Origin of the sequence: Paucisalibacillus globulus DSM 18846 (assembly GCF_000482485.1) — a bacterium.
Classification (GTDB): domain Bacteria; phylum Bacillota; class Bacilli; order Bacillales; family Amphibacillaceae; genus Ornithinibacillus; species Ornithinibacillus globulus.
This window is the reverse complement of sequence record NZ_AXVK01000015.1, coordinates 173,014-230,684: the sequence shown is the minus strand read 5'-3', so window position 1 is coordinate 230,684 and position 57,671 is coordinate 173,014. Positions and strand designations below refer to the sequence as shown.

61 protein-coding genes, 2 tRNA genes, 3 pseudogenes and 1 other annotated feature (2 of these 67 only partly in view) are annotated in these 57,671 nt (G+C 34.6%); of the genes and pseudogenes, 52 read left to right on the top strand and 14 right to left on the bottom strand.

Annotated features, from left to right (window positions below; translation table 11 throughout):
- Both K332_RS0104710 and K332_RS0104705 read left to right on the top strand, forming a co-directional pair.
- On the top strand, positions 1-143 hold the 3' portion of the coding sequence (locus tag K332_RS0104710) for a DUF1294 domain-containing protein (protein ID WP_026906414.1). 118 nt of this gene lie to the left of the window's left edge; 143 of the gene's 261 nt are visible here — the last part of the coding sequence; its start codon lies beyond the left edge, outside the window; its stop codon occupies positions 141-143.
- Between the two features lie 84 nt (positions 144-227).
- Entirely contained in the window at positions 228-803 is a 576-nt protein-coding gene (locus K332_RS0104705) for a TVP38/TMEM64 family protein (RefSeq protein WP_026906413.1), read from the top strand.
- 39 nt (positions 804-842) lie between these two features.
- Here the strand turns inward: K332_RS0104705 and K332_RS0104700 are convergent, their stop codons facing one another.
- The gene (locus K332_RS0104700) at positions 843-1,229 is read right to left on the bottom strand and encodes a sigma-w pathway protein (protein ID WP_026906412.1); all 387 of its coding nucleotides are present in this window, start codon (positions 1,227-1,229) and stop codon (positions 843-845) included.
- Between the two features lie 153 nt (positions 1,230-1,382).
- Here K332_RS0104700 and dut point away from each other — a divergent pair, with 153 nt between their 5' ends.
- From dut to K332_RS0104655, 9 genes are all read left to right on the top strand, one after another.
- Entirely contained in the window at positions 1,383-1,817 is a 435-nt protein-coding gene (gene dut, locus K332_RS0104695) for a dUTP diphosphatase (RefSeq protein WP_026906411.1), read from the top strand.
- A 210-nt stretch (positions 1,818-2,027) separates the two neighbouring features.
- Entirely contained in the window at positions 2,028-2,597 is a 570-nt protein-coding gene (locus K332_RS0104690) for a hypothetical protein (RefSeq protein WP_342665444.1), read from the top strand.
- A 44-nt stretch (positions 2,598-2,641) separates the two neighbouring features.
- A complete protein-coding gene (locus tag K332_RS0104685) occupies positions 2,642-3,331 on the top strand; it encodes a response regulator transcription factor (protein WP_026906409.1) in 690 nt (229 codons plus the stop codon).
- 79 nt (positions 3,332-3,410) lie between these two features.
- Positions 3,411-4,331, top strand: coding sequence for an ATP-binding cassette domain-containing protein (locus K332_RS0104680; RefSeq protein ID WP_026906408.1), 921 nt, complete (start codon positions 3,411-3,413; stop codon positions 4,329-4,331).
- Positions 4,328-5,095 carry an ABC transporter permease gene (locus K332_RS0104675; RefSeq protein WP_026906407.1) on the top strand — a complete coding sequence of 256 codons (768 nt, stop codon included), beginning with the start codon at positions 4,328-4,330 and terminating at the stop codon, positions 5,093-5,095. The genes K332_RS0104680 and K332_RS0104675 overlap by 4 nt, the downstream gene beginning before the upstream one ends.
- The gene (locus K332_RS0104670; protein ID WP_245604629.1) at positions 5,096-6,034 is read left to right on the top strand and encodes a sensor histidine kinase; all 939 of its coding nucleotides are present in this window, start codon (positions 5,096-5,098) and stop codon (positions 6,032-6,034) included.
- A 69-nt stretch (positions 6,035-6,103) separates the two neighbouring features.
- Positions 6,104-7,189: a M42 family metallopeptidase gene (locus K332_RS0104665; RefSeq protein ID WP_026906405.1), complete on the top strand. Its 1,086-nt coding sequence runs from the start codon at positions 6,104-6,106 to the stop codon at positions 7,187-7,189.
- A gap of 155 nt (positions 7,190-7,344) precedes the next feature.
- Positions 7,345-8,166 carry a nucleotidyltransferase domain-containing protein gene (locus tag K332_RS0104660; protein ID WP_036688087.1) on the top strand — a complete coding sequence of 274 codons (822 nt, stop codon included), beginning with the start codon at positions 7,345-7,347 and terminating at the stop codon, positions 8,164-8,166.
- A gap of 108 nt (positions 8,167-8,274) precedes the next feature.
- Positions 8,275-9,051 (top strand): GNAT family N-acetyltransferase, encoded by a 777-nt coding sequence (locus K332_RS0104655; protein WP_026906403.1) that lies wholly within the window; start codon positions 8,275-8,277, stop codon positions 9,049-9,051.
- Positions 9,052-9,125: 74 nt separating this feature from the next.
- Here the strand turns inward: K332_RS0104655 and K332_RS0104650 are convergent, their stop codons facing one another.
- The 3 genes from K332_RS0104650 to K332_RS0104640 are packed head-to-tail and all read right to left on the bottom strand — an operon-like array spanning position 9,126 to position 12,456.
- Entirely contained in the window at positions 9,126-10,529 is a 1,404-nt protein-coding gene (locus K332_RS0104650) for a sensor histidine kinase (RefSeq protein ID WP_026906402.1), read from the bottom strand.
- Positions 10,517-11,188 (bottom strand): response regulator transcription factor, encoded by a 672-nt coding sequence (locus K332_RS0104645; RefSeq protein ID WP_026906401.1) that lies wholly within the window; start codon positions 11,186-11,188, stop codon positions 10,517-10,519. Before K332_RS0104645 ends, K332_RS0104650 begins: the two co-directional genes overlap by 13 nt.
- A gap of 11 nt (positions 11,189-11,199) precedes the next feature.
- Positions 11,200-12,456, bottom strand: coding sequence for a hypothetical protein (locus tag K332_RS0104640; RefSeq protein ID WP_026906400.1), 1,257 nt, complete (start codon positions 12,454-12,456; stop codon positions 11,200-11,202).
- A gap of 172 nt (positions 12,457-12,628) precedes the next feature.
- On the opposite strand from K332_RS0104640, the gene K332_RS0104635 reads away from it, so the two are divergent.
- A complete protein-coding gene (locus K332_RS0104635) occupies positions 12,629-13,534 on the top strand; it encodes a polysaccharide deacetylase family protein (RefSeq protein WP_245604632.1) in 906 nt (301 codons plus the stop codon).
- 87 nt (positions 13,535-13,621) lie between these two features.
- On the opposite strand, the gene K332_RS0104630 is transcribed toward K332_RS0104635, so the two are convergent.
- From K332_RS0104630 to sspI, 6 genes are all read right to left on the bottom strand, one after another.
- Positions 13,622-14,236, bottom strand: a complete 615-nt coding sequence (locus K332_RS0104630; RefSeq protein ID WP_026906398.1) for a lytic transglycosylase domain-containing protein — start codon at positions 14,234-14,236, stop codon at positions 13,622-13,624.
- Between the two features lie 53 nt (positions 14,237-14,289).
- Positions 14,290-14,961 (bottom strand): ABC transporter ATP-binding protein, encoded by a 672-nt coding sequence (locus tag K332_RS0104625; RefSeq protein WP_026906397.1) that lies wholly within the window; start codon positions 14,959-14,961, stop codon positions 14,290-14,292.
- On the bottom strand, positions 14,954-16,081 hold the full coding sequence (locus K332_RS0104620) for an ABC transporter permease (RefSeq protein ID WP_026906396.1): 1,128 nt from the start codon (positions 16,079-16,081) through the stop codon (positions 14,954-14,956). Before K332_RS0104620 ends, K332_RS0104625 begins: the two co-directional genes overlap by 8 nt.
- Positions 16,078-17,301, bottom strand: a complete 1,224-nt coding sequence (locus tag K332_RS0104615; protein WP_026906395.1) for an ABC transporter permease — start codon at positions 17,299-17,301, stop codon at positions 16,078-16,080. Before K332_RS0104615 ends, K332_RS0104620 begins: the two co-directional genes overlap by 4 nt.
- A gap of 30 nt (positions 17,302-17,331) precedes the next feature.
- Complete coding sequence (locus K332_RS0104610; RefSeq protein WP_026906394.1) at positions 17,332-18,915, bottom strand: DUF6583 family protein; 1,584 nt, start codon at positions 18,913-18,915, stop codon at positions 17,332-17,334.
- Between the two features lie 307 nt (positions 18,916-19,222).
- On the bottom strand, positions 19,223-19,441 hold the full coding sequence (sspI, locus tag K332_RS0104605; protein WP_026906393.1) for a small acid-soluble spore protein SspI: 219 nt from the start codon (positions 19,439-19,441) through the stop codon (positions 19,223-19,225).
- A gap of 98 nt (positions 19,442-19,539) precedes the next feature.
- Between sspI and K332_RS0104600 the strand changes: the two genes are divergently transcribed.
- The 8 genes and pseudogenes from K332_RS0104600 (at position 19,540) to K332_RS0104565 (ending at position 27,292) form a co-directional block, all read left to right on the top strand.
- Positions 19,540-20,277: a TrmH family RNA methyltransferase gene (locus K332_RS0104600; RefSeq protein ID WP_026906392.1), complete on the top strand. Its 738-nt coding sequence runs from the start codon at positions 19,540-19,542 to the stop codon at positions 20,275-20,277.
- Positions 20,278-20,329: 52 nt separating this feature from the next.
- Positions 20,330-20,559, top strand: a binding site (T-box leader).
- 137 nt (positions 20,560-20,696) lie between these two features.
- Positions 20,697-21,731 (top strand): phenylalanine--tRNA ligase subunit alpha, encoded by a 1,035-nt coding sequence (pheS, locus tag K332_RS0104595; protein WP_026906391.1) that lies wholly within the window; start codon positions 20,697-20,699, stop codon positions 21,729-21,731.
- 12 nt (positions 21,732-21,743) lie between these two features.
- Complete coding sequence (pheT, locus tag K332_RS0104590) at positions 21,744-24,170, top strand: phenylalanine--tRNA ligase subunit beta (RefSeq protein ID WP_026906390.1); 2,427 nt, start codon at positions 21,744-21,746, stop codon at positions 24,168-24,170.
- Positions 24,171-24,607: 437 nt separating this feature from the next.
- On the top strand, positions 24,608-25,174 hold the full coding sequence (locus tag K332_RS0104585) for a nucleoside/nucleotide kinase family protein (RefSeq protein ID WP_051359352.1): 567 nt from the start codon (positions 24,608-24,610) through the stop codon (positions 25,172-25,174).
- A 2-nt stretch (positions 25,175-25,176) separates the two neighbouring features.
- Complete coding sequence (locus K332_RS0104580) at positions 25,177-25,626, top strand: NUDIX hydrolase (RefSeq protein ID WP_026906388.1); 450 nt, start codon at positions 25,177-25,179, stop codon at positions 25,624-25,626.
- Between the two features lie 21 nt (positions 25,627-25,647).
- Positions 25,648-25,993: pseudogene (locus K332_RS21920) on the top strand (DUF6176 family protein).
- Between the two features lie 19 nt (positions 25,994-26,012).
- Positions 26,013-26,873: a GNAT family N-acetyltransferase gene (locus K332_RS0104570; RefSeq protein WP_026906387.1), complete on the top strand. Its 861-nt coding sequence runs from the start codon at positions 26,013-26,015 to the stop codon at positions 26,871-26,873.
- A gap of 182 nt (positions 26,874-27,055) precedes the next feature.
- Complete coding sequence (locus tag K332_RS0104565; RefSeq protein ID WP_026906386.1) at positions 27,056-27,292, top strand: hypothetical protein; 237 nt, start codon at positions 27,056-27,058, stop codon at positions 27,290-27,292.
- A gap of 19 nt (positions 27,293-27,311) precedes the next feature.
- Here the strand turns inward: K332_RS0104565 and rnhC are convergent, their stop codons facing one another.
- Positions 27,312-28,247 carry a ribonuclease HIII gene (gene rnhC, locus K332_RS0104560; RefSeq protein ID WP_026906385.1) on the bottom strand — a complete coding sequence of 312 codons (936 nt, stop codon included), beginning with the start codon at positions 28,245-28,247 and terminating at the stop codon, positions 27,312-27,314.
- A 162-nt stretch (positions 28,248-28,409) separates the two neighbouring features.
- On the opposite strand from rnhC, the gene zapA reads away from it, so the two are divergent.
- From zapA to uvrC, 12 genes are all read left to right on the top strand, one after another.
- Positions 28,410-28,673 (top strand): cell division protein ZapA, encoded by a 264-nt coding sequence (zapA, locus tag K332_RS0104555; RefSeq protein WP_026906384.1) that lies wholly within the window; start codon positions 28,410-28,412, stop codon positions 28,671-28,673.
- A 7-nt stretch (positions 28,674-28,680) separates the two neighbouring features.
- Positions 28,681-29,232: a CvpA family protein gene (locus K332_RS0104550; RefSeq protein WP_026906383.1), complete on the top strand. Its 552-nt coding sequence runs from the start codon at positions 28,681-28,683 to the stop codon at positions 29,230-29,232.
- A 171-nt stretch (positions 29,233-29,403) separates the two neighbouring features.
- The gene (gene polX, locus K332_RS0104545) at positions 29,404-31,122 is read left to right on the top strand and encodes a DNA polymerase/3'-5' exonuclease PolX (protein WP_026906382.1); all 1,719 of its coding nucleotides are present in this window, start codon (positions 29,404-29,406) and stop codon (positions 31,120-31,122) included.
- Between the two features lie 35 nt (positions 31,123-31,157).
- Entirely contained in the window at positions 31,158-33,497 is a 2,340-nt protein-coding gene (locus K332_RS0104540; protein ID WP_026906381.1) for an endonuclease MutS2, read from the top strand.
- 18 nt (positions 33,498-33,515) lie between these two features.
- Complete coding sequence (locus K332_RS0104535) at positions 33,516-33,923, top strand: DUF350 domain-containing protein (RefSeq protein WP_026906380.1); 408 nt, start codon at positions 33,516-33,518, stop codon at positions 33,921-33,923.
- A 452-nt stretch (positions 33,924-34,375) separates the two neighbouring features.
- Positions 34,376-36,079 (top strand): long-chain-fatty-acid--CoA ligase, encoded by a 1,704-nt coding sequence (locus K332_RS0104525; RefSeq protein ID WP_036688081.1) that lies wholly within the window; start codon positions 34,376-34,378, stop codon positions 36,077-36,079.
- A 133-nt stretch (positions 36,080-36,212) separates the two neighbouring features.
- Positions 36,213-36,797, top strand: coding sequence for a fatty acid metabolism transcriptional regulator FadR (locus tag K332_RS0104520; protein WP_026906378.1), 585 nt, complete (start codon positions 36,213-36,215; stop codon positions 36,795-36,797).
- Positions 36,798-36,952: 155 nt separating this feature from the next.
- Entirely contained in the window at positions 36,953-37,726 is a 774-nt protein-coding gene (locus K332_RS0104515) for an enoyl-CoA hydratase (protein WP_026906377.1), read from the top strand.
- 22 nt (positions 37,727-37,748) lie between these two features.
- A complete protein-coding gene (locus K332_RS0104510; RefSeq protein ID WP_026906376.1) occupies positions 37,749-38,522 on the top strand; it encodes an electron transfer flavoprotein subunit beta/FixA family protein in 774 nt (257 codons plus the stop codon).
- A 26-nt stretch (positions 38,523-38,548) separates the two neighbouring features.
- Complete coding sequence (locus tag K332_RS0104505) at positions 38,549-39,529, top strand: electron transfer flavoprotein subunit alpha/FixB family protein (protein ID WP_026906375.1); 981 nt, start codon at positions 38,549-38,551, stop codon at positions 39,527-39,529.
- 153 nt (positions 39,530-39,682) lie between these two features.
- Entirely contained in the window at positions 39,683-39,997 is a 315-nt protein-coding gene (gene trxA, locus K332_RS0104500; protein ID WP_026906374.1) for a thioredoxin, read from the top strand.
- A gap of 96 nt (positions 39,998-40,093) precedes the next feature.
- Positions 40,094-41,893, top strand: coding sequence for an excinuclease ABC subunit UvrC (gene uvrC / locus K332_RS0104495; protein ID WP_026906373.1), 1,800 nt, complete (start codon positions 40,094-40,096; stop codon positions 41,891-41,893).
- A gap of 33 nt (positions 41,894-41,926) precedes the next feature.
- Here the strand turns inward: uvrC and K332_RS0104490 are convergent, their stop codons facing one another.
- Entirely contained in the window at positions 41,927-42,364 is a 438-nt protein-coding gene (locus tag K332_RS0104490) for a DUF2507 domain-containing protein (protein WP_026906372.1), read from the bottom strand.
- A gap of 278 nt (positions 42,365-42,642) precedes the next feature.
- On the opposite strand from K332_RS0104490, the gene K332_RS0104485 reads away from it, so the two are divergent.
- The 4 genes from K332_RS0104485 to K332_RS0104470 all read left to right on the top strand — a co-directional run bounded on the left by K332_RS0104485 (position 42,643) and on the right by K332_RS0104470 (position 46,377).
- On the top strand, positions 42,643-43,263 hold the full coding sequence (locus tag K332_RS0104485; RefSeq protein ID WP_026906371.1) for a succinate dehydrogenase cytochrome b558 subunit: 621 nt from the start codon (positions 42,643-42,645) through the stop codon (positions 43,261-43,263).
- A 27-nt stretch (positions 43,264-43,290) separates the two neighbouring features.
- Positions 43,291-45,042: a succinate dehydrogenase flavoprotein subunit gene (gene sdhA / locus K332_RS0104480; RefSeq protein WP_026906370.1), complete on the top strand. Its 1,752-nt coding sequence runs from the start codon at positions 43,291-43,293 to the stop codon at positions 45,040-45,042.
- A gap of 35 nt (positions 45,043-45,077) precedes the next feature.
- The gene (gene sdhB / locus K332_RS0104475) at positions 45,078-45,842 is read left to right on the top strand and encodes a succinate dehydrogenase iron-sulfur subunit (protein ID WP_026906369.1); all 765 of its coding nucleotides are present in this window, start codon (positions 45,078-45,080) and stop codon (positions 45,840-45,842) included.
- A gap of 79 nt (positions 45,843-45,921) precedes the next feature.
- Positions 45,922-46,377, top strand: coding sequence for an acyl-CoA thioesterase (locus K332_RS0104470; RefSeq protein WP_026906368.1), 456 nt, complete (start codon positions 45,922-45,924; stop codon positions 46,375-46,377).
- Between the two features lie 184 nt (positions 46,378-46,561).
- Here K332_RS0104470 and K332_RS23885 read toward each other — a convergent pair.
- Positions 46,562-46,648: pseudogene (locus K332_RS23885) on the bottom strand (helix-turn-helix transcriptional regulator); the annotation flags it as partial.
- 237 nt (positions 46,649-46,885) lie between these two features.
- Here K332_RS23885 and K332_RS21915 point away from each other — a divergent pair.
- The 6 genes and pseudogenes from K332_RS21915 (at position 46,886) to K332_RS21905 (ending at position 50,539) form a co-directional block, all read left to right on the top strand.
- On the top strand, positions 46,886-47,119 hold the full coding sequence (locus K332_RS21915; protein ID WP_211237401.1) for a hypothetical protein: 234 nt from the start codon (positions 46,886-46,888) through the stop codon (positions 47,117-47,119).
- 369 nt (positions 47,120-47,488) lie between these two features.
- A complete protein-coding gene (locus K332_RS0104460; RefSeq protein ID WP_026906366.1) occupies positions 47,489-48,214 on the top strand; it encodes a hypothetical protein in 726 nt (241 codons plus the stop codon).
- Between the two features lie 179 nt (positions 48,215-48,393).
- Entirely contained in the window at positions 48,394-48,621 is a 228-nt protein-coding gene (locus K332_RS0104455; protein ID WP_026906365.1) for a hypothetical protein, read from the top strand.
- Positions 48,622-48,749: 128 nt separating this feature from the next.
- Positions 48,750-49,154 (top strand): DUF4372 domain-containing protein, encoded by a 405-nt coding sequence (locus K332_RS24835; RefSeq protein WP_425414442.1) that lies wholly within the window; start codon positions 48,750-48,752, stop codon positions 49,152-49,154.
- Positions 49,129-49,755, top strand: a pseudogene (locus K332_RS24830) (IS4 family transposase). The gene K332_RS24835 and the pseudogene K332_RS24830 overlap by 26 nt, the downstream one beginning before the upstream one ends.
- Positions 49,756-49,990: 235 nt before the next feature.
- Positions 49,991-50,539: an Ltp family lipoprotein gene (locus K332_RS21905; RefSeq protein WP_051359344.1), complete on the top strand. Its 549-nt coding sequence runs from the start codon at positions 49,991-49,993 to the stop codon at positions 50,537-50,539.
- Between the two features lie 147 nt (positions 50,540-50,686).
- Here the strand turns inward: K332_RS21905 and K332_RS0104435 are convergent, their stop codons facing one another.
- Entirely contained in the window at positions 50,687-50,911 is a 225-nt protein-coding gene (locus tag K332_RS0104435) for a helix-turn-helix domain-containing protein (protein WP_010099041.1), read from the bottom strand.
- A 230-nt stretch (positions 50,912-51,141) separates the two neighbouring features.
- Here K332_RS0104435 and K332_RS0104430 point away from each other — a divergent pair, with 230 nt between their 5' ends.
- From K332_RS0104430 to tig, 10 genes are all read left to right on the top strand, one after another.
- On the top strand, positions 51,142-51,594 hold the full coding sequence (locus K332_RS0104430) for a MarR family winged helix-turn-helix transcriptional regulator (RefSeq protein ID WP_026906364.1): 453 nt from the start codon (positions 51,142-51,144) through the stop codon (positions 51,592-51,594).
- A 22-nt stretch (positions 51,595-51,616) separates the two neighbouring features.
- The gene (gene racE, locus K332_RS0104425) at positions 51,617-52,435 is read left to right on the top strand and encodes a glutamate racemase (RefSeq protein WP_026906363.1); all 819 of its coding nucleotides are present in this window, start codon (positions 51,617-51,619) and stop codon (positions 52,433-52,435) included.
- Between the two features lie 177 nt (positions 52,436-52,612).
- Complete coding sequence (locus tag K332_RS0104420; protein WP_026906362.1) at positions 52,613-53,683, top strand: GerMN domain-containing protein; 1,071 nt, start codon at positions 52,613-52,615, stop codon at positions 53,681-53,683.
- Positions 53,684-53,961: 278 nt separating this feature from the next.
- Complete coding sequence (gene rph, locus K332_RS0104415) at positions 53,962-54,711, top strand: ribonuclease PH (protein WP_026906361.1); 750 nt, start codon at positions 53,962-53,964, stop codon at positions 54,709-54,711.
- 12 nt (positions 54,712-54,723) lie between these two features.
- Positions 54,724-55,320 carry an XTP/dITP diphosphatase gene (locus tag K332_RS0104410; protein WP_026906360.1) on the top strand — a complete coding sequence of 199 codons (597 nt, stop codon included), beginning with the start codon at positions 54,724-54,726 and terminating at the stop codon, positions 55,318-55,320.
- A 13-nt stretch (positions 55,321-55,333) separates the two neighbouring features.
- Entirely contained in the window at positions 55,334-55,843 is a 510-nt protein-coding gene (locus K332_RS0104405; protein ID WP_026906359.1) for a metallophosphoesterase family protein, read from the top strand.
- 316 nt (positions 55,844-56,159) lie between these two features.
- Positions 56,160-56,233: transfer RNA gene (locus K332_RS0104400), tRNA-Gly, on the top strand.
- A gap of 10 nt (positions 56,234-56,243) precedes the next feature.
- Positions 56,244-56,317, top strand: a tRNA-Arg gene (locus K332_RS0104395).
- Positions 56,318-56,437: 120 nt separating this feature from the next.
- A complete protein-coding gene (locus K332_RS0104390) occupies positions 56,438-57,415 on the top strand; it encodes a tetratricopeptide repeat protein (protein WP_026906358.1) in 978 nt (325 codons plus the stop codon).
- A 151-nt stretch (positions 57,416-57,566) separates the two neighbouring features.
- On the top strand, positions 57,567-57,671 hold the beginning of the coding sequence (gene tig / locus K332_RS0104385; RefSeq protein WP_026906357.1) for a trigger factor. It continues 1,185 nt past the right edge of the window; 105 of the gene's 1,290 nt are visible here — the first part of the coding sequence; its start codon is at positions 57,567-57,569; its stop codon lies beyond the right edge, outside the window.

The following is a 57,671-nucleotide window of genomic DNA, read 5'->3' as shown; positions in this document are numbered from 1 at the left end:
TTGCTATTTTGGGAGGAGCAATAGGTTCCTTAGTAGGTATGAATGTTTACCGACACAAAACAAAACACACTTCTTTTAAAATTGGAATGCCTATACTGATTGTAATTCATATTATTCTCTATGGATATTTTTACATGTCATAATAGCTCGTCTCTTGTCATATACATGTACCGTAAATAGTTCGTGCTTTTATGTTCTTTCTTATCAGTGAAAGAAGGAGGAGTTGTATGGAATTATTCGGGAATTACATCATGGCAATTGTACAGACTGGAGGATTATTTGCCCCGTTATTGTTTATAAGCGTACACTTACTCCGTCCTCTGTTTTTCTTACCGGTCGTGTTTATATGTGTTTCCGGTGGGATCATATTTGGTGTGTTTTATGGTACTGTATTTTCAGTTATTGGTATTACGTTATCCAGTATGATTTTTTATATTGTTATTCAGTGGATGCCTAAAACATCAAAACGTTTAATGAAAATGAAGAAAAAGTTGATTGGTAAACACACCGAATTAACAACAACACAAATTTCGTTGTTGCGTCTTGTTCCTTTTATTCATTTTCATTTATTATCAATCTGTTTAATAGAAATAACATCAAATTTTTCAGATTATACGAAGTCGTCACTGTTAACCAGTATTCCTTTGGCGTTACTATATACATCTGTTGGTGGCTGGTTATCAAGCTTATCTCCTTTGCATATCCTCTTATCCTTATCTGCACTACTTCTATTAATCTACACATTAAGGCGAAAAGAAATCGCAATAAAATGGGAAGACTTTTTTCAAACTAGTACACAGTAAAATTAAAAGTGGCTTAAGGGAGAACCCTTAAGCCACTTTTTAGTTTGTAAGCAATAATTTATTTATTGGATGCTTCCAATTAATTGTTGCATGTGGATAATGAATTAATAGCTCTTCCTCTAGATAATAAAGGTCATCACGAGTTAAACCTTGTAATTCAAGGGGATTTACTACTGTTACGTATATATCTACAATTTCAAAGGAATTTTCTGTTGTGCCTACGTACTTTTCTCCTTCAAATTGACATCCTTTATAGACAAATCGAATATTTTTCTTACTGTTACCCTGTTCATCCAAATAGTAAAACTCTTTTGTTTCCTTCGCATTTTCTAAGAGTCTTTGCGGATTGCGAAAGTATTGTATAATAGAATAAGTAAGTAAAATAACGGCCGCCACAATTAATACACGAAACATAATTACTATCATACTATCGTCTCCTAAGGTTCAGGTTATTATTAAGCAATACGTATTGGAAGTAAACAAGGTTTCATTTTTTGTGTGAAAAAGATATGACATATATTTGTTATTTTATTTTACGATTTAAGTTACAGAAGAAATCAAGAAAAATGAGGGATAGAAATGGAATATAAATTAAAAATTAAGCTAATCCATGAGGATGCAAAAATGCCTTATCGTGCAAATGAAGGGGATGCAGGTCTGGATTTATTCTCTATTGAAGAGAAGTTAATTAAGGCGGGAGAATCTGCGTTAATAGGGACAGGAATTCAAATGGAATTACCAAAAGGTACCGAGGCACAAATTAGACCAAGAAGTGGACTCGCATTAAAGCATTCCATTACCTTGCTAAATACGCCTGGAACGATTGATGAGGGGTATAGAGGAGAATTAAAAGTGATTTTAATTAATCATGGAAGAGAAGATTTTAAAGTAGAAAAGCAAATGAGAATTGCCCAGATGGTTATTGCTCCTGTGTTAAAAGTCCAACTTGAGCAAACAGATATTTTATCAAGTTCAGAAAGGGATAAAGGTGGGTTTGGATCGTCAGGTAAGTAATTCAGAATACATAATATAGTAAAAAAAGCTGGATTCAATTGGATTCAGCTTTTTGTGTATTTAAAATACTAATCAGTTACTCGCTAACCAATAGATACATCCCTAGAAATTCTTAAGGTTTTCTTAAGGATTCTGTTAAGCTCTTCTTAAGATTTCCAAAGTATATTGATATTATAAATTGGTTATTTGGATATCGGAGGAGGAGATTTGATGGTGAGAGAACAAAAAGTATACATTCTTTTAACTGATACAGGATCAATATTAACAAAGCTAATAAAGTTATATACAAATAAACCATATAATCATGCATCCATTTCCTTTGATTCTAATTTAACTGAGGTATACAGTTTCGGAAGGAAGAATGTGAATAACCCTTTTGATGGTGGATTTGTAAAAGAAGATGTAAGAAGAGGATTATTTGAAGAGGCAGATTGTGCAATCTACTCTTATACTGTAACCGATGTTGAAATGCAAAATATGAAGAATTATATAAAAGAGTTGAAAAAGCAGAAGGAATACTATCGCTACAACTTTTTAGGCTTGTTTGGTTTTTTATTAAATAAGCCAATTGAAAGAAAAAATGCATTCTTTTGTTCGCAGTTTGTTGCAACAGTTCTTAAAAAAAGTAACAGCATTTATTTTAAAAAGCCGGAGTCACTTATTGCTCCTAATGATTTGCAAGAAATTTCTAAATTTGAATTGGTGTATGAAGGCAAGCTAAAGGCTTATCATAATAAAGAGATTACTATCCGACCTCATTTCGTCCCGGTTGGAATGTAAGTCTTGGTTTTGCTATTGATAGAGCCCTGAGAGGAGACCAAATGGTGAAACAGATGATCAACATTTTAGTAGTAGAAGATGATAATGAAATTAATCAATTATTATGTAAGATTATCAAAAATAGTCAATACGAACCACAACCGGCCTATTCCGGTACAGAGGCACTTATGTATTTGAAGAAACAGCATTGGGATTTGGTTTTGCTCGATTTAATGCTCCCAGGTATGACCGGTGAGGAAATACTTGAAAATATAACGAATAGAGGGTCTACTCCGGTTATTATTATTTCAGCTAAAGGTGAAAAACAAACAAAAATTAATAGTTTGCGATCTGGTGCAGATGACTTTATATCAAAGCCCTTTGACATAGAAGAGGTTTCAGCACGTATTGATTCAGTTTTACGAAGATACAAGCGATCAATTGAGCCGTCTAATAAAGTATTAAGCCATAAAGATATTCACATTGATTTGGACCAAAAGATGGTTTATGTAAATAATGAAGAAATTACTTTGACGATAAGAGAATATAAAATTCTTGTTCTTCTTATGACCTCACCGAATAAAGTCTTCTCTAAATCAAATCTATTTGAAAGTGTTTGGAAGGAACCTTATCATGGGGATGATAATACAGTGAATGTTCATATGAGTAATTTACGAAATAAGCTCTCTAAATCAAACCCTAACGAAGAATATATTGAAACTATTTGGGGATTGGGGTACCGCATGAAAACTTAATATTTGCTTAAGGTTTATCTTAAGCAAATATTAAGTTTTTAGGTATATTCGATGTTGAAAAGAAATAGGGGGTTACTAAATGAGTAACTATATCTTAAGAACGAAACAGCTTTCAAAACAATATAGAAACAATTTAGCTCTTGATGAGGTTAATATATCCATCAAAAAGGGAGAAATCTATGGATTCATTGGTCAAAATGGAGCAGGTAAATCCACCATGCTACGTATGGTTACCGGACTATCTTTGCCATCTGAAGGGTCTGTTGAGTTATTCGGAAATGACAATCCAAGGGAGTTAACCATCGCACAAAAAAGAATAGGTGCGATAATTGAAAGTCCTGCTTTTTTTCCAAATATGACTGCATTAGAGAATTTAGAAGTTCATCGTTTGCAAAAAGGGGTACCAGGTAAAGACTGTATTACGAAATCATTAGAGCTAGTTGGGCTTAACGACACAGGAAAGAAAAAAATAAAAAACTTTTCACTTGGAATGCAGCAAAGGCTAGGTCTTGCGATAGCGCTATTGAGTGATCCGGAATTCTTAATTCTTGATGAGCCGACAAATGGGTTAGACCCAATGGGTATAGTTGAGCTTAGGGAACTATTAAAAAAATTAAATCGCGAGAAAGGATTAACGATATTAATATCCAGTCATATCTTAAGTGAATTACATCAATTGGCAACTTGTTATGGAATTATTCATAAAGGAAGACTGTTAGAAGAACTATCAGCAATAGAGTTAGATGAGAAATGCAAACAACATCTGAGAATTAAAGTAGATCAGCCCACCAAAGGAGCAACTATTCTGGAATCCGCATTAGGTACAACTGATTTTGAGGTTATGCCAGACGGTACGTTGAAACTTTATAGCTATCTTGATGATGTTCGGAAGGTGTCTAAAACATTAACGGATCACCAGCTTGTGATTGAACATCTATCACAAGCTGGTGATAGCCTTGAGAATTACTTTTCGAAGCTTGTTGGAGGTGAGAGGGCATGAGTAACCAGATTAGGGTAGAATGGTTTAAATTACAAAGAAACAGGACGTTTTGGATATTGCTATTAACTAGTACATGTATAAGTGCATTGCTACACTATCTAGTTATTATAGATTGGTGGCAAATGGGTAATACAGCTTTTGACAGTGTTGATTTAAGTGAAATGAATGCCTTATCCACATTTACAGTTCCGCTATTTTTTAACTTAATAGTAGGAACACTAGCAGCTTTTTTTATCTCGAATGAATTTTCACAAAGTAGTGTAATTAAAAATCAAATAATTAGTGGTAGTAAAAGAAGCCATATATTCTTAGCAAAATATCTTATATTTTCCCTTGCTTCAATTGTAGTTACGATACTGATTCCATTAATAGTAGGTATTATAGAGGTTATTTTATTAGGATACGGTGAGATATTTACACCATTGAATTTACTGTTTTTAGGTAGAGCTTTAGGATTATTTTCACTTCAATTCTTGGGTTATACTGCAATCCTGGTTTTATTAGCAGTTATCACAGAAGATAGTGGAAAAACAATTATTTTCTCCATAGTATTTACAATCATTATGTTTGCAGTTGAAAAACTCATGAGGTTACCAATAATAAATATGCTTTATGAGAACTCCATCTTTTATCAATTTAGTGAGGTTTTTAAATGTTCAATGACATATAGTGAGTTAATAGAGTCCATATTAATTGCTTTCGTCACAATCATTATTCTAATCTGGTGTGGGATTTATATGTTTAACAAAAAGGAAATTAAGTAAATGGAAGTGGATGAAAAAATGATCTTTTTATACTTATTTATAGTTGTAAGTCTTATAGGGGTCTATTTTTTCACCCGAATACTTTCTTTCAAAAAAGAAGTAAAGAGAATTGGCAAGCAACTTCAAGACTATAATAATCATAAGACGAATAAAAAAATTGATATGGCCCTTATAGAGAAAAACATTGAATATATAGGTGTTGAAATAAATAACCTGATTGATTTACATGTAAAAGAAAAAAGGGAAAAAATTCGATTGGAAAATGAACTGAAGCAAACGATTGCAAATATGTCCCATGATTTAAGAACACCATTAACCTCTATTATTGGGTATATCCAAATGGCTGAAGCAAATGAGGTTTCAATAGATGAGCGAATCGAATTTATATCTATTGCAAAAGAGCGGGCTAAAAGGCTTGAAATACTATTAAATGATTTCTTTGAGTTATCTGTTATTGAGTCTTCAGAGTATCAACTACAGCCAGAACGATTGGATATGAAGACTTTGACAATCGATGTATTGATGAGTTTTTATGACCGGTTTAATGATAAAAATATGGAGCCAAGTTTTGCTATGCCAGAGAGTGATGTATTTATTCTAGCTGATAGATCTGCAGTAACAAGAGTGATAGAAAATCTAATTTCAAATGCAATTAAGCATTCAAGTGGAATTGTGGTTGTTGGTCTTGAGGAGAAAGAATCAACTGTTAAATTAATTGTTCAAAATGAAGCACATCATTTAACTGAAAAGGATGTAGCGCTGTTATTTGACCGGTTTTATGTGGCTGATCAATCCCGAACAAGTAAGAGTACTGGTTTAGGATTATCCATTGTGAATAGTTTCATGTCCAAAATGAATGGGACAGCTAATGGAAGTTTAAAGGAAGGAAAACTGACGATAATGTGTGAATGGAAGTCAATGGAGAAATACAGAAAATAACGGCAATTTATACCCAAAATTTTAATTTAGCGTTATACTAGGAGAATAAAAGAAATTGGAGGTAAACATATGGCACAATTAGATGAAACATTATCGATGTTAAAGGATTTAACAGATGCTAAAGGAATCTCAGGTAATGAAAAAGAAGCAAGAGATGTGATGGAAAAGTACATAAGCCCATACGCAGATGAGGTGTTTACTGATAATATTGGTAGCCTAATTGCCAAAAAAGTTGGTGATGAAAATGGACCGAAAATTATGGTTGCTGGACACTTAGATGAAATCGGTTTCATGGTTACTAGAATCGATAAAAATGGTTTTGTTTACTTCCAAACCATTGGTGGTTGGTGGAGTCAAGTTATGTTGTCTCAACGTGTAACAATCATGACTTCAGAAGGTGACGTTACGGGAGTAATTGGTTCAAAACCGCCTCATATTTTATCAGCAGCAGAGCGGAAGAAACCTGTAGAGATTAAAGATATGTTTATTGATATTGGTGCTTCAAGTAAGGAAGAAGCTGCTGAGTTTGGCGTAAAACCTGGAGACTCTATTGTTCCTTATTTTGAATTTACACCAATGAAAAATGAAAAACTATTACTAGCCAAAGCTTGGGATAACCGAATTGGCTGTGCTATTGCAATTGAAGTATTGAAACAATTAAAAGGAGAAAACCATCCAAACGTTGTGTACGGAGTTGGAACCGTCCAGGAAGAGGTTGGACTTCGAGGTGCGAAAACCGCTGCCCATGCTGTTAAACCAGATATTGGATTTGGTGTGGATGTTGGTATTGCTGGTGATACACCTGGAGTTAAAGAACAAGATGCAGATAGTAAAATCGGAGAAGGTCCACAGCTAGTTCTTTATGATGCATCAATGATTTCCCATAAAGGTGTTCGTGATCTAGTAGTACAAACTGCTGAAGAAAATAGTATTCCTTTTCAGTATACTTCTATTGCTGGGGGAGGCACTGATTCTGGATCCATTCACTTAACAGCGAATGGCGTACCATCTCTATCCATAACAATTGCAACACGCTACATTCATTCGCATGCTGCAATTCTTCATCGCGATGACTTTGAGAATGCCGTGAAGCTAATTGTTGCAGTTATTAAAAAACTTGATCGTGAGACTGTCAATGAGATTTTTCTAGCTTAATAAAAATAGTAATCGCACAGTAAATTTGAAAATACTGTGCGATTTTTGTGATTTAATGAACAGCTAAAACCAGTTTTTTATTAATAATAATCTGAATTATGTGATAGAATATCAATATTCAAGAAAAATGGGTAAAATTTTAGTGAGGGATAAATATGAAATTACCTACACATGTAGAAATGGTTTTAGATGAATATATAAACTTATTAGAGGAGCATTTACCTAATACACTTCAGGAGATTTATCTTCATGGTTCCATAGCAATCGGAGCGTATGAAAATTACTCTAGTGATATTGATTTACTTGTTGTAATGAACCGTCGTTTGGTCGAGGAGGACTCTGAAGCATTAGCTTTAATTCATTCCATGCTAGCTCAGAGAAATAAGAAACCAGAACTGGATGGAGTTTATTTGTACTGGAAGGACTTAAGAAAAATTAATCTACAGACTAAAGAGGGCAATGGAAAATATTATTTTTATAACAATGGAGAGCTTCATTATGGAGAATACTTTAATTTTAATCCTGTAACCTGGTGGACCCTTAAACATAATGGGATTAAGGTAATCAACAGTAACACTGTGGATTTTCAGTTCGATGTGTCTGCACAAAGCTTGGTTACATATGTACATGAAAATATGAATTCATATTGGATAAATTATATAAAACAAGTAAAAATGAATAAAGAATCTATACTTAAATTACCATCCGAAAAAATTGATGAAGTGATTGAGTGGTCTGTTCTTGGATTATTACGACAGTTTTATTCCATAAAGGAGGAGAAGGTTATTTCGAAATTAAATGCTGGTAGCTATGGAATAAGTCACCTCCCAAGAAAATGGAACAATATTATTCAAGAAGCAATTAATATAAGAAGTGGTACAGGTGTAAGAATAACTAACTCTGAAAGGAAAAGATTAGAAAATGCTGTACAATTTTCTCATTACTTGATTGACCATTGTAATAGTTTAATAGATTGAATCATAAAAACAGGGAAAGAAATCTAGTATTTTGATGAGGCTTATACGGTCAATAGGCTAAAGGTATATTACGAATTCAAGAGGAAGATATAATTGGAGGAAGAGAGAATGGAAATATCTGAAGTAGTAGAGCTTTCTAAAGAAAATTTAGATGAAAAAGGTTGTTACTGTCTTCGTAGTCAACCTAGATCAACTGGATATAGACATAAGAATGAATGGCTTAAAGACAGGTTTGGAGAAGGTTTAAAGTATATTAAAATAATGGAAAATAATAAGCCAGCAGGATTTATAGAGTATACGCCAATAGAATATTCTTCTAGAGTTGTCTACGGAAAGAATTATATAGTTATTCACTGTTTATGGGTAGGTATAACAGGGAAAGGCTATGCATCAACATTGATTCAGCATTGTATTGAGGAAGCAAAGGTTCAAAACAAGGCTGGTATTATCGTAGTTACAAATCCTAATACTTCGTGGACCCCAAGTAAAGAAGTTTTTATTAATAACAAATTTGTTGAAGTGGATCATGCACCTTATGGATTTGAATTGCTAGTTTATAAATTAAAAGAATCACCTAATCCATATTTCCCCAACGACTGGGAAGAAAGATTAAAGCCACATGAGGAGTTAACAATTCTTCGCACACAGCAATGCCCATTTATTACTATAGCAACAGATAATGTTCTTGTTGCAGCAAACAAGTTAAATTTAGAGCTAGAAATCATTGATTTGAAAACACGAGAAGAGTTGATGAGGCTTTCGCCGACTCCATATGGGGTATACGGAGTGATTTATAAGAAGAAATTAATAGCTTTTCATAGACTTACTGCATATTCCGCCTTGAAAAAACTGAGGAGTTTGTCAGAGGAAGTTAATTTAGTGTGATTATCTTGGTATAATAAAGAGGAAGCCCAATTAGTATGGACTACCTTTTTATTATATTGGTATCTTTCAGCTTGTTAATTCATGGGTATACTGATTGTTACTTTTGTACCTTGCCCAAATGTACTTTCAATCGTCAATCGCCCATGATGAAGCTCAACAATATGCTTGCTTATGGCCAGCCCAAGACCTACACCAGTAGTCTTCGGATTTAGTTTATAAAAGGGATTGGAGATATTGGGCATATCGGTATTTTTAATACCCACTCCATTATCTTCTACTTCAATCATACAATGGTTTCCATGTTGATAGCTGGAGACAAATATTTTTCCTCCAGGATTACTGAATTTAATCGCATTATCGAGCAGGTTTATAAGGACCTGCTTGATACGATTACGATCTGCAATAATATCTATACTATTAGCGATGTAAATCTCTACTTCGATTTGTTTTTTTCTAAATTGCTTTTCTAATTGTTGTGTGACTTCCTGGATTATCTTTTCAATATTGAAGCTATTTGGTTCAATATGAAATGCCTCGTTATTCATTCTGGAAAAGTCCAATAATTCTTCTACTAGAATAATAAGTCGTTCAGTTTCTTTGGTAATGATCTTCATTCCGGTATTCATTTCATCAGGATTATTTAAACTTCCTACCATTAATGTTTCGCTCCATCCTTTAATACTTGTTAATGGTGTTCGCAATTCATGGGAGACTGAAGAAACGAATTGGTCTTTTAGCTTCTCATGCTGTAATAATGCATTGCACATTTCATTAAAGGATTTTGCAAGTGTCCCTAGTTCTCCAATATAATTCTCATTGATACTAGCGTCAAAATCACCTTTCGCAAAACGTTTAGAGGCTTCTGTTATTTGTGTCAATGGTGTGGTGATTTTTTTAGCTAGTGCTTTACTTAATAATAAAACTAGTAAGACAATGCCTAATCCAATTACTAAAGCAATGGTAATTATATTCTGTACAAGGTGATCGATGTTGGATAGTGAAATAATATATCGAAAATAGATGACTGTTTGACCTTCGTATTTTAATGGTACAATTGCAGCCATGATCCGTTCATCGGTTCCTGGGTTTTTCCCTTTCCAAATGCTAGGCCGGTCAATAGACGCTTGATTTAATGTATTTTCTTTAATAGAATACTCCGGAAGAAATCCGGTCGAAGAAGCTACTATCTTCCCAGATGGTAAAACAATTTGCATTTCAGCCCCTTCCATTCTAAATTCGTGAATCATGTCTGGGAGGCTATTTTTTACATTGTAAGGTGATAGGTCTGAGAATTTCATGGCAAAGTTTGCTGAACTCTCGGCATGGGAGGAAATAACCTGCTCTGTATTTCTATAATAGTATTGATAAATACCAATAAAGAAAATACTTTCGAATAAGATCACGGTTAGTGTAATAATGAATAGGTGTAATTGTAAGAGTTGTTTTCGTATCCCTTTTGATTTCTTTAACTTTCCCATTTATATCCATAACCCCAAACAGTTTGAACGTATTTTGGATTTGACGGTGTATCTTCTATCTTTTGTCTAATACGACGGATATTTACGTCAACAATTTTAGGATCTCCAGGAAAGTCAAGCCCCCAGACCTCATCCAGAATATCATTCCTACTAACTGCCTTTCCTTTTGCAAGAACAAGTATGGAAATAATTCCATATTCTGTAGGGGAGAGCTCGATTTTAACCCCGTTCTTTTGTATACAACGCTGTTCTCTATCCAATCTTACTCCAGCCATTAAATTTGTGTTTTTTAGATTCATTCGACGCAGCAATGAATTAATTCTAGCAATTAATTCATTTGGACTAAAGGGTTTTGGAATATAGTCATCAGCACCTGTCATAAGTCCAAATACTTTGTCAGACTCTGTTGTTTTTGCTGTTAACATGATAATCCCCATTTGTTGATTAGTTTCACGAATTTTCTTTGCAACCTCGAAGCCATCAATACCCGGAAGCATAATATCCAATAAAATAATGGATGTGTCAGGGTTTTTTTCTAATAGTTGTAGTCCGTCTTCACCAGTCTCCGCCTCCATTACGGAAAACCCGAATCTTTTTAGGTTTATTGTTATAAAACCTCTTATACTTTCTTCATCTTCAATAATTAATATTTTATCCATTTTTTCATCCCTCAGTTAATGAAATCAAGTGGTTCTATTAAGTGAAATAATTGTCTATTGTTGTTTTTAGTTGTTTTGGTCAGATAAACAAAATCATCAGTTTCAGCTAATGTATACCAATCATTCCCAGATGGTTTCTTGTTTCTTGTAATATAAACATCAAAAAACACAGTATCTGTTCCGGCTGGTTTTATTTCAAGATATCTTCGGTCATCAGAACGATCGATTTGAATCCTAGGCCATTCTAACGGAATATCCACTCGAAAAAGGTGCTCATAGTCATAGTACGCTTTAGAAACGACTTCAGACTTCCAACTATCATTTAACTGATAGTGAACGGTAATATATGGTGTGGTAGCATATGGGAGGGGTTCTTCCATATACGGTTCTTCCAGCACACCGTATTCTAAGATGCCATCATTATTTGTATCGTTGCTAATAACAGCAGATGCTTTAAAGGTTGGGTCGTCTGTTCCAGTAAATATATTGGTTAATTTCCCATTCTTAATCGAAATGATAAATGTCTGTGCTGAATGTGCACCGATACCAGCGTCCAACATTAAACCGTATTCAGTATTTGTTAATTGGCCACTTTGATAGCTGTAGTAACCATTAATATAAGAATCTAATTCTAGTTGGTCTTGTACTATCATGTCAGTTTTATGATTTTCGTATAAATATACTGTATTTTGTTTTCCTTTTGTAAATTTGATTAATACTAGACTGTTTTTATCATCAAAAAATTGATCTACAAGAAAGTGTGAATACGGTTTATCAAGTAGAACTTTCGGCTCGGAACCAGAAGAAATATCATAGACTAGTAAACCATAATCCTCTGAATCCTCAGAATAGGCAAATCCCGCCAGTATCTCTAATGTTCCATCTTGGTTTAAATCATAAAATACCAAATCAACCAAAATTTTTCCCTCTCCGTCAATATCCATTACCTTCGTCCAACCGTTATTGTCTTTTAATACGACTCCTTTTATTATATCAGATTGCTGCTGTGGTCTATAAAAGACGACTGCTTCGTCCACTTGGTCTCCGTCTAAGTCAATAAGTTCAATTTGGCTTCCAGCTTGGTTATTTAATGGGGTAAGTATTTCAACATTTTCTGGCAGATATTTTTCTATTGCCATTCTTATTTCTTCCTTAGCTAAAGGTAGTTGTGGAGGCGTAATTAAATCTGCACTGGAATGAAAAAGAGAACAACCTCCAACTACAAACAAGGCCCCGGTTAAAAACAATAATTTAAGAAATAACTTCATTTTTTTTCATCCTTTAATCGTAAGTTCCTAAAATAATAGTATACCGAAATTAATAAATAAAAAAACATCAAATTAGTTACAGCTGGATTGTCATTTTAATGTAACTAATGACATAGAAAGATAGCTTACTATAATGATAGAAGATATTGTCGAGGAGCTGGGAATTGTGTCAATGACAACACGTAGAAAATACAGATTAAATAAAAAGGGGAAAGTTGCACTAATATTCTTAGTCATTATGCTTATCATATTAACATATTTTACTTGGGCCCTAGTGTCTAATAAAAAAGTTGAGGCAGTAAATAGTAATCTCCTAAAAACAAATTCAACAAATTATGAGAAGCCATCAAAAGAATTGGTTGATAAATCCATTCCAGAAAAAAGTGATAAGACAAGTGAAATAGCTTTACCAAATGAGGAGAAAGTAACTTCTACTATTGAGGAATCTGAAAGCAAAGAAGCAGAAATGCCTATGGAAACGGGAAAAATTGTTTATCTAACATTTGATGATGGGCCACATCCAATTGCTTCTAAAGAAATATTAAATTTATTAGACCAGTACGAAGCCAAAGCAACATTCTTTATGCTAGAGCCGAATATGAAACGTAATAAGGAAGTAGTAAAGAACATGAAGGAAAAGGGGCATACCCTGGGAGTTCATGGAGTTACACATGATGTATCCAAAGTATATAAGTCACCTGAAAACTTTGTTAATGAAATGAATCATGCAATTGATTCAATTCATGAAATTAGCGGAATCGATACACATTTAGTAAGGGCCCCATATGGATCTAAACCGTACATTACTTCCAAGTTTAAAGAAGCTTCGGATAACGATAACTTTATTCTTTGGGATTGGAATGTGGATTCGAGGGATTGGCAATTAACAAATGGTGATTTTGTTGAAAATACAATAACACAAGTAAATCAACTAGTCGGTAAAGAGCCAATAGTGATTCTGTTGCACGAGAAGGAAACAACTTCAGCACATTTGGAGGAATTACTACAATATTTGACTAGTAATGGATTTAAAATGCGAGAAATACATGAATCAATGATACCTGTTCAATTTAAATAAGATAAAATTACCCGAAAAAAGGTTTCTTTATATAACAAGATAATTAAAGGCACTGCATTAAATTGCAAGTGCCTTTAGTATTTGTTCTTATGCTAAATAATTACCCATAACTTTCTTCACATAATTTTGTGTTTCTTCAAATGGTGGTACGCCTTGGTATTTATCTACATTACCAGGTCCTGCATTATATGCTGCTAATGCAAGCTCCATATTCCCGTTATAACGGTCTAACATTGCACGTAAATACTTCGTTCCACCATTAATATTCTGTTGTGCGTCATAGGAATTAAAAACACCTAATCCACGAGCTGTTGTTGGCATCAATTGCATTAAACCTTGTGCCCCGGCACTACTCTTAGCAAATTGATTATAATTTGATTCTGTTTTAATGACAGAATGTATTAGTTTTTCATCAATTTGATATTTGCTTGAAGCTTCTGCAATAATAGAATCATAGTCACTTGGTATAGCTTGTGAATCACCAGGTTGTATAGTATTTAGATTGTATAAAAGTGGAGATGACAATACTGAGTTACTATTCTGTCTGCCATCTGCACTATTTTGTTCATCTAATTTACTGTCTAGTATTTGCTTAAATGCAAGGTCAACAATAGGGGAATAACTTGATAATCCACTGTTGTTTGAACTCATAATTGACATAGCTTGATACTGCATCATCAGTTGTAATTGTCTAATATCCATAATAAAATCTCTCCTAATCTCTACTACTATTCTACTATATTTTGTCTAAAATACTAGATAGAAATAATTTCCTTCCCTGATGTTGAGAGAATTTCTTCATAGAATGAATCCTTACCAATGCAGATTACCTTATCACAGAGTTCGTTTATTTCATCCATATCATGTGAAGTATACATGATTATTCTTTTTTGTTCCTTCGCCTGTTTCCATAAATAGCTACCAATTTCTTTTTTTGATTTTAAATCAATACCTACAGTTGGCTCGTCCAATAACAACAATTTAGGATTATGGATGAGGGTTATGGCAATATTTAATTTTCTTTTCATTCCACCTGATAGGTTCTTGACACTTTCATTCCATTTTTCTAGATTCATTTCTAAACATAACTCTTTAAGTTGATCATCATTCTTTGCTTCTGAAGATAACCTTTCAAAAAAGTGCATATTTTCCTTTACAGTTAATTCTTCCCAAACAGCGATATCCTGAGGGACATAGCCAATTGTTTTTCGAACTTTCTTTCGATTCGATTCATATGACAAGTTATTCAAAGAGATACTCCCATTATCTGGTTTGTCAATGGTGGCTAGTATTCTTAACAGAGTAGATTTACCAGCACCGTTTTCACCGACAAGTCCAATGATTTCACCAGGCATAACCGAAAAAGAGAGGTTATGTAAAATAGGATTTTTAGTATAACTTTTTGTTATTGATTGTACATCAAGCATTGGACTTCTCCTTTCGTAAGAGAATCAGAGCAACGGTTATAAGACCAATGATGCTCCATAGAACCGTTAGTTTTCCATTTAGAAAAGCTTGAAGTGGGTTTATTAGTTCCATTAAATTATTTAGTGGTGGAAATATTGGAATAATAGCACCACTGATAACGGCTAGAATTAAAGTAAGCATTATAGAAAACCCATAGAATGAACTAATTTTTTTGAAACATTGTACAAGACAAAACATAAGAAGACAGAGCATAATTCTAAAAGTTAGTATAACGAATAGAAAGCCAGTGGAAAAATCTTCGTTTAAATAGATAGCAAAGACTACGAAGCTTATCAGGTCAAATAGGAAAAACAGCATGAAATATAATAAAATAATTTTAAGATAGTAGTTAAATCTAGTCATCTTTATAAAGGTAAATCGTGTAGTAACAGCCATTGACTTTTCACGTATCACCCAGTCCATCAAGAAAAGGGTACTCAACAAAGTAAAGATTGCCCATATACCCCAAGTGTTCCATGAGAGAAGGGATGGGTTTTCAACAATATCATTTGTATTTGAATAGGAAAAACTAGTATTTAATAAATTTTCATCAAGTTGAACTTGTTTACTTTTCTCATTAATTTCATTCCATGTGAAGCTTTCACTATTACCATACTCCTCATTCATTTGAAGAATAAAATGTGCAGCCTTTGCCCGGCCACTTTCTTCTTGAACAAGGGAAACAATCATTTCTTTTACTGGTGAATAGGCAAATGATAGTTCTGTTTGATAACTAGAAATAAGTTTATTTCTTTTATTACTTAATATAGCATTCTCAAATCCTTCATGAATGACAAAGACACTATCAAGTTCATACTTTTCTAATTCGTAAAGGGCTTGCTGCTCCGAATAAAGATATACCTCGACTAACCGTGATGCCTCCATTGAATTTATTAATTCTGTTGCTAACTCTGATTTATCTTCTAATACAATCCCTATCGGTACTCTGGAGTCCTCTTCAATAGTACTAGCGGTCGTAATAAATAAACATGTACCAACTATTGGAAAGACTAGCCAGAATAGCATTGTAGGAACTTTCTTCTTCCATAGAAGAAGGCGTGTGTATAGAATGTCATTCATGATTTAACATGCTCCTTCAAAATCGAAATCCCAGTAGCTACAAATGCCGCAATAATAACAGTTTGTAATAGGGAAGCATAGTCCACATACACTCTTCCATTTATTAAAATTTCTTCTAACCAAAAGAATATTTGATTAGAAAAAATGAAAGGTAAATAATCCTGAATATATAGCGGTAAATAGATATCTGGAATAAGAGAACCACTGGCAAGTAATAGAACAGCTGTTAAGATAAATTGCACTAATAACCGTAGTTTCTTCGAACGAATAATGGTTTCTATAATTGCTAATATAAATAAGAAACTCAGGGTAAATATACTAATTAACAAGAACATTCTTAGGTGATTACCTTGAGAAATATCAAATTCAAAACTATGAATTATTCCAATAAACAAAAGTGTTCCCAATAAGGAGGTAAAAATAAATGTAATAATTATTCTAGCAATAAGCTGTTGAAACGCTGTAACACCGTAAAGTTTCATTCTTGTTTGAATCTCACTTGATTGTTCTCGTAATAAAATCTGATAGATAATAAAAATCCAAATAGTAAGAACAAAATAACCAGTTGCCAAACTAAAATATTCTTTCGGTGATGTGGTTACGTTATTGGATAATATATTTTGCTCCAACATATTATCTTTTCCAATTGCATACAGTAAGAATTCATTAAATTGTTCTAAGACAATCTGATTTCTTGTTTCGGTATTCATGTCCAATTGCTTTGCAAAGTAATTAATAGTTAGGATATTCGCCTGTGATGAGCTTATATGTCTTGCTGCACTATCAACTAACTCTTTAATAAAATAACTCTCCATTTGCCTATTTGGATGGCCAACTACCGAAACATCAACGGATTCACCATTATACAATTTCTTTGTAAAGCTTTCTGGGAATAGTATATAAGCAACCAATTCATCTTGGTCCATCATTCTCTCAGCTTCACTCATTGTAACTTGTCTCATATGTATAAAATCACCAAGTTGAGATGAATCCGCTAGTAGTTTCATCACCATTTCTGTTTCTGATGACTGGTCTAAGTCTACTAAACCAATTTGTAAAGGTTCTTCTTCTAAGCTAGTAAAATAAGTCACAAAAATAAAGGCAACCAGTCCGATCAAAAGAAACGGAAAAAGCAAAAGAAGAGGAAGTGTTTTCCACTTCCTCCAAAGTTGCATTACATTATTTTTGGTGAATAACGATACAAGCTTTAAAAATTGCATTATGTTCACCTACTTTAATGCTTAAATAAATTAGAATCCAAATCCGACTATGCCCATTAACCATTCTTCAAATTGTGGTGCAACTTCTGTTTCAAAGTAAATCATAATTTCTTCTGATGACATACTTCCTAAATCTTTTAGTTCATCTTCATTTGGTAATTCAACACCATCGGATACTTTAGCTTCTCTATTTATCGATAACACACCAAGATCCTGTGCGATATCATCACTTGCAACAGTTAGTTCGTGAGAGGACTTCATCTGATCTCCATTGTATTCAGCATTTCCAGACCAAATAAGGTCAAATTGATAAGCTGATGCGTCTACAAAAGAAAATGTACGATTAAAATCTTTTTTACTATCTTTCATCGTTTCATTAGATTCATAGATTAGTTGACCATCAGCAAAAGATACCGTTATTTTATCATTAATATCACCTTTATCATTGGATAAATTTCCTTCCAGTGTAAGGGATTGGTCAATATCTTGATCAACAAAACCAAAATCATACTCAAATGATAAGTCGGCTTTATCTTGGCTAAGATTACCGTTTACGTAAAATGTCACTAACTGGTCTTCATCAGGACCCATTTCAAGAGAAAGGTCACGTTTTACAATAACATCATTTGCAACCCAAATTGTGGAAGTAATTCCGTCTGGAACCATAAAGTCATCTAGTCCGTTTATAATGTCTTGTAAAAGATTGTCATATTCTTCTTCAAAGTTAGGGATATCTAAGTTAGCATTTTCAGCTAGAACAAACGGTCCAGTACCTTGTGCTTGAACGTATTCTAGAATGATTTCTTTTAGTTTTTTATCCTTAGACATTTTTGTGAATGTATCTTTTAAAACTTCCTTCACTTGCTCTTCCGATAAATGGAAAGTAATTTTTTCTGATTTTACATTGTCACTTCCGATTTTAACAGTTTCATCTTTAGAGTCAAATGCATCATCAGGAAGAGAGTCATAGAGCGCTTTTGCATATTCATCCTGAAGATATTTAGCATCTTCTTCTGCCATTACATTACCTTCAAAAAGCATATTAAAATCTAACTCTTCTTCGCCAGTAAATGTCATTGGGTCGAATTGCTGAACTAGCTTTCCAAAATCAGCACCCTTTAATTGAAGGACTTCATTAATAAATGGTAAGCCCAGCATTAACTCTTCAGATGTAAGATAGAAGTTAATATCTTCAATTGTAAAATTGCCAAAGCCACCCTTAATTTCAGCGGAAGCACGTTTTTCTTTTCGATCTAAGTTTGTAGTTAATGTTATGGATGAGTTGTTAATAATTTGATCAGGTGATATAGCACCTGAACCATCTGATAAATCCATGTTTAATTCTGCTGTAAGTTCATAGGTGTTTTCAATAGGCTTTTCAAGTGACTTTTCAGACCACTCTATCTCAGAGCCATAGCGATCCTCCATTTGATCCACAAACAACTCATAGGTATTCTTTTCTGCAAGTAAGTAATTAACTTTAGGATTATTTTCTAAAAGGACAAATGCAGCTACACTTCCTCCAAGAAGTAATACTGCTGCCGCAATTATAATTGGAACTACTTTGTTAATTCCTTTCTTTTTTACCCTTACATCATGATTGTTTTCTACCATTGGTATTCCCCTTTCAAAGCTATAAAAATAATTATTAAAAAAACAATATATCCATTGTATAACACCAAGCACAAAAAAAGAGCCATTAAATTTTCAAAAACCTCAAAAAAAACCAAAATGATTAAAAGTACCTATTTCTGGAAATTGGTAAATAAATCAAAATAGGTCTTTTGGCCTGATGTTATTAGCCTAAGTTGTAGCTCGGGCTTGTCATATTAAACTATATTAGACAAGCTTGGGTAAAATGACATATTTATCGTAGAAATAAAAAGAAGGTGTCTCCATGTTAGTGACACCTTCTAAAAGTTTAGTTTGTTGCGTTCTTAACACCTTGTTCTAATGCTTCTACCATTTCCTGCTTTTCCTGAGCATCCGATTGATTCCAAATTAACTCAAATAAAACCCCGAGCCCTGGCAACATTTTTTCTTCACCTGATTGGATGGCATCCACAATGGTTGCTTCTAGCTGACTTTGGTCATTTGATGCAATATTGTGTAAAATGGCATTTCGCAAATTTAAATTCAAACAAATCACCCCTTATTTGGATTAAACTATGGATAGTTTGACCAGATTAGTCTTAAATATGTATGATGGAATAAGATAAATGATAAGGAATGAATGAAATGTTAACATCAATTAAAAATGAAAAAGTTAAAAATTGGCGAAAACTCCATAATCGTAAAGATAGAGAGAAGTCTGGAACCTTTTTAATAGAAGGGTTTCATTTAATCGAGGAAGCAATTAATAGTAATTGGCAAATACATGAAATAATTCTTCAAGCAGGGGTAGAACGACCTAACTGGGCTTTAGAAAATAATGTCGTGGACGTTGGCGAGAAGGTGTTTCAGCATATTACGCAAACAAAAACACCTCAGGGAATAGCTGCTGTAGTTGGTTTTAATGAATTCAAAAAGTTCGGTGGAAAATATGTATTATTACTAGATCGAATTCAAGATCCGGGCAATTTAGGTACCATTATCCGAACTGCAGATGCTGCAGGTTTTGATGCTGTTATTCTCGGAGAAGGTACAGTAGATCTTTATAATGACAAAGCAATTCGTGCTACACAAGGGTCGATATTTCACATACCTGTTCTACAGAAAAAACTTTCTGTAGAAATACAACAACTAAAAAGAGACGGTTTCCGTGTTTGGGCAAGTGCATTAACTAATTCAAAAGATTTTCATACAGTAAGAACTAATAGTAAGGTTGCCTTAATTTTAGGTAATGAAGGTTCTGGAATAGGAACTGATATATTAGGCCTAGCAGATGAAATTGTAAAAATCCCTATATACGGGAAAGCAGAGTCTCTTAATGTTAGTATAGCGGCAGGAATTCTTATGTATCATTTAAAAGGATAATTCCTTGCAAATAAAAGGTGAAATGATTATAATTTTATCTAAATGTAAATAGTTAAAAGCTATGAAAGAGCGATTAACGGTACTAATATGGTTATAGGGAGGAAATGTCTAGACTGTAAGCATTTCTACCATATACTGTCTAATCTTTCACTCTGGAGCTGACACTTGGACCTAATAAATTTTAGTAAAGGTGTTCCGGATAAAAATCCGTTATATAAACTCAGAGTTGGACATGAAACATGTCAACAAGGGTGGTACCGCGACCAAAGCCTCGTCCCTTTTTTAGGGATAGAAGGCTTTTTTTGTTGGTAAGCTTTTTAAAATGTGACTTTATCCGTGAAGAGATGATTATGCACGAAACATAGCGTATTCGTGGAGTGGACTAGGGCTGATTATAAACTTTATAGGAGGTAAAAACCATGCAAGAAGAATTAAAAGCAATACAACAAGAGGCACTTGCAAAAATACAAGAAGTAGGAAATTTAAAAGAGCTTCAAGCTATAAAAGTATCTTACTTAGGAAAAAAAGGATCTCTTACACAAGTATTACGAGGGATGGGCAAACTGTCACCCGAAGAGAGACCAATTGTAGGTGAAATTGCCAATCAAGTACGGGAAGCAATAACAAATGCAATTGATGAAAAAAATACAACACTTGAAAATGCTGCATTAGAAGAAAAACTTCAAGCAGAAGCAATTGACGTAACTTTACCGGGAAGGCCAGCGAAGGTTGGTGGACCACATTTATTAACGAAGGTTATTGAAGAAATTGAAGACTTATTCATAGGTATGGGCTTTGAAGTAAGAGAAGGACCTGAAGTAGAAACAGACTATTTCAATTTTGAAGCATTAAATTTACCTAAAAACCACCCGGCAAGGGATATGCAGGATTCATTTTATATTACAAATGAACTATTACTCAGAACCCATACGTCACCTGTTCAGGCTCGTACAATGAAAGAGTACAAGGGTGAAAAAGGATTCAAGATGATTTGTCCGGGTAGAGTATATCGTCGTGATACAGACGATGCAACTCATTCTCATCAGTTTACACAAATTGAAGGACTTTATGTAGATAAAGATGTGAAAATGAGTGATTTAAAAGGTGTTCTAAACCTGTTTGCTAAAAAGATGTTTGGTGAAGAACGTAATATTCGTTTACGCCCAAGTTTCTTTCCTTTCACAGAGCCTTCTGTTGAAATGGATATTTCTTGTAAAGTGTGTAATGGTGAAGGATGTTCAGTATGTAAAGGTACTGGTTGGATAGAAATATTAGGAGCTGGAATGGTACATCCAAATGTATTAGAAATGGGTGGTTATGATCCAAAAGTATATTCTGGATTTGCTTTTGGAATGGGACCAGAGCGAATTGCAATGCTGAAATATGGTGTAAATGATATTCGTCAGTTCTATCTTAATGATAGTCGATTCTTAAAACAATTCCATCAAGCATAAGGAGGTAGTTACATGTTAGTTTCATTAAATTGGTTAAAAGAATACGTAGATACAGATAATATAAGCCCAGAAGAGCTTGCAGAAAAAGTAACAAGATCAGGAATTGAAGTAGACAATGTTGAATATGTTGCTGAAAACAGTTCAAACGTTGTAGTTGGTTATGTTGAATCATGTGAGAAACACCCTAATGCGGATAAATTAAATCTATGCCAGGTAAATGTTGGGGATGAAATACTTCAAATTATTTGTGGTGCACCTAATGTACGTCAAGGTCAAAAAGTAGCGGTCGCAAAACCAGGAGCAGTGTTACCAGGGAACTTTAAAATTAAGCGTGCAAAACTGCGTGGTATTGAATCAAATGGTATGATTTGTTCCTTGCAGGAATTAGGGTTTGATGAGAAACATATTTCAAAAGAATATGCAGAAGGTATTTTTGTATTTCCGGAGGATGCTCCAATAGGTGAAAGTGTCGAACCACTATTAAATTCAACAGATGCCATCTTAGAATTTGATTTAACTCCTAATCGTGCTGATTGTTTGAGTATGCTTGGTGTGGCATATGAAGTGGGTGCTTTACTTGATAAGCCTGTCAATTTACCAAGTGAAGAAGTTCTTGTAGGGGAAGAGAAAGCCTCTGATTATATCTCAATTAAAGTAGAAGATGAAAAACTAAATCCATACTACGGTGCATTTGTTATCAAGGATGTTGAAATAAAACCTTCACCTCTTTGGATGAAAAATTATCTGTTAGCAGCTGGTATACGTCCAATTAATAATGTTGTTGATATTACTAACTATGTGCTTTTAGAATATGGTCAACCATTACATGCATTCGATTATGATCGTTTGGACTCTAAAGAAATAGTTGTCCGCACAGCAAAACAGGATGAAAAAATAGTGACATTAGATGATGTTGAACGAACTCTAAATCCTGAAAATCTAGTTATTACCAACGGACAAGAGCCTATTGCTCTTGCTGGGGTTATGGGTGGAGCAAATACAGAAGTAACTAGTTATACTAAAAATATTTTACTAGAGGCTGCGTATTTCGATTCTATCTCTGTTCGAAAAGCAGTAAAAGCAACTGGTCTTCGTAGTGAATCCAGTACTCGTTTCGAAAAAGGTATTGATCCGAATCGAGTAAAGCGTGCTGGTTTACGTGCATGTCATCTACTTGAAAAATATGCGGGTGGGAAAGTACTGGAAGGTGTTGTCGAATTCGATGAATTAGATCGTTCTGAAAAGGTTGTTGAGATTAATACAACATCCATCAATAATCGATTGGGAACGGATATTAATACAGAAGAAATCGCAAAAATACTAGAAAGATTACAGTTTAATTTTGAACGTAATGAGGATCACTTCACTGTATATGCTCCTACTCGTCGTGGTGATATAACGATTTTTGAAGATATGTTAGAGGAAGTAGCAAGAATTTATGGTTATGACAATCTTCCATTCACTTTACCAACAGGTACTGCAACTGCTGGTGGGTTAACAAAGAGACAGTTATTAAGACGTTCAGTGAAGAACTACTTGGAAAGCGTTGGATTATCGGAAACAAGAACTTATTCCTTAACAAGTGAAGGCTATATTCAAAAGCTTGTGAGTAATGAAGTAAAAGGATTAAATCCTGAACCGATTAGCTTAGCGATGCCAATGAGTGAAGAACATAAATATTTACGTTTAAGTGTTTTACCTGAATTATTAAAAACAGTTAGTTATAACCTAGCTAGAAATCAATATAGTCTAGGACTATATGAAATTGGAACCATTTTTGTTACGAGTGAGAAAGTATTAACCAAACAACCAGATGAACAATTAAGGCTTTCTGGAGTTTTAACTGGTAAATGGTTAGAGCATTTATGGCAAATGGAAAATAAAAAAGTTGATTTTTATTTAGTAAAAGGTATTGTAGAAGGGTTATTTGAACATCTTGAATTGCCTCTGACTATCATTCAAGCTCAACTTCCTGACATGCATCCTGGCCGCACTGCAAGCCTATTATTGGATGGTAAAGAGATTGGATTTATGGGACAATTACACCCAGGACTTGAAAAGGAAATGGATTTAAAAGAAACATACGTATTTGATATTAATATGGAAGCTGTACTTGAGGCACATCATCATGAGCCAAGTTACACACAGATTCCAAGATACCCATCTGTAACAAGGGATATTGCATTTGTTATGGATAATGATGTTCATGCTGGTGATGTTCAAGCGGTAATTACTGAAGTAGGTGCCCCACTTGTTAAACAGGTTTCCGTGTTTGACTTGTATCAAGGGGATAACCTACCAGAAGGTAAGAAGTCTGTAGCCTACAACTTACTATATCAGGACCCAGAGAAAACCCTAGTAGACGAAGAAGTTGAAAAGTTATATCAAGAAATAATTCAAGCAGTAAATGAAAAATTCAATGCATATGTAAGATCATAATTGATTCGATGGATTCTATGTTTTTTTCCGGGTAATATCTGAACCTGTCGAATATCGACCACATAGTCAAACAGGCTTTGTGGTCTTTTTTGAGATATAAGAAAGTATAAAAAATTGGCTTTGTTAAGTTCTTGTGTAGGAACAGCCACGTCTCACTCCGCACCCAGAGACTAGCGGACTTCCCTCACCTCCGTACGATAAGTCAACATCGACTCCCTACGGTCGTCGTGTTTCCTTTATCTCCTACATGGAATGGACTGCTAAAACCGCCACTTTGCGTGGCAACGCAGTCCCACCCTGCATGGCAGGGCGCAGTCCGTACGTCTCTAAACGGGCGCTTGCGCTTTTGTTCTTCTAAATTGGAAAAATATAGTATAATGTGAAAATAACAATATCATAGTCAGATTATTATGATATAATGTTTAATAATCTGAATGATGAATAGTATTGGGGGAAATGGTTTGCGAGAAAATAATTCCTTTGTAATTTCCATCGCAGCTGTATCTGGTGGAGGAAAAACAACAATTGCGAAACATCTTCATGACACATTAAAACAATCAAAAGTATTTTATTTTGATGACTATGATTTCAATGGACCAGATGACATCATAGCTTGGGTAGATAGGGGAGCGAATTATGATGAATGGGATTTAACACCACTTTTGAATGATATCGAAAAGTTACTAGATATGTCACCTAACTATATTATTCTAGACTATCCTTTTGCATATAATAATCATCGGCTTGGTAAGTATATCGACTTATCAGTATTTATTGACACACCTTTAGACATTGCAATGGCAAGAAGAGTATATAGGGATTTCTCAAATAGTGATCCTAAAGATATTTTAAATGATATGGACTTTTATATAGCTAAGGGGAGAAAGGGGTATATTGAAATGTTGAAATCAATCAAGCCAACTAGTGATTTGATAGTTGATGGAGCTTTATCGATTTCAGAAATTGTTGAAAAGGTATCTGAAACTATTACTAGGGGGAATTGATCATGGGATACATAGAAGATTTAAGAAAGCAAGTCGGAAATCATCCTTTAATTTTGGTTGGGGTTGCAGTTGGTGTAATTAATAATGAAGGTGAAATATTGCTACAAAAGAGACATGATGGTAAGTGGGGTGTACCTGGTGGATTTATCGAATTAGGTGAATCAACAGAAGACGCTGGTAGGAGAGAAGTATTGGAGGAGACGGGAATTGAAATTGGGAAAATGGATGTAATTAATGTTTTTTCGGGGAAGGAACACTTTGTTAAACTCCCGAATGGTGATGAATTCTATCCGGTAACGATCGCTTATATTTCTACAGAAGTGATTGGTGGAGAATTAAAAGCGGATGGAACTGAAACTTTAGAAGCTAGGTTTTTTAAACCAACTAATTTACCTGAAAGTTTAAATCCAATCATTAAACAATTAATATACGCATTTGCTACTAGAAAATAACAGATAAGTGAAGTGATAGGAATGAACGTAGAATTAACTAGATTTAAAGTTAAAGTGGGAAAAACGGAAAAAGTTAATGTATGGCTAACGTTTTTGAAAGAAAATATGAGAGCCGTTTTTCTCACATTGGAAGATGAAAGAATGTATGTGGAAACTATTTTTCGAGAAACACTTTTTGGAGATGAGTACCTATACTGGTACTCCGTGCAAGGTGAAGGTGGACAAGAAGTTGAGGAGTCAGAAAGTTGTATTGATAAGAGACATGGAGTATTGGGATGAATGTATTGATCCAACATTTAAACCAGTAGACTTATCCACAGAGGTTGTATTGATACCTGATAAACTTTTGAAGGCAATGGATTTTTAATAATAGAGGTGATCCGAGGTTGGAAAATATTGATGTTCGCTTCACCAGTAGAATGCAACGAATCATAAGAAATGCAGAGAGGGAAGCACTTCAATCGAAAGCTGGTATAGTAAAATCTGCCCATTTACTTATTGCTTGTTTATATGAAAAAGGCGGGGCGTTGGGTGATTTGATTTTACATACTGATATTTCTTTAAACTCAATTAGGGATACCGCAGAATTGACAAATGCTTATCAAACAATGAAAGTAGATTACTTTGATCGTTTAATAACTGTAGAAGTTGCTAAAGTAATCGACGTGGCCGTTAATTATATGAATCATTACAATCAAATATTTGTAAATGAAGGGCATTTGCTTAAAGCACTAATTACTACAAAAGCATTGGATAGCTATCTAAGTAGGAAAACTAGGGAAATTATCCTAAGACTTGGTACAACATCCCGGGATATGTTTACACATCTTGGAAATTACACATTTCCAGTAATTAATACTAAGGGTATACGAAAAGTTAGGTTGGAAGATGAAGAAATATTTGTTGCTTTTGTAAAAGAGAACTTTTCACAAGAGTGGGCGTCAACAATAAAGAGCGCGTTTATGTTAATAGAACCATCTATATATGTAGCCCTTGATGAAAATGAAAAATTCATTGGGTTTGCAGCCTATGATATCTATCAAAATAAAAAAGGCTATTTTGGGCCAATGGGAGTAGTGACTTCTAATCGTGCGAATAGGGCAGGCTATGCACTTCTTCATCATTGTTTAAAAGATATGAAGGAAGTTGGGTATGAATATGCAATTATTGGTGGTGCTGGGCCAATTGAATTTTACGAGAAAGCTTGCAATGCAGTAGTTATTCCAAGTGTTTCAGTTTCAAATTAAGAGGCCAATAGCTTAGCTTAATCTAGTAAGGCAGTGGTAATGGTGAAAATAAAATCCTTATTGGAAAAATTCCTTTTTCCTCGAAAATATATAAAGAACATACTTGCAAATTAAATGATTTAAAGTAGGAGGTAATATAAATTTTAGCTGTAAAAATAATTAAAAGGATAGTAGATGTTATCGTGTTAATAGCTTTTCTGTATGTTTTCTATAAAGTAATTAAGATGGGTGTAGGAATTTTTAATAGTCCTGAAAAAACGAGTATGGCTGCGTTATTTAGCTTTTTTATGGAATTTGTTAAATTACAAATCTTTTTATTTGTGCTATTTGCTTTGCGAAAGATTGTAAATAAATTTTATGATCGAATGATAGAAAGGGAGTTGCAAGAGTTGAATTCGTATGATTTCTATGAAAAATAAAAAAGTGGCTAATTATGAATCAAAGCCACTTTTTTGCTTTCTGTGTGTTAGCAAAATGAACTTTTGCGCAAGAATCCAACACATGTTCACCTTTCTCACGTATTACCCTTGCTATAGTTTGATCAACTTTTTTTGATGCCCCTTTATTTAATTCAAACCCCATTTTATCTGAAAGTTTATCCATCTCCTTTACAAAGCTTGCTCTAGCAATGATGGATCCGGTAGCAACTGCTATTGAATAACTTTCTGCCTTAGTCATAAAAAAGGTTTTATCAGGAAGCTTTCCTCCCTCAGAAGCTATATGTTTTTTATATATGCCAGGCTCACAGAACTGGTCAATTAGTATCCCATCATATTCTGTATTACCAATCTTTTTTAGTAGGTTCTGAATCGCATGGTGGTGCAACATTGCCTTCATCTTACCTTGTGACCAACCTCTTTTTTGTAAGGTGTTGTATTTTGGGTTATGTAGAATTAGTAAAGAGTATGGAATGCGAATTTGGGCAATTTCTTTTGCTAACTTGAGAATGACAGAATCTGTTAAGTTCTTTGAGTCTTTAACCCCTAACTCTTTTAGTAATGAGATTTGTGATGAGGTTATATAAGCACAAGAAACTGTTATTGGACCAAAGTAATCACCAGTTCCAGCTTCATCAGAACCAATATGGGAAGATGAGAAAAGCGACTCTGATGGTGTGTAAATTGTAGTAGGAGTAGATTTTTTTTGCTTTGTAACAGTTGGCTGTGAACTAGTATTGTCTGTCCACTTTTCTGATTCTATATGTGGTTTACTCCCCTGAAATAATACCTTTCCAGATTTATAAGCAGTAATCACCGCATTTTCAGTTTTTGCCCGAAAAATTGCTCCTTGTGGAGAGGAAGTTAATGATTTATGATAATATTGTTTCATTTTTTTAATCGTTTCAACTGATAGTAGATACACGTTCTGTGACATGTCAAACACACCTTTCTATACAATATTGACTATAACAAAGTATGAACAAGAAAGAAATGCAAAAAAATCCGGGAGAACAGTTTCCCAATTGTAATCTTCATGTTAAGATAAACTATAAGAAAAATGCTAGAATCGTTAGAATTAAGTAGGAGGCTAACCCCAGTGACCCATAACTCAAAAAAAACTCGGGTAACAGTTGAAATAAGAAATAGATCCTATACGATTGTCGGTGATGAAGATGCTAGCCATGTTCGTTTAGTAGCAAGTCTAGTGGATCAAAAAATGAGAGAAATACATGAACTTAATCCATCACTTGATACAGCAGCTCTTGCTGTTTTAACTGCAATAAATTCTATGAATGATTATTTAACTCTAAAAGAAGATTATGCAACACTACTAGGCTCAATAAAAAAAGAAAGAGGATAATTGGCTCATGATTGATTTAATACTAATATTATTACTTATTTTCGGATTCCTCATGGGACTCAAGAGGGGACTGATACTCCAAGCAGTACATCTGATTGGATACATAGCTGCATTTATTGTTGCTGCCATGTTTTATGATGATCTCTCAAGTAAATTAGCAATTTGGATACCGTATCCTGAATTACCAGATGAGAGTTTGTGGGCAGAATTTCTTCAGACTCTTCCTTTAGAAAGTGCATTTTATAATGCAATCTCTTTTGCAATCATCTTTTTTGTCGTGAAATTTGGTTTGCAAATTGTTGCATCTATGATCGATGTTATAGCTTCGTTACCAATCTTGAATTCTATCAATAAAATATTTGGTGCCATTCTAGGATTCCTTGAAATTTATCTAATTCTATTTGTAATTCTATACATACTAGTATTAACACCTCTTGGAGTTATTCAAGAAAGGGTAAATGATTCAAGTGTAGCGTTATTTATTGTTGAGAATACACCTTATTTCTCAGAAAAAGTAAAAGATTTATGGTTTACACATATTGTAACAATGATTAATTAATAAAGAACAGGCTAATTCAAATACTAGGAATATCGTTGTATTGTCGGTACAATACGGATAGCCCCTATTTGAATTGGCCTTGTTTTTTGGTAGTAAGAAAGTAAACTTTCTAAAATTTGTTCTTTATCGCGATTACAATAAAAGTGGAATATAATTGAAACAGGTGATTAAATGACTATTAATAAAAAAGATGTAATTAAATTATTAGAAACCATTGCTATTTATTTAGAATTAAAGGGTGAAAATTCGTTTAAAATTTCTGCTTTTAGAAAAGCAGCACAAGCTTTAGAACGTGATGAACGTTCTTTAACTGATATAGACGATTTCACTGAAATAAAAGGCATTGGTAAGGGAACTAATACCGTAATTTTAGAATACATACAACAAGGAAAATCGGAAACCTTAGAGGAACTACAACAAGAAGTTCCAGAAGGTCTAATTCCATTACTGAATGTTCCAGGACTTGGTGGAAAAAAACTTGCAAAACTTTATCAAGAATTAGATGTGAAGGACGCGGATACCTTAAAGGAAGCAATTGAATCTGGAAAAGTAGAGAGTTTACCTGGATTTGGCAAAAAATCTGCTGAAAAGATTTTGTCAGCACTGAATGAGATTGGAAAAAGGCCGGAAAGATTACCAATCGCATATATGCTTCCAATAGCAGAGAGAATAGAAGACTATTTACGTGAATTAACATCCATCCAGCAATACTCAAGAGCTGGTTCTTTGAGAAGAATGAGGGAAACAATCAAAGATTTAGATTTTATCATTGCAACAGATAATCCGAGTGAAGTAAGGGAGCAGTTACTACAAATTCCTGGTATAAAAGAGATCATTGCAAAGGGTGATACAAAGGTTACTGTGACCCTTGATGATGTATATGATGTAAATGTAGATTTCCGATTAGTTACAGAGAAAGAATTTGTTACTACTCTACATCACTTTACAGGCTCAAAGGATCATAATGTTGCGATGCGCCAATTAGCCAAATCAAGAGGTGAGAAAATCAATGAATATGGTATTGAGGTAGAGGAAACAAATGAAATTTTAACCTTTACTTCTGAAATGGATTTTTTCAATCATTATGGATTACAATTCATTCCTCCTGAAGTTAGGGAGGGGACTGGTGAAGTAGATGCATTTAACAAACCTGTGGAACTTTTAGAGTTAAGTGATATTCGTGGGGATCTTCATATGCACACTACTTGGAGTGATGGTGCACAAACATTAGAAGAAATGGTGAATCAGGCTAGGAGTTATGGCTATGAGTTTATCGCTATTACAGATCATTCGAAGAACTTACGTGTTGCAAATGGATTAGATGAAACACGTTTAAGAAATCAACGGGAAGAAATAGCAAAGTTGAATGAAAAATATTCCGATATTCATATTTTTTCCGGCGTTGAGATGGATATTTTAACTGATGGTTCATTGGACTTTTCAGATGACTTTTTAAGGGAAATGGATTATGTAATAGCTGCTATTCACTCTAGCTTTAGTCAAACGGAAGAACAAATTATGAAACGATTATATACAGCTTTAGAAAATCCATATGTATCACTTATAGCACACCCAACTGGACGTCTACTTGGAAAAAGAACTGGTTACAAGGTTAACTTAGATAAATTAATAGAACGGGCCAAGGAAACAAATACTGCGCTTGAAATCAATGCTAACCCAAATCGATTAGATTTATCTGCTGAATGGGCAAGAACTGCACAAGAGGCAGGAGTAAAAATTGCTATTAATACGGATGCACATAATTATCAAATGCTTGAGCATATGAAATATGGAGTTGGTGTTGCTAGAAAAGGTTGGTTGCAAAAAGATACCGTGTTAAATACTTGGACAAAAGAGAAACTTATCCAGTATTTCAATCGTAATAAATGATAGGTCATATAGACGCCATGTAAAGGAGTAAGTCAATGAATGAACGTATATTACGAGTACTTGATTTTCAAAAGATTATTGATCGATTGATGAATCGTGCTCAAACTAGTTTGGGTAAAGATTTAGCAGCAAATTTAAATCCCTCTACTAAGTTAGAAGAAGTAAATCTATTACAGAATGAAACTGACGAAGCTGCACAGGTTATTAGGTTAAATATCCCTGTTCCACTTGGTGGGATATTTGATATACGAGCGAGTATTAAACGTAGTGTGATTGGTGGAGTACTAAGTACTTCTGAATGTTTGGATGTAGCCAATACCATTTATGGTGGACGCCAAGTAAAAGATTTTATTGAAGGATTAGAAGAGGAACTTCCAATCTTAAAGCAATTGGTTGAAGAGATAACACCACTTCGAAATTTGGAACTTCAAATAAAGAGCTGTATTGATGATCATGGCCATGTGATGGATAGTGCAACGGAAAAGCTTCGAGGAATCCGTTCTTCGATTAGAACTCATGAAAGCAGAGTCCGTGAGAAGCTTGAAAGTTATACTAGAACGAAAAGTAATATGCTATCTGATGCGATTATTACCATTCGAAATGATCGTTACGTACTACCAGTTAAACATGAATACCGTGGAGCTTTTGGAGGGATTGTTCATGACCAATCATCATCAGGTCAAACACTATTTATGGAGCCAAAAGCGGTAGTTGATTTAAATAATCAGTTACAAGAATTGTACGCCCGAGAGAAACAAGAAATAGAACGAATTCTAAGGGAACTAAGTCAGAGTATTGCTGCAGATGAAGGATTTTTGACAGAAAATGTTCGTATTCTTGCTCAAGTAGACTACATGTTCGCTAGAGCTAATTTAGGTCGTGAAATGAAAGCTAGCCGTCCCACTATGAATGACCAGGGATATATTAAAATGCAACAAGCTAGACATCCTTTAATAGGTATAAATGAAGTTGTAGCTAATGATTTAGAAATCGGTAAAGAGTATACATCGATTGTAATCACTGGTCCTAACACCGGTGGTAAGACTGTTACATTAAAAATGGTTGGTCTATGTACGTTAATGGCACAGTCTGGGTTGCAAGTTCCAGCATTAGATGGGTGTGAAATGGCTGTTTTTGAGCATGTATTTGCTGATATTGGGGATGAACAATCCATCGAACAAAATTTAAGTACATTTTCTTCCCATATGACAAATATTGTTGATATCATAAAGCATGTGGATAACCGTACTTTAGTTCTTTTTGATGAGCTTGGTGCAGGTACTGATCCACAAGAAGGTGCTGCCCTTGCAATGTCCATTTTAGATGAGGTTGTTTCTAGAGATGCAAGAGTAATTGCAACTACCCACTATCCAGAGTTAAAAGCCTATGGCTATAATCGTGATAATGTTATTAATGCATCGATGGAATTTGATGTGCAGACCTTGCAACCAACATACCGGTTATTAATTGGTGTTCCTGGTAGAAGTAATGCCTTTGAAATTTCCAAAAGACTTGGATTAGATGATTCGATTATTGAAAGTGCAAAGAGCCATATTGGTGTAGACTCCAAAAATGTTGAAAATATGATTGCATCACTTGAGAGCTCAAAAATTCAGGCAGAGAAAGAATACGAAGAGGCACATAACATTTTACTAGAGAGTGAAAAACTTCGAAATCAAATCGAAGAAGAGTGGAACCGTTTTGAGGAGAAGCAAGAATTATTATATAAAAAAGCAGAAGAGAAAGCAGAAAAGGCGTTAAGTAAAGCTAGAGAAGAAGCAGAAATTATCGTAAGTGAAATTAGAAAAATGAAAACTGATGCGAAGTTAAAAGAGCATGAGTGGATTGAAGCAAAGAAGATGTTAGAAGAAGCCCAACCAAAGTTATCTTCCAAACAGAAAGTACAGAAGGAATTAAATACTTCGAAGGAAGAACTAAATTCAGGAGATGAAATAAAATTACTTACGATTAACCAAAATGGTACGGTCCTTGAAAAGGTGAATGATAAGGAATATTTAGTTCAGGTTGGAATTATGAAAGTCAAAGTAAAAAGAAGTGACTTACAATTAATCGGAAAACCAAAGCAAACCTATCAGAAGCCGTTAGCAACTATAAAAGGTTCGAATTATCATGTTGCACTTGAATTAGACTTACGTGGGGAACGGTACGAGGATGCATTATTAAAGTTAGAAAAGTATGTGGATGATGCAACTTTGGCAGGTTACCCTAAAGTATTTATTATTCATGGAAAAGGTACTGGAGCACTTCGCAAAGGAGTTCAAGATTTTGTGAAAAAACACCCAAGTATTGCATCTTCTAGACCAGGTGCTGCTGGTGAAGGGGGAAGCGGAGTTACGGTAATTGAGTTTAGGTAATTAAAAGGGGATGTTGAAATGAAAATCTTCTGGGAGAATGTGCTAGTTGATACTGCGGCAAGTTATAGTGTTGTTATCTTGTGTACCGTTGTATTTCTTGCAGTGTTTGAGCTAGTAACGAAATACAAAAACTGGGTGGAAATTAAAAAGGGGAATATGGCTGTTGCGATGGCAACAGGTGGAAAGATATTCGGTATTGCTAATATTTTTCGTTATTCTATAGAGCATAATGATACATTGCTAACTAGTATAGGTTGGGGAACGGTTGGTTTTATTTTATTATTGCTAGGTTATTTTATTTTTGAATTTCTAACTCCAACCATAAGTGTTGATGAAGAAATTGGAAAAGGAAATAAAGCGGTTGGTCTTATTTCAATGATTATTTCGATAGGTTTATCGTACGTAATTGGTGCAAGTATTATTTAACTTAAGGGAGATTTATATGGAAACATTAGCAAAAGTTTGCATAGGAGTTGCTATAGTATTTGTTATAGTGGGGATATTATATCTTGTTTTTGATTTTAACTTTAGTATTTTTTAATTAGACTCTGTTAAATATTACTAGTAAAATTTATAAAAAATAGAACTTTCCAATTATCTGGAAGTTCTATTTTTATTTCATTGTAAAACTCTATAATAAAAACATCCCGCAATTAACCTACGTGTATCATAGGCTTCTGAATCGATATTAAACACCACAAATGATTAAATCATTTATGATGACTTCATTTCTGTGATGTGGATGGTTTCTAATACTTGGTATTTATCAAGGTAATTGTTTAGCAATCCCATAAAAAAATCACAAAAAATAAAAAAAGATTTCAAAAAATACTAATTAATCGCTATAATGGAATTAACTATATAAAAAAGGAGGTTAAATGATGGGAGAAGAAAAAAGATGGTACAAACATTATCCAAAGGAAATACCGACTACACTTTCTTATAATGAGAAGCCCCTTCACATGTTTCTAGAGGATGCTGCTTCACTTTACAAAGAAAAGAAAGCGCTTTACTTTATGGGGAAAGAATTAACATTCGCTGAAGTACATAACCAAGCGAAGCGATTTGCGAATTATCTTCAAGGTTTGGGAGTTCAAAAAGGTGATCGAGTAGCTATTATGTTACCAAATACACCTCAATCTGTTATTGGCTATTATGGAGCATTAATGGCAGGGGCAATCGTCGTTCAGACGAATCCTTTATACACAGAGAGAGAACTTGAGTATCAACTGAATGATTCTGGTACGAAAGTTATTGTGTGCTTGGATATCTTGGTTCCTAGAGTAAGTAATGTAAAAAAGAATACTCCTTTAGAACATATGATTGTTACAGGAATCAAAGATTATCTACCTTTTCCAAAGAACTTAATCTATCCTTTCATCCAAAAGAAGCAGTATAACATGGTAGTAAAGGTAGAAGAGTCATCTGACACACATCTATGGACATCAATAATTGAAAAAGCTGAAGCAAGTTTTCAAAAAGTAGATATTGATCCTATAGAGGATACTGCACTTCTCCAATATACGGGTGGTACAATGGGCTTTCCTAAAGGGGTTATACTTACACATCGTAATTTGGTTGCGAATGCACAAATGTGTGATGCCTGGATTTACGATACTAAAAAAGGGGAAGAGACGGTTTTAGGTGTCTTACCATTCTTCCATGTTTATGGTATGACTGCTGTTATGAACCTATCAATCTTGAATGGTTTAAAAATGGTTCTCTTACCAAAATTTGATGCTGGCGATGTTTTGAAAACGATTCATAAATTGAAGCCAACATTATTCCCTGGAGCTCCAACAATCTATATCGGTTTGCTTAACCATCCAGATTTGAATAAATATGATTTGTCTTCCATTGAAGCATGTATTAGTGGTTCCGCTCCACTTCCAGTAGAAGTTCAGGAGAAATTTGAAAAGGTAACTGGAGGAAGGTTAGTGGAAGGATACGGTTTAACAGAATCATCCCCAGTTACACATGCAAATTTGATTTATGGAAATCGCATAAGTGGAAGTATTGGATTACCATGGCCGGATACGGATGCTAAAATCTTAAATATGGAGACATATGATGAAGTAGAAGTTGGTGAAATAGGTGAGTTGGCAGTAAAAGGTCCACAAATTATGAAGGGCTATTGGAATAAGCCTGAAGATACCGAGAATACATTAAAGGATGGATGGTTATTAACTGGTGACTTAGGTTATATGGATGAAGACGGCTATTTCTATGTTGTTGATCGTAAGAAAGATATGATTATCGCAGGTGGGTATAATATCTATCCTCGCGAAGTAGAGGAAGTTCTTTATGAACATGAAGCTATTCTAGAAGTGGTTATCGCCGGAATTCCTGATCCATATCGTGGAGAAACTGTTAAAGCGTATGTTGTCCTAAAAGAGGGATATGCTGTTACAGAAGAAGAATTAAACAAGTATTGTAGAGAAAATTTGGCAGCATATAAGGTTCCGCGAATTTATGAGTTCCGTAAAGAATTGCCAAAGACTGCAGTAGGAAAGATTTTAAGAAGACAGCTAGTTGATGAAGAGAAGAAAAAAGAAAAAGTAAGTTCCTCCCTGAGCCAATAGCTCAAGGTTTTTTTCCTGAAAAGTGTACAAGCAATATATTGACATTACATGATTTGAGTATTACAATAATAAATGAATGATGATTCATTCATTTATTTATTTATTGCGCTTGTACACTTGAAGGAGAAAAGTAATGAAGAATAATAAACCGAAATACAAGTTAATAATTGAGGCTGCGGTAGATGTTATTGCTGAAAATGGTTATCATGCATCTCAAGTTTCGAAAATAGCCAAAAAAGCAGGAGTCGCCGACGGTACGATATACTTATATTTTAAGAATAAAGAAGATATATTAATCTCCGTTTTTGAAGAAAAGATGGGACAATTTATTGAACAAATTGCTGTAGCAACTAGTCTGAAAGAAAATGCTAGTGAAAAGTTACTTACCTTGATAGAAATGCATTTTGGTCAACTCGCTGCAAACCATCATTTAGCGATTGTAACACAATTGGAGCTAAGGCAGTCCAATCTTACATTACGTCAGGAAATTAATCGAATATTAAAACCCTACTTAGTTGTAATTGATGGTATTATTAAAGAGGGAATGGAAGAAAATTTATTTAGAAGTGATATAAATGTACCATTGATCAGACAGATGGTTTTTGGAACGCTTGATGAAACGGTAACGAACTGGGTTATGAATGAGGAAAAATATGATTTAGTAACACTTGCTCCTGCTGTTCATCAGTTAATTACGAAAGGTATTGTAGCCAATTAAATTACATAATTTTATTACGGAATATTAATTGGCTAAGTTAAAATAAATTTAACCTTTGAATTTTCTAAGAAACCTGGATACACAAAATGATAAGGATTAATAATGTATATTCAGGTTAAGGACTACTCAGATTTTTAGAGAAGGGGTGTATTTGTTTGGAAATGATTTCTTATGAACTACAAGGGCATGTAGCAACATTAACTATTCAGAGCCCACCAGCTAATGCTTTATCTAGCAAACTATTGAAGGCGCTTTCCCGGAAACTAGATTTAATAGAAAAAGAGGTTAAAGCTAAAGCTGTTATCCTAAAAGGGGAAGGTAGATTCTTCTCAGCTGGAGCGGATATTAAGGAGTTTACTTCATTACAAGAAGCTTCCGACTATCAATCACTTTCAGAGTATGGTCAAAAATTATTTGATCGTATTGAGCATTTTTCTATACCTGTAATAGCGGCCATACATGGTGCTGCACTGGGTGGTGGAATGGAGCTGGCATTATCCTGTCATATTCGAATCGCTACTGAAAATGCAAGGTTAGGTCTTCCTGAGTTAACACTTGGTATCATTCCAGGATTTGCTGGAACGCAACGATTACCACAGTATGTGGGAACAGCAAAAGCATATGAAATGATTTTATCTGGGGATCCAATTACTGCTAATGAGGCATATGATTATGGTTTGGTTAACCAAGTAACAAGCGAAGAAGAGATATTTGATGTAGCTAATAAGCTAGCAACAAAAATTGCATCTAAAAGCAAGCCTACTATCAATCGAATCATGCAATTAATTCCATATGCAAAGGTTGAGAGTTTCTCGGCAGGTGTTCAGGCTGAAGCTAAAGCATTTGGAGAAATCTTTGGTTCAGAAGATGCAAAAGAAGGGGTTCAAGCTTTCATTGAAAAACGAAAGCCTAATTTTATAGATAAATAGAGAAATAAGAGGAGGAAATCATATGAATATTTATGTTTTATTAAAGAAGACATTTGATACGGAAGAAAAAATCGTAGTATCAGATGGACGTATTGAAGATGACGGAGCTGAATTCATCATAAACCCATATGATGAATATGCGGTAGAGGAAGCAATTAAACAACGTGACGAGCATGGTGGGGAAGTAAGCGTTGTCACTATTGGTGATGAGGATTCTGAAAAACAGCTTCGTACAGCACTTGCAATGGGTGCAGATAAAGCAGTTCTTATTAATATAGAAGAGACCCAAGAAGAAGGTGACCAATTTACAACAACCAAAATTTTGGAAGCGTTTTTTGAAGATAAAGAGGTTGACTTAATTCTAGCTGGTAATGTTGCAATTGATGAAGCTAGTGGCCAAGTTGGTCCAAGACTTGCTGAGCGTTTAGGTATTAACTATGTAACGACAATTACTAACTTAGAAATTGATGGGGATACAGCAAAAATTGATAAGGACGTCGAAGGTGATGTAGAAAAAATAGAAACGTCACTACCACTTCTTGTTACTTGTCAACAAGGATTGAATGAACCTAGATATCCTTCATTACCAGGTATTATGAAAGCGAAAAAGAAGCCACTAGAAGAGTTGGAAATTGATGATCTCGATCTTGATGAAGACGAACTTGAACCAAAAACAAAAACTGTTGATATTTTCTTACCACCTGAGAAAGAAGCTGGAAGAGTATTAGAAGGTGAAATAGATGCTCAAGTAAAAGAGCTTGTTTCGCTGCTTAGAAACGAAGCGAAAGTACTTTAATTGGATGACAGAAAGGAGAAATTATGATGAGTGAAAAAATACTTGTAATTGGTGAATCTAGAGACGGTGTATTACGTAATGTTACTTTCGAAGCGATCGCTGCAGCGAAAAAAGTAAATGCTGGTGCTGAAGTAGTTGGTGTTCTTTGTGGAAAAGAGAGTTTAAATAGTCAAGCACAGGAAATGATTTATTATGGAGCGGACCGAGTTGTCACAGTTTCCCATGAAAAGTTAGCCACATACACTTCAGATGGTTATGGTCAAGCGGTGTTAGCTATAATAGATGATGAAAATCCTTCTGGAATTGTAATGGGCCATACTGCAGTTGGAAAAGATTTAACGCCAAAGATTGCTAGTAAATTAGAAATTGGCTTAATTTCAGATGTTGTGGAGATTAATTTAGTTGGTGATCAAGTTGTATTCACAAGACCAATTTACTCTGGTAAGGCATTTGAAAATAAAATAATTACAGAAGGACTTGTATTTGCTACGGTTCGTCCAAACAATATTCAATCATTAGACCGTGACGATTCTCGTTCTGGAGAAGTAGTCGAGAAAACAGTAGATATTTCAGACTTGCGTACGGTGATTAAAGAAGTGCTACGAAAAGCAACAGACGGAGTTGATCTTTCTGAGGCAAAAGTTGTTGTTGCGGGTGGACGCGGTGTGAAGAGTGCAGAAGGGTTTAAGCCATTATATGAATTAGCGGATGTTCTGGGTGGTGCAGTAGGTGCATCTCGTGGAGCCTGTGATGCGGATTATTGTGACTATTCCTTACAAATTGGTCAAACTGGAAAGGTAGTTACGCCAGATTTGTATATTGCAGTTGGAATTTCTGGTGCCATTCAACACCTTGCTGGGATGTCAAATTCTAAGGTGATTGTTGCAATCAATAAAGATCCAGAAGCAAATATCTTTAATGTTGCCGATTATGGAATCGTAGGAGACCTATTTGAAGTAATTCCTATCCTTACAGAAGAAATTAAAAACCTGAAAGTTAATGCATAGTTTATATAAAAAGATCTAACCTAGTTGTTGGGTTAGATCTTTTTACACATTAATTGTTTGGATAAGAATTTCTAGAATAAGCAAACTGTTAGTAAGGATTATTTAATAATGGTATACTCATCTTGAAATGATGTAAGAAGAGGAGGATTTAGAATGGCGATTAAACATGTAACCGATCAAAACTTTGCAGATGAAACTGCAAAAGATTTAGTATTAGTTGATTTTTGGGCTCCTTGGTGTGGACCTTGTAAAATGATTGCGCCAGTACTTGAAGAGGTAGATGGCGAAATGTCTGATAAAGTACAAATCGTTAAATTGGACGTAGACGAAAATCAAGAAACAGCTAGTAAGTATGGAGTAATGAGTATTCCGACATTGCTACTGTTAAAAGATGGAAATGTGGTGGATCAAGTAATTGGTTTCCAACCAAAAGAAGCACTTGTTGAACTAATTAATAAGCACGCTTAATCTTATAAATCTTTATCATGAACAGACAATCCCTTGTTGCATATTGTGACAGGGGATTATTTTCTAGTAGTACATTTATTTAAAGGAATGACGAGAATGAACCAGAAAATACAAGAAAAATTGGCAGTTTTACCTGCTAAACCTGGTTGCTATCTTATGAAAGATAGGCATAATACAATCATTTATGTTGGGAAATCAAAATTATTAAAAAATAGAGTGCGTTCATACTTTACTGGTGCTCATGATCAAAAGACCGCAAGACTAGTTCAAGAAATAGTTGATTTTGAATATATTATTACTTCCTCCGAGATAGAAGCACTTATCTTGGAAATGAATTTAATTAAAAAGTATGACCCGAAATATAATGTCATGCTAAAGGACGATAAGTCTTACCCATATTTAAAAATTACCTCTGAAAGGCACCCAAGACTACTTATTACTCGTAAAGTAAAAAAAGACAAAGGGAAATACTTTGGTCCCTATCCGAACGTTATTGCCGCAAGAGAAACAAAGAAGTTACTTGATCGGCTTTATCCTTTAAGGAAATGTAATAATCCCTCGGGAAGACCTTGCTTGTACTATCATATGAATCAGTGTTTAGCATGTAGCGACAATCCACCTGCAGAAGAGTTTTACAGGGATATAATTCATGAAATTCAATCATTCTTACAAGGTGGATTTAAGAAAATAAAAGGCAATCTGACTAGAAAAATGCTGGAAGCAAGTGAACAATTAAACTTTGAAAGGGCTAAGGAACTTCGTGACCAAATCCAACATATTGAAGTTGTGATGGAACAACAAAAAATGACCTTAAGTGATAGGATTGACCGTGATGTATTCGGATACGGTTTTGATAAAGGTTGGATGTGTATTCAAGTATTCTTTATAAGACAAGGAAAGCTAATAGAACGGGATGTTTCTGTTTTTCCATTCTTTGATGAGCCAGAGGAAACATTTATCAGTTTTATCGGGCGATTTTATTTACACGAAAACCATCCGAAACCAAAACAAATCTTCGTTCCAATTGGTACTGAAACGGAGCTTTTGAATGAGTTATTAGAGATTGATGTTCACACACCTTATCGTGGTAAGAAAAAAGAATTAGTAGAACTCGCAATGGAAAATGCGAAGGCTTCTTTATTCGAGAAGTTTTCCATTATTGAACGGGATGAGGAGCGAACTATTCTAGCAGTTGAAAAACTAGGTAGTGCATTGAATATCGAAAATCCACTTCGTATCGAGGCATTCGATAACTCCAACATTCAAGGAACAGACCCAGTTTCAGCAATGGTTGTTTTTGTAGATGGTAAACCGAGTAAGAAAGATTATCGAAAATATAAAATTAAAGATGTTATAGGACCGGATGACTACGAAACAATGAGGGAAGTAATTAGAAGGAGATATACGCGTGTACTAAAGGAATCTCTTCCATTGCCAGATTTGATTCTTGTTGATGGTGGTAAGGGGCAAATGAATGCAGCGTTGGATGTGCTAGAAAATGAGTTAGGGCTAGATATTCCCTTATGTGGACTAGCGAAGGATGATAAACATAGAACGAGTGAATTATTGTATGGTGAGCCGCCAAGTATTGTTCCATTATCAAGGCAATCGCAAGAGTTTTATTTAATTCAACGTATTCAAGATGAGGTACATCGTTTTGCAATCACCTTTCATAGACAACTTCGTGGGAAAAATTTATTCCAATCAGAGTTAGATAAAATACCTGGTGTTGGTGAGAAAAGAAGAAAATTATTATTGTCTCATTTTAAGTCGGTAAAAGAAATTCGGGATGCATCGATTCAAGAGATTACTAAATTGGGAATTCCGCAAAATATTGCTGAGATAGTACTAGATCATTTAAATAAACCGGAATTAAAAGAGGATGCTGAAGACTAATCCCCAATTAAGGGAATAAGTCCCAGCATCCTTTTATTCAACAAAGATTACCGTAAATTCAACCTGGTGAATTTTTTTCCTTACCTCTTCAATACACTCACACTCTACACCCTTAATAATGGTAATAGCTTCTGCAAGAAAGCCAGCTTCAAGACGGAATTCAACATCCACTGGCATCGATAAACGTTGCACAACAGCATCGGCAAGCAAATGAAATTCCAGTTTGTTACTTTTCTCTTTAAATAATTCTAATCGCCCCCAGCCAACTTTTTCAAAGAAGTAAATAATATCACTTAAAGCCTTAATCTCCATTTTTCTTGCTAAGCTTCTACCCATAAAATAAAGTAATGCTTCTGACTCAGAACCAAAAACATCCGGTAAACTCACATATCGTAGTAAATCATATCCAGCTCCAGATGATTGAATCTTATCGAGTAATTCAATTGGAAGCGTCTCGTGGTTTCTTTTCATTGTTAGATTCCTTCCTATTATGTAAAAGTCACATAGTAACATTATTAGTATATAGATATTATCCATGCATTTTAATTTTAACGCAAGGGTATTTAGTTCCTGAAAATGAATTTTTGGATAAGTGAAAAATGAATACCTTTTCTTGACGCTAATTGGAGATAGTCGTACAATAAATATGTTGTAAAATCTACATTTTGGACAAAAATAGACTTATCTATTTTATGCGAAATGTCAGACTAATCATTAAAATTCAACAGAAGAACTAAGGGGGGTATCACATGGCGGAACATAGGGAGTATTTTTATAGGAGATTACACTCATTATTAGGTGTAGTTCCAATAGGGATTTTCTTGGTTCAACACTTGGTAATAAACCATTTTGCGGTGTATGGAGAGGAAAGCTTTAATAAAGCGGCAGGCTTTATGTCGAGTCTTCCATTCATGCTAGCATTAGAAATCTTTATTATTTATTTACCAATTCTTTTCCATGCAATTCTTGGGGTGTATATTGTATTTGTCGCAAAAAACAATGTGAAAAGATATGGGTTTTTACGAAACTGGCTATTCTTTTTACAGCGTATCACTGGAATCGTAACGTTAGTATTTATTGCATGGCATGTGTTTGAAACTCGTGTACAAGTGGCACTTGGAAATGCATCGGTTGATTATAGCCTAATGGAGGGAATATTAGATAACCCAGTAATGTTTTGGTTTTATGTTATTGGTGTTCTTTCAGCAGTATTCCACTTTGCAAATGGCTTATGGGGCTTCTTAGTCTCTTGGGGTATTGCGCAATCACCAAGATCACAAAAAATTGTTACATACGCTACTATTCTAGTATTTTTAGTAGTTAGTTATATCGGAATTAGAACATTAATTACATTCGCTTATGGAGTTTAATTAAATAGAGAAGGAGTGAGGTTTATAATGAGTAACCGTAAAATCGCTGTTGTCGGCGGAGGCTTAGCGGGTCTAATGGCAACAATCAAGGCTGCTGAAGCTGGTGTAAGCGTTGACTTATTTTCCATTGTTCCAGTTAAACGTTCTCACTCTGTATGTGCTCAAGGTGGTATTAATGGTGCAGTTAATACAAAAGGGGAAGGGGATTCTCCTTGGATTCACTTTGATGATACCGTTTACGGAGGAGACTTCTTAGCAAACCAACCACCGGTTAAAGCAATGTGTGAAGCGGCACCGGGAATTATTAATATGTTAGACCGTATGGGTGTTATGTTTAATCGTACACCTGAAGGTCTACTGGACTTCCGACGCTTTGGAGGTACACAACACCACCGTACTGCATTTGCTGGGGCAACAACAGGTCAGCAATTATTATATGCTCTAGACGAACAAGTTCGTAGATACGAAGTTGAAGGTTTAGTAACGAAATATGAGGGATGGGAATTCCTAGGAGCAGTTCTTGATGAAGAAGGTGTCGGACGAGGAATCGTCGCTCAAGATATGAAGACACATGAAATTAAGTCTTTCCCATCTGATGCAACTATTATGGCTACTGGTGGACCGGGAATTATTTTTGGTAAGTCTACTAACTCCATGATTAATACAGGGTCTGCGGCATCAATTCTTTATCAACAAGGTGCTAAATATGCAAATGGTGAATTTATACAAATCCACCCTACGGCGATTCCTGGGGACGACAAGCTACGTCTAATGAGTGAATCTGCTCGCGGTGAAGGTGGACGCGTTTGGACTTATAAAGATGGTGAACCATGGTACTTCCTTGAGGAAAAATATCCGGCATATGGAAACCTTGTACCACGTGATATTGCAACACGTGAAATTTTTGATGTCTGTGTGAACCAGAAGTTAGGTATCAATGGTGAGAACATGGTATATCTTGACCTTTCTCATAAAGATCCGAAAGAACTTGATGTTAAACTTGGTGGAATCATCGAAATCTATGAAAAATTCGTAGGAGAAGATCCACGTAAAGTTCCAATGAAAATTTTCCCAGCTGTTCACTATTCAATGGGTGGACTATGGGTTGATTATAATCAAATGACAAGTATCCCTGGTATTTTTGCTGCTGGGGAATGTGATTACTCTCAGCATGGTGGAAACCGTTTAGGTGCAAACTCATTGCTATCTGCAATATATGGCGGTATGGTTGCTGGACCTAAAGCAATTGAATATACAGAAGGCTTAGATAAGCATGCGGAAGATTTAGATTCTAGTCTATATGAGAATCGAGTTAAAGAAGAAGAAGAGAAATTTGAAGCACTAATGAATATGAGTGGGGAAGAAAATGCCTATCAAATTCACCATGAGTTGGGTGAATGGATGACAGATAATGTTACGGTAGTACGTGAAAATGCGAAACTACTAAAAACTGATGAAAAGATTCAAGAGTTACTTGAGCGCTTTGAAAATATCAATATCAATGATACTTCTCGCTGGAATAACCAAGGGGTTATGTTCACTCGTCAGCTTAAAAACATGCTACACCTAGCTCGTGTTATTACAATTGGTGCATACAATCGTAATGAGAGCCGCGGCGCACATTATAAGCCTGAATTCCCAGAGCGTAATGATGAGGAATTTCTAAAGACAACCATTGCGGAATTTGATGCAGAAACTAATTCACCAGTATTATCGTATGAAGAAGTCGATGTGTCATTAATACCGCCACGTAAACGAGATTATACGACAAAACATTAAGACGAGAAAACAAAAAGGGAAGGGAGTAAGTGAAAATGGCTGAACAAAAGACTGTTACATTTATTATTACACGTCAAGATAGCCCAGATTCTGCTCCATATAACGAAACATTTAATGTTCCATATCGTAAAAATATGAACGTTATTTCTGGGTTAATGGAAATACGAAAAAATCCCATTACTGCTAAAGGGGAAAAAACGACACCAGTAGCATGGGATATGAACTGTTTGGAAGAGGTTTGTGGAGCTTGTTCTATGGTAATTAACGGAACACCTAGACAATCTTGTGCTGCTCTAGTGGATGAATTAGAACAACCAATACGATTGGAACCAATGTCGACTTTCCCTGTAGTTCGTGACTTAGTTATTGATCGCGAGCGCATGTTCGACGCTCTGAAACAGGTTAAGGCATGGATACCTATCGATGGTACGTATGATTTAGGTCCGGGACCACGTATGCCAGAGAAAAAACGTCAATGGGCATATGAACTATCAAAATGTATGACTTGTGGGGTTTGTTTAGAAGCTTGTCCAAATGTTAATGATAAATCAAACTTTATTGGACCTGCAGCTATCTCCCAAGCTCGTTTATTTAACTCACATCCAACAGGTGAAATGAATGCAAGTGAAAGATTAGAAGGTTTAATGGAAGAAGGCGGACTAGTTGGTTGCGGTAACGCACAAAACTGTGTTCAAGTATGTCCAAAAGGTATTCCTTTAACAACTTCAATTGCAGCTATGAACCGTGCTGCTACTGTACAATCTTTTAAGAATTTCTTTGGTAGCGATAACGCACATTAATTTGTAAATGAACAACAAGACCCTTACTTCATGATAGGTAGGGGTCTTTTTTTCATCAGTGAGAAAGGGAGACTAAATCATGAGAAAGATATCATATATTGAAGACTTTACTACATGGAGGGAAGAATTTACATTTTCTATACCAATTCGAATCCGTTTTTCTGAGACGGATATGTTTGGTCATGTGAATAATGTCAGTCCATTTATTTATTTTGAAGAAGCTCGCATAGAATATTTAAAAACAGTTGGGGTTTTTGGAGATGAGGGAAATACAGAAGGAATTCCGATAGTAGCTGATTTACAATGTGATTATCTAAGACAATTGTTCTTCGAAGACAGTTTGCATATGTATGTTAAGGCTTCAAAAGTAGGTAATACATCATTTGATATTCACTATATGGGTGTTAATCAGGATGAAGAAGTATGCCTTACTGGTAGAGGGCGAATTGTATATATTAATTCAACTACAGGGAAGCCACTTCCGTTGGGTGATCATATAAAGGAAAAAATATCAGTTACTAGTTCCAGTCAATAAATAGGACTGTAATCAAATTGATTGTTGTCTTTTCTTTTACAGTTGATGGAAAGTGTGACGTATCTAATAATGTTCAATAGCGCATCATACCCGCTCCGGAAATACACTGCGCGCATCCTATGGCCGCTGTTGAGCCTCCTCATAAAATAAAAACCGACTTCCTATTAAGGAAAGTCGGTTTTTTCTAGAGCTTTAATTCACCCATATGGATGAGCTCTACGACTGCCTGAGAACGCCCCTTGACTCCTAATTTTTGCATAGCTTTTGTTATGCGTACCATTAGCGAACAGTTTGAAACCTTGATACAACAACGTTTCTTTAATTATCTACTTCCTGATTATTGCGGATGAATTGAGCCACTTATGCGGAGATGAGAGCCATCTTCTGCGGAATAGAGAGCCACTATAGAATAGCCTTTTGTATAATGAAGTAGCATGCAAACATGCATGACATTATTATACAGGAGGTTTTTTTATGGTTAATTGTCGTGAGATTCTGGAATTGTATTTTGAAGGGGTCAGTCATAGAACCATTAGTTCTGCCACTGGCCATTCAAGGAATACAGTCTCCGATGTCGTTCGCTAAGAAACTAGGTGTAGAGCGTTTGAACTATACCATGACCAATCCATGTCTAGAAGCGTTTCTCTTTCCGGAGAAACAGGCTATTGAGAAAGGTTATTTTCCAGTTGACTTGGAGAAAGTGCATAAGGAACTACAGAAGAAGAATGTCACTTTGGCTTAATTACATCACGAGTATGCATATAATTACTATTCGCTATTTCTAAATATTATCCTTCTATAAAATGCTGTTTTTCAAGTTTTCCTCATAACTATGTATTTATGGTAATGCTTCATTAGAAAATAAGGAAATGTACTTTTATTAGTATCAAAATAGCAATAACTGTTAAAGATTAATTAGTAATTCTAACCTTTGTTATGTCTTAGAATTGTTATTAATCTTCATTCAGTTTCTAGGGTAGACTAGGAAAAAAATACTATTTTAGTATATTAAGGATATTAAGGGATTTAATAGAAAAAAATCCATATGATTGAAGAGAAGGTCTTTAAGTATTAGGTTGGCAATGGAAAAAATAAGAAGGAGTTGGCTGAATTGAAAAAAAGTATTTTTAATTTGTTGATAAGTACAATAGTGATAACTATAATTACTTTATCTTTACCTAGTAATGGCATTATAGCAAAGGCAGAATCATTACCATTAAGCGATGGAAAAGCGTTGACCGAAAAAATGTTAAGAGTTGTAGAAGATGGCGAGGATATGGCAGAAATTTGGTCAAGCTATACAGAAAGCGAGAAAGAATATGTAAGAGAATTCATAAGACAAGTAGAACCAGTTATGAAAAAAATCAATAACCAAGATTTAAGTGACTCGGAGTTTAATAAACTCTACAATACTTTATCTGAGGACATGAAGTTAGCGACAAGAGCCTTTTTTATTGTTGACACTACCAATATTAAGCCAATTAAGTCGTCAGAAGGTTCATTAATACAACCAACTGCAGAGTATAGAAGAACTTTAACACATCCATTAAAAAACGTATTTGGTATTCTATTGGGGACATACTATCATAGAATAGTAGTCTTTAGTGACGGGACAAAAATCACTTCTGCAAGTAGGTATGCTTGGGGAGAATCGGAACATATAGGATATCATTATAATGGCACTGAATACCTAGAAAAACAGGGTGGAAAAGGCTACAATTTCTTTTGGTCAGAAGTATTAGGGAAATTTAGTGCAGGAATAGGCGGTATAAATTTACCTTCAAGAACTGTGAAAAGTGACTTTACAGTGGATTATAAAGGTAGATACTATTATTAATATTAAATTCTACTTTTCTGAACTTCCAGACTATGGGTAAATAGTCCACTTTAAATTCATTATATTTAAAACCTTATGATATTAAGAGACCTTCTTTTATTACATGAATAGAATAGTTAAGTGTTGAAGTTCATATAATGAGATATCAATATGCAGAAATTTTTTAGGAGGTATTTACATTGAAAGCAGAGAATAAAATCTCTATCCCAGTACTAGGCTTTGTTATTATTTTTCAAATCACTTTACTTTGTATTACGACAATTTTACTTCTTCCAATAATACCAGACTTTTTATATAATACTTTTGGTGAGATGTTAGCAATGTTTATTTTAGTAGGATTTAGCTTTTTGTGGTTGAAACTAGGTATGAAAATTGGTAACAAAATTTTCCCTAAGAGAAATATATAAAAGTACTATTTACAAAAAAGAGTCGGCTTCATTCCGACTCTTTTATTAATATGGACAAGATTACACCAAAAACATAATTTGGACAATGGTTTTCATCAATAAATCTTCAATTATTTGAAGATTTATTGATGAAAACGATGAAATTAGATTACTGTACGAAAAAACTAACGACAGAGTCATTTCTAAAACTATTACTTTTTGCGCAGCTACAAGAAGTTGAGAGTTTACATGAACCAAACGATTGTCTTTTCAATGACCAACTCCAAAAGGAAATCGATCTTGATTCATTCAGTATTTCTCAGCTGTCTCGTCGCTTAGGCGGTATGAATCCAGATATATTTCAGAGACTATTCCTTGATTTAGTGTCTCGAATTCATTTGAAAACACATTATACAAAGCTTGTGATGCCATTGAAAATCATTGACTCAATCACGCTGCCACTGAATTTAACCAATCATAAAAGGGCCGAATTCCGCAGGTGTGAAAGTGCATCTAAAACTTGTATTTATGGAAAAAGGAATATCTTATCCTGAAAAAGCTGTTTTAACTAATGCGAAAGAACATGTTCGCAACCAGCTTGAAGTATTAGTAGATGACAAAGAATGCATGTATGTGTTCGACCGTGGCTACCTGGATTACGAACGCTTTGATCGCATGACGGATGATGGTTACTTTTTCCTTTCTAGACTGTGATAAAATGCGTTTATATGAGTAGTTGATGAATTTAAACTATCTGAAGATTCAACGGTCTTATCGGATCAAATGGTGTTGATTGGCACGACTCAATACCGAGCTGAGAATTACTTTCGACTAGTTAGAGTTGAAGATACAAAAGGAAATATACTTCAATTAGTTACAAACCGTTTTGATTTAAGCGCCGAAAAAATTTCAGAAATGTACAAATCACGCTGGGCCATTGAATTATTTTTCAAGTGGATGAAACAACATGTGAACATCAAAAAAATCTACGGTCAAAGTGAATCAGCAGTTTACAATCAGGTGTTTATTGCACTTATCGTATTTTGTTTAAATGTACTCGTTCAAAATGAGACGAATAGTAAGCGTAATCTCTTACAAATCAGCCTTTTTTTAAGGGCATCCTTGTGGAATTCCAAATGGATGGAGCCACTTTAAGTTGAGTATTTACTTTTTTGGCTCTATTAAAAATAAGATTAAAACAGCAAAATTCAGATACCTTTTTATGCAATACTAGTGGATTTGCCTGAGAAAAAAATTTAAAAGAGGGGGTGTTTTTCCAATGAAAAAAATACTAATGGTCTTAATGGCTCTTATCGTAATGGTGGTATTAGTAGCAGTGCGGAAACAAATGACGATATAGCTAAAGAAGAGGACAAGGTAGAGGCGGCTAATGAGTCAGAACAAGATATGGAAGAAGCAACAGGCTAAAACAGAGGTAGCTAAAAAAGAAGAAGATGAGACTAAGGTAGAAGAAACTAAGCAAGAAGAGAAAAAGGATGAAAACGGAGGAACGATGGAACAACAGCAAGCTGTAAGAATGGCTGAAGATTATTTGGATAATACGGTATTTTCCAAAAGTGGTTTAATTGAACAGCTTGAGTATGAAGGTTTTAGCAATAGAGATGCAACTTATGCAGTAGAAAATATTACTGTAAATTGGAGAGAACAAGCAGTAATAGCAGCTGAAGATTATTTGGCTTACACAGCATTTTCCAAAAGCGCTTTAATTGAACAACTATTGTATGAAGGTCACAGCAATGAGGATGCAACTTATGCAGTAGAAAATATCACTGTCGACTGGAGAGAACAAGCAGTTCAAGCGGCAAAAGACTATTTCGATTACTCAGCGTTTTCTAGAAGTGGTTTAGTAGATCAATTAATTTATGAAGGCTTCAGTAGTGAAGACGCTGATTATGCTGCAACTGAAGCAGGCCTGTAATATTATTTATATCAACAACATAGCGGCTATTTAATTGAAGTAATTCTGATCGCGATAAAATGAATATAAAAATGGATGGGAATTACAATCCTTTAGAAAAAAGCAATAAATAAAAACCGACTTCCGATTAAGGAAAGTCGGTTTTTTCTAGAGCTTTAATTCACCCATACGAATGAGCTCTACAACTGCCTGTGAACGCCCCTTGACTCCTAATTTTTGCATAGCATTTGAAATGTGGTTACGGACAGTTTTTTCGGAAATAAATAATTCCTGGGCAATTTCCTTAGTTGTTTTGTCTTGAACTAAGAGTTCAAATACTTCTTTTTCTCGTTTTGTTAATAATTGCTTCGGTTTATACTCGTTGTCCTTCAAATGTTAACCCCTCCTTGCTGTCATAGAGCTGCGGTATGAAGGGAAATTATTTAGTCACTAATAGCTTATGTATGGAGTAGTAATAGGTGCGCACATTTCATGAATGTTAGAAATATAGTATCATAACTACTTTTACCTAGGAAAAATTCTTTTTAATAAATAAATCATAGGTTTTTCTCAGCTTTATGATAAAATATGACTATATGATTGGAAGTTCGGGAGGTAACGTCTTGGAAAACAACAATTCAACAGAATCTATAGCACAATTAGAAAAAACACTTCGACATATATCGGGAGCAATCAAGCAAAATGGTCGTAAAATATTAAATAATTATCCGATCACTAACCCACAATTCATTGCACTTCAATGGTTAAGGGAAGAAGGGGACCTAACTATTGGAGAACTATCCTCTAAAAACGGTCTAGCTTTTAGTACAACAACAGATTTAGTAGATCGCATGGAAAAAAATGACTTAGTTGAACGCGTTCGTGATACAAATGATCGACGTGTTGTTCGTATACATGTTTTAGAAAAGGGCCATCGTATCATTGAGGAAGTAATTTTGAAACGACAAAATTATCTAAATGAAGTTCTCGAAAATTTTAGTGAGGATCAAACAGAAACTTTAATTGAACTACTTAATTTATTGCATCATCAAATGAAAACTGTAAATGAAAAATAACATCCTAGAAGAGGCGGTAAATTTGAATAAACCAATTGGTGTCATTGACTCAGGAGTAGGTGGATTAACAGTTGTACATGAATTAATGAGACAACTTCCAAGAGAAAAACTTATATATCTTGGGGATACACTACGATGTCCGTATGGGCCAAGGTCAGCTGATGAAATAATACGTTTTACTTGGGAAATGGTTGATTTCCTTTTAACAAAAGATATTAAGATGCTAGTTGTAGCCTGCAATACAGCCACTGCATATACATTAGAAGAATTACAGAAGAAGCTTTCTATACCTGTTGTTGGTGTTATTCAACCTGGGGCGAGAGCGGCTATAAAGCTAACTTTAAATAACCATGTAGGTATTATTGGTACTGAAGGAACGATTCGAAGTAATGCATATGCCAATGCATTAAATATGCTAAAGCCAGATTTGAAAACTGTATCCTTAGCCTGTCCGACATTTGTACCGATAGTTGAGCAAGGAATACTATCTGGTGGGTTAGTTGAACAGACAGTGGAGAAAGCACTACTACCATTAAAAAAATTTGACAAGATGGATTCACTGATTTTAGGTTGTACCCATTATCCATTATTAAAAGAAGTGATTCAACAAGTTGTTGGACCAGACATCACATTAATATCTTCGAGTGAAGAAACTGCTAGGGAAACAAGTACGATATTACAAATGAACCAGTTATTAAACGATGGAACTGAACTATGTTATCATCAATTTTTTACAACTGGTGATGTGGAAAATTTTACTTCTTTAACTAAAAGTATTTTTAATAGTTCGATTGATAATTTAAAATCCGTTGCTATAGAAAAAGCTTATATAACACATTAGCATGACTTACACAAAAAGGGGTTTATCCTTCCAAAAAACAATGTTTGTTTTTTGAGGGATAGGCCCCTTTTGAACTTATTTTTCATACATGAAGGGTAGATTTTTTAAAATGATAAGGTCTAAATTTTAAAAAGGCTCGTATACATAGTAGTACAAACCATCGTAGGAGGGAATGACATGAGAAAGCAATATTTGCTAATGTTACTTGCATCATTATGTACGTTGTTATTATTAACTGGATGTTTCCAAGGAGAACAATCTCTCCCTGATATGGATCCACCACCAAATGCAGAAGCTGTAGATGGACAAGAGGAACAAGCTAATGATGATGAAGCGGTAGATAATGCAGAAGAAAAAGAAGAGTCAGCTCAGACAGTTGTCCGTCAATTATTTTTGCTAGATTCTAATGGTCTTGTAGCACCACAAACTGTTGAGTTACCAGTTCCAGAGTCCAAAGAAGTAGCCTCACAAGTCTTGGAATATCTAGTGCAGGATGGCCCAGTAACAGCATTAATACCTAATGGTTTCCAAGCAGTTTTACCTACTGGAACAGAAATACTTGGTTTAAGTATTGAAGAAGGCACAGCAACTGTTGATTTATCAGAAGAGTTTAATGAATATGCTTCTGAAGATGAGTTACGAATTCTAGAGGCAATGACATTCACATTAACCCAATTTGATTCCATTAAACGGGTTAAGTTACGTGTAGCTGGAAAAGACTTAGATGCTATGCCGGTAAATGGAACACCAATTGCAAACGGTTATACAAGAACTAACGGAATCAATATTGTTCAAACGGATACTGTAGATTTAATTAGTAGTAAAGCAGTTACCATGTATTTTCCTACAGAACATGATGATAACCAATATTTTGTTCCTGTAACACAATATATTGAAGTTAAGGATGGAGATGTTAATCAATCTATTGTGGATGCATTAATTGAAGGTCCAACTTATGATACTAATTTAATGCATGTGTTTAATGATGAAACGATGTTATTAGATGGGCCAACATTAAATAGTGGCGTTCTTGAACTAGTATTTAATCAAGATATCTTAATAGATAAAGGAAATGGAGTAATTGCTGATGAAGTAATGGAGACCTTGGTTCGCACTTTAACAGAACAAGAATCTATTGAAGCAGTTAACATCAAAGTAGAAAATGTTGAACAAATTGCCAATGAGAGTGGAGAAGTTTACTCTGAACCTGTAACACGCGAATCACTTACACCATCAGAAAAATTATAGTAATACTATTTTAGAAGAGCAGATTAGTCTGCTCTTTTTTTAGTTAGTTAGGAAAGTACAAAACTTTGCGACATACAGAAGAATTAACATAAATGTACTATTATTTGAGGAATATTTCTCCTCTCTGGATTTTATATGATGTTATTTAATACATACAGTTACTATGCTTAAGGAAGAGTGAAAATGGGTTATTCTTATATTTGTCTAAAACAATTGTAATAAGGTGAATCTTTCCAGTAAAATATGATAAGCTAATCTCTAGACAAGGAGGAATTAATGTGAGAACTGATCAAAGAAATATAAATAGTTTAAGACCTATTACGATAATAACAAATTTTACTAAACATCCTGAAGGCTCTGTCTTAATCCAAGTAGGGGAAACAAAAGTAATTTGCAACGCTACAATTGAAGACAGGGTTCCTCCTTTTATGCGTGGACAAGGAAAAGGCTGGATCACTGCAGAATATGCCATGTTACCACGTGCAACCCAAGATAGAAATATCCGTGAATCTTCAAAAGGAAAAGTATCTGGAAGAACGATGGAAATCCAACGACTTATTGGTAGAGCGCTTCGCTCAGTAGTTGATTTAGATAATATTGGTGAAAGAACCGTTTGGATAGATTGTGATGTTATACAAGCGGACGGTGGTACACGTACAGCATCGATAACTGGTGCATATGTTGCACTAGTTCTTGCATTCGGAAAACTTTTAGAAAAAAACACATTAAAGAAAATGCCTGTTACGGATTTTCTCGGGGCTACTTCAGTAGGTGTACTTCCAGATGGAACAGAAATACTTGATCTTAACTATGAAGAGGATTCTAATGCGAATGTTGATATGAATATTGTTATGACTGGATCAGGTGAATTTGTAGAAATCCAAGGAACAGGGGAAGAAGCTACATTTTCCATGAATCAATTGCAAACACTTTTAAAGCTTGCCGATGAGGGATTGAAAGAAATCTTCATGAAGCAAAAAGAAGCGTTAGGAGAACTAGCAACACGAATCGGTGAAACTGTTAAATAAGGAGTATAGCTAATGAAAGAAGTTTTAATTGCAACAAAGAATGTGGGAAAAGCTAAAGAATTTCAAACATTATTTGAACGATATGGAATAAAAGCAGTTTCATTATTAGATCTAGAACAAGAACTTCCAGATATTGAGGAAACAGGATCAACGTTTGAAGAAAATGCAGCTTTAAAGTCAGAAGGAATTGCCGAAATACTAAATATTCCAGTTATGGCCGATGATTCAGGGCTAGTAGTTGATGCATTAGACGGGCGACCAGGTATCTTTTCTGCTCGTTATGCAGGGGAACCAAAAGATGATAAAAAAAACATCGAAAAAGTATTAAGTGAATTAGGAAGTGTTCCAGAAGAACAGCGAACAGCTAGATTTGTTTGTGTAATATCTGTTTCTGTTCCTGGTCAGAAGACAATCTTTAAGAAAGGTCTTTGTGAAGGAACAATTGGTACGGAAGAAGTAGGAAATCATGGTTTTGGTTATGATCCTATATTTATTCCGGATGGACTACAACAGACCATGGCAGAGCTTTCTCCAGACGAAAAAAACAAGATTAGTCATCGGAGTAATGCAATAATACAGCTTGAAGATTGGATACAAAAACTAGTCTAGTGGAGAGGATATCATGACGAAAGTTATTATTATGAGTGATAGTCATGGATTAACAAAAGAAATTGAAGAAATTAAAATTCGCGAGCAGGCAGATTATGTAATTCACTGTGGAGATTCTGAATTAACGGATGATGCTAACGAATTAGAGGGTGTTATCACAGTTGCGGGCAACTGTGATTTCTATGGGGATTTCCCAAACGAACAGAAAAAAGTAATTAATGGTATAACATTTTTTGTTGTCCATGGGCACTTACATAATGTGAAAATGAATCTAATGAATTTAGCTTATCGAGCTGAAGAAGGATCTGCTAATGTTGTTTGCTTCGGACATTCGCATATAGCCGGTGCAGAAAAAGTTGATAATAAGTTATTCATAAATCCAGGAAGTATTCGTTTGCCAAGATTAAGGGTAGAAAGGACGTATGCTGTTCTCACATGGCAATCTTCGGATAAAGTGGAGATAAGCTTTTTTACTCAAGAAGGTCAAAAGGTTGAAGACTTATCTTTTGTAACCTCCTTGTAGGAAACGGTTGAAGGATGATTTTTAATAGCGTCCTTCAACTGAAAAATATATTAATTTTCTGAAATAAAATTAAGTGTTGACTTTAAATACAAAACTGCATATAATAAATCTTGTGATCAAAACGAGCCACCTAGGTTAACGGAATTTAATATTTTTTAAACACCTATGCGAGTGTAGTAACGAGCAACGCTCCCAACGAATCTGCTACGAGTTGCCTCGAGAAATTAACATCTTCGAATAAGCTAGAAGACTGAGAGGCATAATGGACCACAAATGGTGCGGTCAACAAAATTAAATACAAAAACCTAATTTCAATGCGGGTGTAGTTTAATGGTAAAACTCCAGCCTTCCAAGCTGATGTCGTGGGTTCGATTCCCATCACCCGCTCCATAATACATATGTCCCAGTAGCTCAGCAGGATAGAGCAACAGCCTTCTAAGCTGTGGGTCGGGAGTTCGAATCTCTCCTGGGACGCTAATGTTAAGAAACCTATATTTATAGGTTTCTTTTTTCATATTTGGTGATATATGATTAGTAAGTATTTTACGTATTCCTTTCGTATAAACTAACTAATTAAAGGAGGGGAAGTCAATCATGCGTACTGAGGATGAAAAGGTTATTCTATTTCCTAAATGGAAAACAACCTTAAGAGATGAAAGTCTTCAAGATTTACAAGAGAAGAGATATATAGAAGCATTAGATAAAATAAATACATTAATTCAATATGATGTTCAAGATCGTGAACTACTTATAGGTAAAATGATGTGTTTAATGGAATTAGGTCGTTTTCAAGAGGCAGAAGATATGTGTGAAGAAATTATCCAAGATAAAAATGATGAGCATTATTTTCATTACGTACATATATATTTAACGATTCTATTTCAAACGAATAAATATGATCTTCTTATGGAGAGAATTGAAGAGGAATTATCATCCGAAAATCTACCATCTATACTCAAAGAACAATTCTTACAGCTTTATCATGTGAGTGAAAAAATGGAATCCGATTTAATAGAGAAGAAAATGTCCGTCTACATTGAAGAATTATTTGAAGCTGTTCAGAATACTGATCATAAGAAACAATGGCGCTGTATTATGCGTTTAAAAACAATGAAGATTAAACCCGACAATATGGTTGTAGAATTGTTGAAAAATGATAAAGTACACCCAGTTATTAAAACTGCCATCTTCCTATGGTTAAAAGAACTAAATTATTCAAATCAGGTTATGGTTAATAAACTTGGGAAAGAATTAGAGGTAAAGCCGGTGGACATACCGGATTTAGAAGAACTAAATTTATACAAAGAAATTATATTTGATTTAAGAAATATTGAACAAAATGATCCAATTATGTATCGGTTCTTGATGGATTCGTTATATCGTTATCTTTACGTACAGTATCCAATAATTCCACTAAGTAGTGAAAAAGAGTTAATCTCGGACACTTTAATAAAAATGATTCATCTTCTTTTAAATCAAGATGGTAATGAACCAGTAGATGACCATGTTAAATACTATTTTGATGAAATAAAAAAAGGTGAGCATCTATACCTATCTATCATTGAAGATTAACAAAGGAACTTTTGCTTATGGCTTGAAAGGGCATGTAATTATGGTATAATAAGATGGTTGTAAATATACTAAGGGTTTATTAAAACAATATCAAATCTAATTAATGAATTTAAGTAGTTAATGGAAATAATAGATTTTGGAGGGAATTTATATGTCAGTAAAATGGGAGAAAAAAGAAGGTAATGAAGGAGTTCTAACGTTTGAAGTTTCTGCTGAAGAATTTGATGCGGCTTTAGACAAGGCCTTCGCAAAGGTT

Excerpts from the sequence above, each read along its gene's own strand:
- K332_RS0104705 (WP_026906413.1), top strand. The coding sequence starts at position 228 with ATGGAATTATTCGGGAATTACATCATGGCAATTGTACAGACTGGAGGA.
- K332_RS0104700 (WP_026906412.1), bottom strand. The coding sequence starts at position 1,229 with ATGATAGTAATTATGTTTCGTGTATTAATTGTGGCGGCCGTTATTTTA.
- dut (WP_026906411.1), top strand. The coding sequence starts at position 1,383 with ATGGAATATAAATTAAAAATTAAGCTAATCCATGAGGATGCAAAAATG.
- K332_RS0104690 (WP_342665444.1), top strand. The coding sequence starts at position 2,028 with ATGGTGAGAGAACAAAAAGTATACATTCTTTTAACTGATACAGGATCA.
- K332_RS0104680 (WP_026906408.1), top strand. The coding sequence starts at position 3,411 with ATGAGTAACTATATCTTAAGAACGAAACAGCTTTCAAAACAATATAGA.
- K332_RS0104675 (WP_026906407.1), top strand. The coding sequence starts at position 4,328 with ATGAGTAACCAGATTAGGGTAGAATGGTTTAAATTACAAAGAAACAGG.
- K332_RS0104670 (WP_245604629.1), top strand. The coding sequence starts at position 5,096 with ATGGAAGTGGATGAAAAAATGATCTTTTTATACTTATTTATAGTTGTA.
- K332_RS0104665 (WP_026906405.1), top strand. The coding sequence starts at position 6,104 with ATGGCACAATTAGATGAAACATTATCGATGTTAAAGGATTTAACAGAT.
- K332_RS0104660 (WP_036688087.1), top strand. The coding sequence starts at position 7,345 with ATGAAATTACCTACACATGTAGAAATGGTTTTAGATGAATATATAAAC.
- K332_RS0104655 (WP_026906403.1), top strand. The coding sequence starts at position 8,275 with ATGGAAATATCTGAAGTAGTAGAGCTTTCTAAAGAAAATTTAGATGAA.
- K332_RS0104650 (WP_026906402.1), bottom strand. The coding sequence starts at position 10,529 with ATGGGAAAGTTAAAGAAATCAAAAGGGATACGAAAACAACTCTTACAA.
- K332_RS0104645 (WP_026906401.1), bottom strand. The coding sequence starts at position 11,188 with ATGGATAAAATATTAATTATTGAAGATGAAGAAAGTATAAGAGGTTTT.
- K332_RS0104640 (WP_026906400.1), bottom strand. The coding sequence starts at position 12,456 with ATGAAGTTATTTCTTAAATTATTGTTTTTAACCGGGGCCTTGTTTGTA.
- K332_RS0104635 (WP_245604632.1), top strand. The coding sequence starts at position 12,629 with ATGACAACACGTAGAAAATACAGATTAAATAAAAAGGGGAAAGTTGCA.
- K332_RS0104630 (WP_026906398.1), bottom strand. The coding sequence starts at position 14,236 with ATGGATATTAGACAATTACAACTGATGATGCAGTATCAAGCTATGTCA.
- K332_RS0104625 (WP_026906397.1), bottom strand. The coding sequence starts at position 14,961 with ATGCTTGATGTACAATCAATAACAAAAAGTTATACTAAAAATCCTATT.
- K332_RS0104620 (WP_026906396.1), bottom strand. The coding sequence starts at position 16,081 with ATGAATGACATTCTATACACACGCCTTCTTCTATGGAAGAAGAAAGTT.
- K332_RS0104615 (WP_026906395.1), bottom strand. The coding sequence starts at position 17,301 with ATGCAATTTTTAAAGCTTGTATCGTTATTCACCAAAAATAATGTAATG.
- K332_RS0104610 (WP_026906394.1), bottom strand. The coding sequence starts at position 18,915 with ATGGTAGAAAACAATCATGATGTAAGGGTAAAAAAGAAAGGAATTAAC.
- K332_RS0104600 (WP_026906392.1), top strand. The coding sequence starts at position 19,540 with ATGTTAACATCAATTAAAAATGAAAAAGTTAAAAATTGGCGAAAACTC.
- pheS (WP_026906391.1), top strand. The coding sequence starts at position 20,697 with ATGCAAGAAGAATTAAAAGCAATACAACAAGAGGCACTTGCAAAAATA.
- pheT (WP_026906390.1), top strand. The coding sequence starts at position 21,744 with ATGTTAGTTTCATTAAATTGGTTAAAAGAATACGTAGATACAGATAAT.
- K332_RS0104585 (WP_051359352.1), top strand. The coding sequence starts at position 24,608 with ATGAATAGTATTGGGGGAAATGGTTTGCGAGAAAATAATTCCTTTGTA.
- K332_RS0104580 (WP_026906388.1), top strand. The coding sequence starts at position 25,177 with ATGGGATACATAGAAGATTTAAGAAAGCAAGTCGGAAATCATCCTTTA.
- rnhC (WP_026906385.1), bottom strand. The coding sequence starts at position 28,247 with ATGTCACAGAACGTGTATCTACTATCAGTTGAAACGATTAAAAAAATG.
- K332_RS0104550 (WP_026906383.1), top strand. The coding sequence starts at position 28,681 with ATGATTGATTTAATACTAATATTATTACTTATTTTCGGATTCCTCATG.
- polX (WP_026906382.1), top strand. The coding sequence starts at position 29,404 with ATGACTATTAATAAAAAAGATGTAATTAAATTATTAGAAACCATTGCT.
- K332_RS0104540 (WP_026906381.1), top strand. The coding sequence starts at position 31,158 with ATGAATGAACGTATATTACGAGTACTTGATTTTCAAAAGATTATTGAT.
- K332_RS0104535 (WP_026906380.1), top strand. The coding sequence starts at position 33,516 with ATGAAAATCTTCTGGGAGAATGTGCTAGTTGATACTGCGGCAAGTTAT.
- K332_RS0104525 (WP_036688081.1), top strand. The coding sequence starts at position 34,376 with ATGATGGGAGAAGAAAAAAGATGGTACAAACATTATCCAAAGGAAATA.
- K332_RS0104520 (WP_026906378.1), top strand. The coding sequence starts at position 36,213 with ATGAAGAATAATAAACCGAAATACAAGTTAATAATTGAGGCTGCGGTA.
- K332_RS0104510 (WP_026906376.1), top strand. The coding sequence starts at position 37,749 with ATGAATATTTATGTTTTATTAAAGAAGACATTTGATACGGAAGAAAAA.
- K332_RS0104505 (WP_026906375.1), top strand. The coding sequence starts at position 38,549 with ATGAGTGAAAAAATACTTGTAATTGGTGAATCTAGAGACGGTGTATTA.
- trxA (WP_026906374.1), top strand. The coding sequence starts at position 39,683 with ATGGCGATTAAACATGTAACCGATCAAAACTTTGCAGATGAAACTGCA.
- uvrC (WP_026906373.1), top strand. The coding sequence starts at position 40,094 with ATGAACCAGAAAATACAAGAAAAATTGGCAGTTTTACCTGCTAAACCT.
- K332_RS0104490 (WP_026906372.1), bottom strand. The coding sequence starts at position 42,364 with ATGAAAAGAAACCACGAGACGCTTCCAATTGAATTACTCGATAAGATT.
- K332_RS0104485 (WP_026906371.1), top strand. The coding sequence starts at position 42,643 with ATGGCGGAACATAGGGAGTATTTTTATAGGAGATTACACTCATTATTA.
- sdhA (WP_026906370.1), top strand. The coding sequence starts at position 43,291 with ATGAGTAACCGTAAAATCGCTGTTGTCGGCGGAGGCTTAGCGGGTCTA.
- sdhB (WP_026906369.1), top strand. The coding sequence starts at position 45,078 with ATGGCTGAACAAAAGACTGTTACATTTATTATTACACGTCAAGATAGC.
- K332_RS0104470 (WP_026906368.1), top strand. The coding sequence starts at position 45,922 with ATGAGAAAGATATCATATATTGAAGACTTTACTACATGGAGGGAAGAA.
- K332_RS24835 (WP_425414442.1), top strand. The coding sequence starts at position 48,750 with ATGAAAACGATGAAATTAGATTACTGTACGAAAAAACTAACGACAGAG.
- K332_RS21905 (WP_051359344.1), top strand. The coding sequence starts at position 49,991 with ATGAGTCAGAACAAGATATGGAAGAAGCAACAGGCTAAAACAGAGGTA.
- K332_RS0104420 (WP_026906362.1), top strand. The coding sequence starts at position 52,613 with ATGAGAAAGCAATATTTGCTAATGTTACTTGCATCATTATGTACGTTG.
- K332_RS0104410 (WP_026906360.1), top strand. The coding sequence starts at position 54,724 with ATGAAAGAAGTTTTAATTGCAACAAAGAATGTGGGAAAAGCTAAAGAA.
- K332_RS0104405 (WP_026906359.1), top strand. The coding sequence starts at position 55,334 with ATGACGAAAGTTATTATTATGAGTGATAGTCATGGATTAACAAAAGAA.
- K332_RS0104390 (WP_026906358.1), top strand. The coding sequence starts at position 56,438 with ATGCGTACTGAGGATGAAAAGGTTATTCTATTTCCTAAATGGAAAACA.